This window comes from Streptomyces sp. Q2 (assembly GCF_056820935.1).
In genome coordinates, this window is sequence record NZ_JBXEJE010000046.1 from 1 (window position 1) to 56,792 (window position 56,792).

The window sequence follows — 56,792 nt, forward strand, 5'->3', positions numbered from 1 at the left end:
TGGAACGAACCGACGAGTGGCTGCAGCTCATCACCGACTTCCTCGACAAGCACCACGCCTGAACACACACCACGAGCGGTGCCACAGGGGCCTGGCCCCTCACCCGGACCGCCCGCTGATCACAACTCACCACACGCGAGTTCATGGAGGAATCATGCTCAAGTTCGGCCACCTCGACGAGTCCACCCACTTCCACGACCAGCAGAAGGAGGAGGCCGGCCCGGTCACCATCATCAACACCTTTGTCGCCCCGGAGGGCAAGGAGAATGATGTGGTGGCCGCCTGGACGGACGACGCGGAGTACATGAAGAAGTCGGGGAACCTCCTCTCGGTGCAGCTGTACCGGGGCATCGGCGGCAGTCGGCTCTTCACCAACGTCGCAGTCTGGAAATCCACCGAGCACCTCCGTGCAGCGCTCGGCACGCCGGAGTTCGCCTCGCATCTGGGGAGCTACCCTGCCGGTACCGTGGCCTACCCGCACCTGTACCAGAAGGTCGCTGTCGAGGGCGTCTGCGAAGGGGAATGACGACCGCTACCCGATTGGGGCGGCCGTTCGCCACGCGCACGACGTGTATTCCCTGGTCAGCTGTCGGCTCGCGCCGACGGCACCGATCTGTGTCCTCTGACCGGCCGGCCGGTGCCCGAAGTACTCAGCCCGGTCCGCGCAGAGAAAGACTCAGCGGCAGGACGTACGCGAGGACGCATGAGGCCGGTCACCAGGAGAGGGCGTTGCTGGTCCGACGGTCGGGACGGGTCGACGGTGATGGCGGTACCTGGAGCTGTTTCCCCAGGTACCGCCGGAAGGCCGGCAAAGCCGTTCGACTCCCCCGGGAAGGCGGGAGCGTCACCGCAACGGCATCGGCCCGCCCTCCGCGGCGGCGAGCGCCTTCATACCGCCTCGACGGACTCTGCCTCGTCACGGACGACATCCCGCAGACGTTTCTTGTCGATCTTGCCGACCTTCGTCAGCGGCAACTCCTCCACGACCAGCAGGTCTTCGGGGAGTTTGTAGCGGGCCACCTGCATCGCGGTGAGGGCGGCACGCACCGATTCGAGGCTCAGGTGGGTCCCCGGCTCGACGACCACGACCGCGCACACCCGCTCCCCCAGGTCGGGGTCGGCCTTCGCGACGGCCGCGACGCGGGCGACACCGGGCAGGCGGTAGATCAGGTTCTCGACCTCCTCGGCGGAGATCTTCTCGCCGCCCCGGTTGATGAGGTCCTTGTCCCGTCCTTCGACGACGAGATTGCCCGACGGGTGCAGCCGGACGATGTCACCGGTGCGGTACCAGCCGTCGGCGGTGAACGCTCGGGCGTTGTGCTCGGCGGCCCCGTAGTAGCCGCGTGGGGTGTACGGACCGCGGGTGAGCAGCGCGCCCATCTCGCCGGGCCCGACCGGCTCGTCAGAGGCGTCGACGACGAGGATCTCGTCGTCCAGGCACATGGGGCGACCCTGCGTCTCGATCTTGATCTCGTTGGGGTCGTCAGGGCGCGTGTAGTTCAACAGCCCCTCTGCCATGCCGAACACCTGCTGGAGCGTGCCACCGAGCACGGGTTCGGCGCGGCGGGCGACCTCCGGCGCGAGGCGGGCGCCCCCCACCTGCAACAGCCGTAGGGCCGGCGGGGCGGGGTGGCGGCCGGAGGCCACCGCGTCGATCCAGCGCTGGACGACGGCCGGTACGGCGGCGGTGACCGTCACGCCCTCGGCGGCCATCAGCGGCAGCACCTTGGCGGGATCCGGGGTCCGGGCCAGGACGACCCTGCCGCCGTTCATGAGAGTACCCAGGATGCCGGGGCAGGCCAGGGGAAAGTTGTGGCCGGCGGGCAGGGCCACCAGGTAGACGGAGTCGGCGTCGAGGCCGCAGACCTCGGCGCTGCGCCGCGCGTTGTACTCGTAGTCGTCATGGGTGCGGGTGATGAGCTTCGGCAGTCCGGTCGTACCGCCGGAGAGCAGGAAGACGGCGATGTCGCCGCTGTCCGGAGCGATGTCGTCGAGCCGGGCCCGTGCGCCGGCCGGGTCGTCGGCCGGTTCGGCCAGGGCGCGCAGGTCCGTGGCGTCGGTACCGGCAGTGCCACCAGCGACGAGCAACAGCCGTACGCTCGGGGTGGCTTCGGCGACCTCCCGCCCCAGGGCCTGGTGGTCGAAGTCGCCCAGTCGGTCCGGCACGGCGATCGAGGTGACCTCGGCATGCGCGGCCAGGTAGCGCAGTTCGTGACCGCGGTGCGCGGGCATCGCCATCACGGGAGCGATTCCGGCCCGCAGACAGGCAAGGGTGAGTGTGACGAACTCCCAGCCGTTGGGCAGCTGGAGGAGCATCGCATCACCGGGGTTAAGGCCACTGTCCAGCAGGCGGCATGCCAATCCGTCGGCCCTGTCGACGAGTTGGCGGTATGTCAGGCGCGTGTCGCCGTCCACTACGGCCACTGTGTCGCCGTAGGTCTCCGCCCAGTCGTGCAGGTACGAGCCGAGCGGCCTGCCACGCCAGTAGCCGGCCTCGCGGTAGCGGTCGGCCGCCTCCTTGGGCCAGGGCACGAATCCCTCACGTGTCATCGGATCCTCCTTGATCCCGGGGGTCACGCAGCAGCAGTACGGCGTCGAGCGCGACGAGGTCGCCGTCGGGCAGGACGCGCAAAGGGTTGATCTCGCATTCGGCCACGGTGTCGTCGGCGGCGAGGGAGGCCAGGGCGAGCAGCACGTGGGTGAGTCGCGCACGGTCGACCGGGGTGGCGCCGCGCGCGCCGAGGAACAGCTGGCGGGTGGCGAGCTCGTCGAGCATCGCGTGGGCCTCGTTCGAGGACAGGGGCGCGAGGCGCAGGGAGACGTCGCCGAGGATTTCGGCGGCCGTGCCCCCGGCGCCCAGAGCAAGCACGGGGCCGAAGACCGGGTCCCGGCGTACGCCGACGATGAGTTCGGGACCCGCGGGGGCCATCTGTTCCACCAGCAGCGCGGAGCTCACGGGCATGCGGGCAAGGGCTTCGTCGAGCTCCTCGTGCGTGCGGATGCCGACCTGGACTCCGCCCACTTCCGTCTTGTGCAGGATCTCCGCGTCGAGGATCTTCACGACGACCGAGCCGCCGAGCTCGTCGAGAGCCGCGTGCGCCGCGGCCGGGTCGGCGCACACTCGGCGTACGGGCGTACGGATGCCCAGGTCCGCGAGGACGCTCTTGGCGGTGTGCTCGTCGACCGGGCCCCGAGGGGGCAGAGCGGGCGCATCGGAGCTGGTGACGACGGTGGCTCCGAGGCGGGCGCGGGCAACCGCGTCCTCGACGAGCGCGCGCACCATGGTCGATCCGGCGGCCGGGGTGGCCGCGCAGGGAATGCCGGCTTCACCGAGGTCCCGGCGGGTCCGCCGGGCCTGTTCCACGGGGCCGCCGACGACGGCGACGAGCGGGGTGGCCGTACGGGCGGCGGTCAGCGCGGCCGGGAGGTCCACGGTGGTGGGTTCCAGCAGCCCGTAGACGGCGGTGACGTCGATACCGGGGTCCTCCGAGACCCGCTCCACGATCTGCGTTGTCGTGGGCGACGGGCGGCCGGTGTCGACGGGGTTGTTCAGATAGGTGAGGGCGGGGAGCAGCACGCGCAGCTCCTTCACCGTCCGTTCGACCAGCGGGGGAACCTGGATGCCGTGGGAGCGCAGGTCGTCCGTGAGCAGCAGACCGGGTCCGGCCTGGGCCGTGACCAGGCCGACGCCCGCACGGGGATGCGCGGGGAGTCGTACGCGGCTCAGCGCGGTGATCGCGTCGACGAGGTCGCGCTCGTCGTCGACGAGGACAGCTCCGGCCTGGCGCAGGGCCGTCCTGGTCACGCGCCAGGAGGTGGCCAGGGCACCGGTGTGGGAGCGGGCGAAGTCGCCGATGTCACTGCGGCCCACGACCAGGGCCACCACGGGGACACGATCGGTCAGACGCCGTACCGCCTCGGTGAGGCGGCGGCCTTCCGCGGCGGTCTCCACGTGCAGGGCGACGGCCCGTACGCCGTCGTCCTCGGCGAGGTGGTCGAGGACGTCGGCCTGGGTGATGTCCAGGCTGTTGCCCAGCCCGACCCCGAGGCGCAGGCCGACGCCGACCTCGGCCAGGGCGAACGCCAGCGCGTGGTTCACGCCGCCGCTCGCGGCCACGACCGCCACCGGACCCGGTTCCAGGTCGGGCGCGCCCGGGACGAAACTGGCCGTGAGCCGTCGGTGAGGGACGAGGAAGCCCGAGGTGTTCGGTCCGAGGACGCGGATGCCGGTGTGCCGTACCACCTCGGTCAACGCCTGCTGGTGCAACGCACCGTCACCCCCGGCTTCCGCGAATCCGCCAGCGCACACCAGTGCGGCGCGGGCGCCGACGGCTGCCGCCTCCCGCAGTGCGTCGGCGGTCACGGCGGCCGGGATGCAGGAGACGACCAGGTCGGGCGTGATGCCGTGACTTGCGGCGGCCTCGCCGACGGTGGTGAAGAAGCCCCGATCGGGGTCCGGGCGGCCGGAGTTGACCTTCATCACCGGCCCCGGGAAGGAGGCCAGGGAGTCGGCCATGGCCGCGCCGAGCTTCCCGGGCGTGGCCGATGCGCCGAGCACGGCAATGGCTCGGGGTGCGAACAGCGCGTCCAGGGCGGTCACTTGGTGCCTCCGACGAGGTCGGCCCGGCCGGAGAGGACGAGCGTGGTCGCGGTGTCGTCGTCGTACACGCCGACGATCGCGGCGGGCAGGCTGTGCACGAGCCGGGCCTCCTCCGCGACCAGTACGCGGGTCAGCGCCGTACCGCCGCGTACACCGACGAGCAAGGCGCCCGCCTGTGCCGTCTCACGCACCTGATCAAGGGCGAGCGGCAGGCCCTCCTCGGTGTCCGGGGCGTCGATCCACACGCCCGCCCCCGACGACTGACCGCTGAAGGGGACCATCGGGATGCCGGTGCCGTCGGTCCCGGTCAGGACGTCGTCGTCGGCCGTCACCCGCCGGGTCGGAAGGCGGTAAGACCCGCACCGGAAAGGCGTCTTCAGGGGCCCCACATCGTGACGGCCCCGCCACCATCCGTCGACGCGGTCCACGTACAACGCGTCGCGCACGGCGAGTTTGCCCCGCGGGATGCTGCGGGTGAGGAAGTGGAAGGCGAACTGCGTCGGATCGTCGAGCGTGCGGACGTAGCGGCCGAAGTGCTCCCACCAGGACAGGCTGGGCCGCGCCGAGTTCTGGATCTTCTCCACCTTGGGGCGGCGGCGCTCCTCGTAGATCTCCAGTGCCTCCGGCACGCTGTGCGACGCCTCCCCCAGGGCCTCGGCCAGCGCGACCGCGTCCTCCATGGCCATCTTGGTGCCGGACCCGACGGAGAAGTGCGCGGTGTGCGCGGCGTCGCCCAGCAGCACCCACTTGCCCCGTCGCCACGAACGGGCCCTGCGGGTGGCGAAGTTGGCCCAGCGGGAGTTGTTGCCGACCAGCGGGTGCCCGTCGATCTGCTCGCGGAACAGGTCTTCCAGGTATGCCTTGGTCTTCTCGTCGCTCATGCCCGGCGGGGTCGACGGATCGAAGGCGTCGAGACCGGCCCTGGCCCAGGAGTCCGCGTCGGTCTCGACGATGAAGGTGCTCAGCGAGTCACTGATCGGATAGGCGTGGGCGGCGAAGACACCGTGGGGGCCGTCCTGGTGGACGAAAGTGAGCCCGTCGAACGCGTAGGTCGTGCCGAACCAGATGAACTTCGCGCTCGCCACGTCCGCGGTCGGTCCGAAGTCGTCGGCGAACAGGGTGCGGAAGCGGCTGTTGGCGCCGTCGCACACCACGACGAGGTCGAAGTCGCCCAGCTCGGAAGGGTCGCGGACCTCGTGCTGGAAGCGCATCTGCACGCCCTCGGCGCGGGCTCGTTCCTGCAGCAGGCTCAGCAGCGTCTTGCGGACCACGGCCGCCATGCCCATACCGCCCACGCGCTCCCGGGCGCCGTGCACGCGGACCTCGATGTCGTCCCAGTGCGTGCCGTGCTTCTCCAGCGCCTCGCTGAGGACGGGGTCGGCGGCGTCGATGGCGTCGAGTGTGGCGTCCGAGAAGACCACGCCGAAGCCGAACGTGTCGTCCGGGCGATTGCGTTCGAAGACCACGACCTCGGCGTCGGGCCGGCTCCGCTTGAGCAGTGTGGCGAAGAACAGTCCTCCGGGCCCTGCGCCGATGCAGGCAACTTTCATCGTTTTTCCTTCGTGCTCACAGCCACGCGGGCAGCTTCGGCGGGGAGTCCCCGCCGGTCGGGTACAGGGGGCCGGGCACAGGCCGCCCGGTCGCATAGGCGGTCAGGCTGGGCAGGTCACCACTGACCACGACCGGCTCGACGCCGCCCGAGTCGCCCAGAAGCCAGGTGCGGGCACCGTCCTCGGACCGCAGCCGGACGGAGGGACAGTCCGTACGGCCCCGCAAGGAGGCGGCCACGTCGTCGACGAGGGCCGCGCACACATCGTGCGGTACGTCGTCGAAGCTGGTGTCGATGTCCAGGTCGACGGCGTGGACCCATACCTCCCGCACCCGCATCCAGGGCACCTGAGAGGCGGGCACCTCACGGCCTCGCGCGGTGCGCACGGTCGCCGCCCAGCACTCGTCGGGCAGCGCGGCGAATTCCTCGGCGAGACGGCCGTCGGCCTCGAGCAGCTCGGCACGCAGCTTTTCGGCCGGCTGCCGGGCGCCCTCCTCGATCTCCCGCGCACGCTGGTCGCCGCTTGCGTACATGGGCGTCTCGACACCGGTACGCGCCCAGGCCAGCAGGTTGACGAGTGCGTCGGCGTTACGGGCGACGTGAGCGACGACGTGGGCCCGACTCCAGCCCGGCAGATACGAGGGCCTGGTGAAACCTGAGTCGGTCAGCCGGTGCACGGCGGCTTCGAAGGCCGCCGTGCCCTTGGCCGCCTGCTCCAGCACCACGGTCGGGCCTGCGCTCACCGCGTCTCCCGACGGCAGGTGTTGCGGGTCTCGCCGATTCCCTCGATCCGGGTGACGAGGAGTGAACCGTCCTGCAGATAGCGGGCGGGCTTGCGGGCGTGGCCGACCCCGCCCGGAGTGCCGGTGGCGATCACGTCACCGGGCACGAGGGTGATGATCTCGGACAGGTACGCGACCAGGGTGGCCGGGTCGAAGACGAGGTCCCCGGTGTCGGCCTTCTGGACCGTGTCGCCGTCGACCTCACAGGTCAGGTTCAGGCCCTGGGCGGAGACCGCGGGGTCGTCGGCGGTCACCAGCCATGGTCCGATGGGGGTGGTGGCCTCGAAGGTCTTGCCCTGGTCCCACTGGGTGGTGCGGTACTGCCAGTCGCGCGCGGTGACGTCGTTGAGCACGGTGTACCCGGCGATCGCGGCCCGCGCCTGCTCCGTGTCGGCGTGCCGGACCTCGGCCCCGATGACGACGCCGAGTTCGGCCTCCCAGTCCATCTGCGCGGACCCGGCGGGCAGGGTCACGTCGTCGTACGCGCCTACCAGCGCCCTCGCGAACTTGGAGAACAGCGTGGGGTGCGAAGGGAGTTCGCGGCCCATCTCCAGAATGTGGGTGCGGTAGTTGAGACCGACGCACACGACCTTCTCCGGCGCGACGACCACGGGGGCGTAGTCCAGGGCGCCTTCGTACGTGTCACCGTCGGCGTCCGCGGCACGCGTCGCCCAGTCACTGTGGCGCAGGAAGGCCACCAGGTCGCTCTCGCCGAGGTCGACGGCCTTGTCCTCGTCGACCCGGACGGCGCGCGTGGTGCCGTTGACGCGGATGGTGGCGAGCTTCACTTGTGTTCTCCTCGGGAGGTACGGGCGAGACCGAGGGCCTCGTAGACGGGCTCGTCGCTGAAGCGGAAGAGGTCGACCTGGGTGCGGGCGGACAGCGAGACCTCGCACCAGGAGGGGACGACGAACAGGTCGCCCTTGGCGATCTCGAAGACCTTGTCGCCGACCTGCGCGACCGCCTCGCCCTCGAACACCTGCCAGACCGCGGAGCCGACCGTGCGCACCGGGGTGGTCCGGGCGCCGACCCGCAGTCGGCGCATCTCGGTGCGCATCGTGACCAGGGCGTCCTTGCCGGTGGTGGGGTTCGAGAAGCGGACTCCGGCGTGCCCGGGCTCCAGCACGCCGGGGACGCCCTCGTCCTCCAGTTCCAGCTGGGCGGTCAGAGCGGCGTCGGTGTGCTCCCAGCGGTACGCGTTCAGCGGGGAGTTGGGCTGGTCGGGCCGGCTGATCGGGCGCAGTCCGGGGTGGCCCCACAGTCGCTGTCCGCGTGAGCGCTCGGGGGTTTCACGGGTGGAGAGCTCGTCGGGGCCGAACTCGAAGAAGCCGGCGTCCAGTTTGGAGACGAGCGGAATGTCCAGGCCGTCGAGCCAGGCCATCGGCTCATCGGTGACGTTCTGGTGCTCGTGGAACGCCCAACTCGGCGTGAGCAGCAGGTCACCCCGTCGCATCGCCACCGCGTCGCCGTCGACGTTGGTCCACACGCCCTCGCCTTCGACGACGAACCGGAAGGCGCCCTGGCTGTGCCGGTGCGAGGGGGCGACCTCGCGCGGGCCCAGGTACTGGATGGCGGTCCACAGCGTCGGGGTGGCGTAAGGCAGGCCCGGAAGGCCGGGGTTGGACAGGGCCATGGCGCGGCGCTCGCCGCCACGGCCCACCGGCACGAGCTCTCCGGAGCGCTGCGCGATGGGCAGCAGCTCCGCCCATCGCCACAGGTGCGGCACCGCGGCAGGCTGCGGCGACATCGGCATCAGGCCGTCCACCTGCGTCCACAGCGGGATCAGACCCGCGTCCTCGAAATCCGCGTACAGCTCGTCGAGCAGCTTGCGCTCGGTCTGTTCGCTGGTGGTGTCGGTCATGGAGAACCTCCACGTTCGTGTCGTACGGCGACCGCCGGAAGAAGCGCGCGTCGTTCCGCGCCGTCCCTGACGCTACGCCGCAATTTCCCCTCACCGGAATCCATGAGGGGTAGAATTCCTTTATGGAGAATTCAGGCAGTCTTTCGCCGAGCCCCTCGCCGAGCCCCTCGTATCCGGTGAGCGCCGCCGGCAACGCCCTGCGCGTCGTACGGCTGCTGCACGAGCTCGACGAGCTGCGGGTGATGGACGTCGCCGACCGGCTCGGCGTCGCGCGCTCGACCGCGCACCGGATCCTCGCGATGCTCGTCTTCGAGGGATTCGCCGTGCAGGACCGCCACAAGGTGTACCGGCCGGGGCCGGCTCTGCGGGCGATCAGGGGAAGCCAGGCGGGCCCTCCCCCGGATCTGATCACCATCGCCCATCCCCACCTGCAACGGCTGGCGGACGCCGTCCGGGAGACGACCCACCTGATGGTGCTCGAGGGCAACGGCAGCCGCTTCCTCGACGGCGTGGAGGGCTCCCAGGCACTGCGCGTCAGCTACCGCACCGGCACACTCCTGCCCGCCCACGTGACCTCGGGCGGCAAGGCACTGCTCGCCGCACTGCCGGCTGACCGGCTCCGGGCCCTCTACCCCAACGGGCTCCCCGAGGACCGGGCCAAAGCTCCCAAGGACTTCGAGAGCCTGATGAAGGAGCTGGTGTCCGTGCGCCGCCACGGCTACGCCCTCAATTTCCAGGAGAGCGAGCGCGGAGTGCACGCCGTCGGCGCGTGTGTGCGCGACCGTACGGGTGCCGCCGTAGCCGCCGTGGTCGTGGCGGCTCCGTCCGTCCGGTGCACCCGCGCGCGGCTCACCGAACTGTCCCAGCCTCTCCTCACGACAGCGCGGGACATCGGTCAGGGACTGTGAACGGCAGCGGCGCGCGCCACCTCGACCCATGGGATGGCGCGCGCCGTAACAGTCGTCGAGGAATGCCGCACGACCTCCGCGAAGGGACCCCGGTGAACGCGCAGTCGCAGTCGGAGTCTCGAACGATCTCTGGTCACAGCCTCAGAACGCGCTCGGCGTTGCCGTGCGCGATGCTCGCGAGGTCGGCCGGCGCGTACGGTGCCGAACGCAGGAACGCCACCGCCTCGGCGCTGGACTCGAACGGGTAGTCGATGGAGAACAGCACCCGGTCGACACCGACGGCATGGACGGCTCCCAGCAGCGCGGCATGGGACATGACTCCGCTGGTGGTGGCGTACACGTTGTTCCGCAGGTAGTACGAAGGCTGGTGCCGCACCCTCTTCTCAACCGGAACCTGGACGGGGTAGCGGCTGTCGAGCCGAGCCATCTGGAACGGCAGCAGCTCGCCCATGTGACCCAACATCACTGACGCGCCCGGGAACTCGTCGAACACACCGCCGTAGATCAGCCGGAGCGCATGGGCGCCCACCGTCGCGGTCCAGCCCCAGGACGGTCCGACCAGCAGGGGATACCCGTCGAAGACGCGCCACTTGTCGGCCGGAATGACAGCGGGATGCAGATACAGCGTCACGCCGAGGCGCTCCAGCTCGGCCCATACGGGCCTGAACTGCGGCTCGTCCAGGTAGTGCCCCCGTACATGGTCGTTGTACAGCACACCCTTGAGCCCGAGCTCCTTCACCGCTCGACGCAGCTCCACGACCGCGGCCTTCGGGTCCTGCAACGGAAGCACCGCGAAGCCCGCGAACCGCTTCGGATGACTGGCGACCACCTTGGCCAGATGGTCGTTGACCTGCCGCGCCACGGCCACCGCCTCCGCCGGATCCTCGATCACTTCCAGACCCGGCGTGGAGTACGAGAGGACCTGCATGTCGACGCCGTTGGCGTCCATGTCCGCCAGCCGCAGTTCGGTCACGTCGTCCAGGCGCCGGAACCACTCCCGCTTGGTCTCTTCCGTCGCCTCCAAGCGCTCACGGATCCCTGCCTCCTGCCGGATGACTCCGGGAATGGAGAACGCTTCCTCCACGGCCACGATGCGCATCTTCTTCTCCTTTTTGGCGTTCCGATGGTCTTTCGAGCCGCCGACCGTCATGGAGTCACGGCTGCCAGGGACCACCTCCGCGGCGAGCGCGGGTTGTCCCGCAGCCAGACCGCCGACCACGGCAGTTCCCCCAGCAGCGGCAGCAGTGGCGATGAATCTTCGCCGGGTGGACTTCGCAGGAGGCTCGGTGCGGGGCTCCGCGGGCGGATCCATGGCTTGGAAGGAACGGTCGTCGGGCATGTCCACTCTCCCTCTGGGGCGCGCGGGTGATTGCCAGGGTCCTGCCGATGGCTGTTGCGCTCCGCGAGGGTGCGCGTCGTTCGCGATCAGGCCGATGGCCCTTCGAGCCGCAGCCGTCGAAGGCATGGCGGCGGGCAGGGAATGGGCTGGTGGTGACCGGCTCGAAGAGTTGACGGGCCGCGTCCGACGACCGGGTCACACTCCGGAGTGCTCCTGGGTGACGTGGGGCTACGACCCACTCCCTCTCTTGAACTGGAGCCAAGCTAGTTCTAGGATATTTTCCAGTCAAGGCCAGTGACGTAGCCAGATAGACTCGGCCTTACCTCATGACTCATAGTCAAGAACCCGAGCGGTCTGTCAGTCTGTACCGACCGCCACGGCCAGCCCACACACGGGCTACCCCGGATCGTCAGACTGGTCAGCTTCCTGGTCCGCCCCGCATGAGCCGCGTGGTCGGGGTCTTCTCGCGCAGGGTCCTCCCGGGGCGGGTGAGCCGACGGCTGTGCCGGGCCTGCGATGAGCCGCGTAACGATCTGAAGGAACGTGACAGTGGAACAGACCATGATGGCGGTCCGCCTGTTCGAACATGGCGGGCCCGAGGTGCTCAAGTACATCGAGGCACCGATCCCCGACATCGGCCCCGACGACGTCTTGTTGCGCGTGCACGCCACGGCCGTCAACAGCTGGGACCTGCGCTACCGCTCGGGCAACCTGCCCCAGCCTCTCCCGGGACGGCCGGCCTGGCCCCTGCCGTTCCAGCTCGGCCGTGACGCGGCCGGTGAGATCGTCGCCACCGGCGAGAACGTCACCCGCTGGCGCACCGGCGACAGGGCGGTCCAGCTTCCGCACCCGCCCTGCCGCAACTGCGCCCTGTGCGTACGCGGACTCGAAAACCTGTGTGTCGACACCGCCTATCCCGGACACCAGGTCTTCGGCGGATACGCCCAGTACGTCGCGCGCCGCCAGGACGCCGTCCTGCCCATCCCCGACGGCGTCGACTACGAGACGGCCGCGGCCACCATGTGGACCTACACCACCCCGCTCAACTGCGCCCGGCAAGCGCCCGTCGGCCCCGGCGACACGGTGGTCATCACCGGCGCCAGCGGCGGAATGGCGATCGCCTGCGCACAACTGGCCAAGCTGAGCGGGGCCACCGTCATCGGCACCACAACCAAGCCGGACCGCGACGAGGCACTCCGCAAGCTCGGCTACGACCACATCGTGCACTCCACAAATCCCCGGATGCCGGCACAGGTACGGGAGCTGACCCACGGTCTGGGCGCCGACGCCGTCTGGGACTGCGTCGGCGGCAACGACTTCTTCCAGCTCTCCCTTGCCTGCACACGCCTCGGCGGCACGGTCATCGTCCTTGGCACACCGACCGACCAGGGATCCCGCCTCGAACTGGACGTGCTCGCCCTCATCGGCCAACAGGTCAAGATCGCCAGCGTGCGCGGTGCCACTCTGCGCGACCAGCAACTGTGCCTGGAACTGCTGGCAGACAAGAAGATCACCCCGATCATCGACCGCGTCTACCCTCTCGAAGAAGCGGCCGAAGCCCACACCTACCTCGAAAGCCAACGACAGACCGGCAAAGTCATCCTCCTGCCCTGACGCCCGGGCAACCACCGAAGGGGTACGGGTGCGGTCCGGGGCGGCGGTCTTCAGGGGCCGCCCCGCCGCTGTTCGCTGCGTGACCCCGTCGGCGGCTTTCCCTGCTCCACGGCCTACGTCCGGGGTGTCTCCCCTTCTTCAGGGAGACACCCCCGACTGCGTCAAGAGCGCTCAGTCTCGCGCGGCGAACGCGGTGGCCGCTTCCTCGAAGGACGCGGGTTCACGGTCGAGCAGCATCCGCAGGACGTTGCTGTTGCCGCGCAGGCCGTGCCGGTCGTAGTCCTGCCACATGGCGCGCATGTCCAAGGCTCGGGACGAGGAGTCGGCCACTCCCGGCGGGAGCGGTGCGACCGCCCAGTCCACCGTCCTCGCCTCCAGATCCACTCCTCGTGCCCGCCCGGCGAGACGCACGGCCTCGGCCAACGTCAGGGCGGGTCCGGCGAGTTCGTAGGTAGCCGAACCGTGCCCCTGCTCGGAGAGCACCCTCACTGCGGCTTCCCCGAGGTCACGCAAGTCGATGAACGAGAACTCGTTGCCGACGTCGAACGGCACCTCGACGGGGCCGGCCGGAGCCCTCCCCCACGTCGACAGGACGATCTGCGCGAACATCGAGGGCTGGAGGACCGTCCAGTTCAACGGCGAGGCCCGCACGGCGGCTTCGGCGTTCGCCTTGCGCAGGTGGTGGCGCAGCCCGGGGGTGTGCGGGTGGAGGACGGACAGATACACGAACCGGCGGGCGCCCGCGTGCTCAGCCGCCTCAAGTGCCCTGATGGCGAGCACGTCCTCCTCCGGGTGGAACGCCGGCGGAATCATGAACACGAAGTCCGCGTCCTTCAGCGCCCGACGGACGGTGTCCGGCCTCTCCAGGTCGGCCTCGACAATGTCGTCCACGCCCAGGGCAGCCACCCGTTCCCGCTGCGTACGGCTTCTGATTCGGACACTTTCCCGGCCTCCTCCTGCTGTTGTGAGGCGGCTCCGCGGAGCCGTGACGTGCTCGTGCGTCGCGTCAGGGGTTGATCACGGTCATCCACATCGGGTCGTCGGCACGTTGCTCTATGGCGTCCATGGCCTTGAGCGCTTCGGTGAGCGGGAACCGATGGGTGATGAGCTCGTCGGCGGTGAGGGTGCCTGTCTCGAGCAGCCGCAGGACATCCGTCGTGTCCTGGCGGGTGCACGCACGAGTGGTGACGAAGCGCCAGCAGTTCATCATCAGGGCGAGAGGGGGCAGCGACAGCGGGGTGGAGTTGGCGCCCATGTGCACGAGTGTGCCGCCGGTGGCCATGCCGGCCATGGTCTGGCCGAGGGCGGGACCCTCCGGGATGAAGTCGATGACGGCATGGGCTCCCGCGGGTGCCAGCTCGCGCAGCCGGCGAGTGAGCAAGCCGTTGGTCGACCAGTCCTCAGGGAGTTCGTCGAGTGCGACGATGTCGGCCGGTATGCCGCCGGCGAGCCCCGCGACGCGCTGGAGACGCTCTGTGTCGCGGCCCACGAGGATGAGACGGGCGACTCCGAAGTGCTCCGCGAGTCTGACCGTCGCGGTTCCCATGGTGCCGGTCGCGGCGGTCACCACGAGAGTGGCCCGTTCCGGAAGGTCGGCGCACTTGAGTGCGCGTACGGCGTTGGCCAGATCCTGGACCTTGGCCGCGACGTCGAAGCTGACGGAGTCCGGCAGGGAATCGATCAGCCAGTGCGGGACACGGACGTACTCCGCGAGTCCGCCGTCGTGGTACTGCTCGTACAGGGGCATCGGAGCAGCGCCGAAGCCGGCGTGGCCGAGCATGGCCTGCTGGGCGCACATCATGTCCCGGTCGGTACGGCAGTAGTCGCACTCACGGCAGTTCAGCAGGGGGTGGACCCGCACCCGGTCGCCGACCGCGTGGCCGGTGACGTCGCGGCCGACGGCGGAGACGACGCCTGCGGCCTCGTGTCCCAGAGTGGTGGGCAGGTGCTTGATCGCCCCCATCTGGAGCAGGCGCATGATGCCCGGCGCCAGGCCAGCGGAGGCGACCTTCACGACCACGTCGAGCGGACCTGGCTCGGGGACGGGTATCTCGTCCAGTGCGAGTGCTTCGGCGCCTTGGTGCGCTCGCAGGGCAAGCATTGTGGCCATCAGTGGACCTCCACGGTGAGGCTCGGAAGTTGTTCGGGGGTGTAGGCGTTCGCCGTCCGTGCGGTCTCGGCGACCTGGTGCAGTTCCTGGTGCGAGAGGAGACTGACGTAGTCACCGGGCTCGGTCACCACGCTGGCGTGGGAGATCCCGATCGGGATGCGGACGAAGTCACCCGGCTCCAGGTCGACGATGCCCCGCTGGGTGATCAGCGTGCGGTGGCCGTGGGCCTGGTACTGGATCTCGTCGGCATCGAGGGTGCGCCGGTAGCGGCGCTGTCCGCCAGGGGTGGTGGTGACCATGCCGAGGCGGATGCGATCGGTCGTGTACAGCCAGGTGACGTCCTGACCGGGATCGGCCCGGAGCACCGTCATCCGCCGGTCCTCCTGGTGCACCTGCTCGAGCAGGAGTTGTTCGTCGACCCCGAAGACGGTGACCTCGTGGCCGGCCGCGGCCATGCACTGGGTAATCGCCTCGTTGGCATCGCCGGGCTGCCAGCCGGGAAAGGGCGGGAACACGGCCCCCGACTCCCGCTGGGCCGGCGCCAGCTCGGTGACCGGTGCGGGGATGTAGAACAGCAGGTGGCTGTCCTCGCGGCCGTAGTTGTCGTGGGCGACCCCGCGCGGGATACGGGAGAACTCGCCTGACTGGAACTCGATCACGCCGAGTTCCGACATCAGTGTCCGCTCGCCGCTGATCTGGTAGGAGATCTCATCGACGTCGCAGTTACGGTGGTAGAACGGCTGCCGGCCGTCCATTTTCTGCCACTCGACACGGATCTCGTCGTTCTCGTAGACATCGCGCGGCCGGGCGAACGCCTCCGGCTCGTACTGCTGCGGGTAGTGCACCACGGTCAGCGGCGGGTGCTCCGCCCACAGCTTGACGGGCACCTTCGGGGGATGCGGCGGCGAGAGAAGCAGGTGCTCGTCGCGGACGACACTGCGCAACGGATGGTCGGAGCCCAGGACCATGACATCTTCAACGACACTCACGGGGACCTCCTTGTCCTTGGGTGAATGAGTGGATCGACCCGGGTGAGGGGGGAATGTGTGCCGCGGCCTGTTGCCCGAAGCGCACGGCGGTGCTCACCTCTTTCGGCCCCAGTACATCTCGATGCCCTTCCATTCCATGACCTGAGGGCTGTCGACCTTGTCCCCGAACGCCTCGCGGATCTCCTCTCCGGAGTAGTAGGGGATGTCGTCCACCGGGACATGCCCGAAGAGTTTGTCGAACCACTGCCGAAGGTGGACGTCGGAGTCGACACGGGAGTAGAACGTCGCTCCCTTCAGGACCGCTTCGGCCAGCACGATGCGTCGACCGGGCTTCATCACCCGCAGCAGGTCCGCGGCCGTCTCGGCCCAGTCGTCACAGTGCTGGGTCGCCTGCAACACAGCGACGCAGTCGTATGCCTCGTCGTCCACCGAGTCCGTGTACGACCAGCGCCAGCAGCCGACCTGGCCGTTCCGGCCGGGAATCTTGCCCAGGACGGCGTTTCGTCCGTCCCTGATGATCTCCACGGTGTCGATGACGCCCTCCGGTCCCACCAGGGCCCGCATGTCCTCGACCCACCCGGCGGGCGCGATGCCCTCACCGATGAGCAGGACCCGGTCTCCGGCACGGAGTTCGAGGAGGCCGTAGACGATTTCGGAGATCGGCCGGGCCAGCTCCTGCCAGATGTACGGCAGGCCGCCGGCGATGCCCATGGCCATTTCCCACTTCACCCGCTGCTCGGTGTCGTGGACCTCCGGACCGAAACGCTCCTCGTCCCACGGCTGGATGTACTCCCACGGGTCTCCGCCGCCGAAGCTGTCCTTGGTTTCCGTACTCATGTCGTCATGTCCTCCGTCGACTGCCGGAATCGTGTGGTGAGGGCGGCATTTCTCCGGCTGGAACGCCACCGCCGCGCCCTGACCAGGGCGCCGATGCCTTCGACCTCGAAGCGCACCTCGGTGTCCCCGTCAATTGGTGAGGCGCAACGGCACCATGGGGCTGCCGCTTATGGGCAGTCACGCGGATGGTCTGCCGTCTGCTGACAGGTCGGTCCCGGCAGCGGGCCGGCCCAGAGCCAGGCAGTGGCTCCCGGTATCGCTGTGATCAGCGGGAGGCACCATGAGGCTCCCTCTCTCTTGAACCAAAGACGAGCGTAGCACCGCACACGATCGGTCAAAAGTCTTGTGTTTTTCCAGCTCTTCCATACAACGACATGCGCGTGTAATTCTGACCTGGGTTCAAGAGATGGGACCATGAGTGGTCCGACCCTTGCTCAGGAAGGCAGATCCTCAATGTCCGACCAGCACGAGAGAGCCGCATCCCGGCGCGTCCTGATCGTGGGAGCAGGGCCTGTGGGCCTCGCCCTCGCGACCGAGTTGGGGTGGCGTGGTGTACCGGTCACCGTGATCGAACAGGGCGACGGCCATGTGCCCTTTCCAGCAGGCGAAGCGATCTTTTCGCGCACCATGGAACATCTGCGCCGCTGGGGGTGCGCGGAAGAGGCACGCACGGAGTCGGCACCGCCCCCGGACTACCCGCACCGCACGGTGTTCGCCACCTCCGCCACGGGACGCGTCCTCACCGACTTCGACTACGGGGTCACCAACCGGTCCTCTGGCGTGTACACCCAGCTGACGCCGGAGGGTCCCGCGTTCCTGTCCAAGTTCTCGTTCGTGCCGTTGCTCGCGCGCACCGCCGGCGAACTGCCGGGAGTCGAGATCAGGTACGGCACCCGCCTGGAGACCATGGAGCAGGACTCCGAGGGTGTCCTGGCCGTGGTGCGCGACGTGGCGAGCGGCGCCACCGAGACGCTGGCCGGCACGTATCTGGTGGCCTGCGACGGAGGCCGCAGCGGCATCCGTCGGGCGCTCGGCATCGAGTTCGAGGGCATGTTCGCCCAGGGGCACAACTTCGCCGTGCACTTCCGTGCGCCACAGCTGCTGGACCTGCTGCGGGAACGGCTGGGCGGCCCCGCGGTGCAGATCCACACCCTGTCGTCGGCACGCAGGCCGTACATCACGGTCGTCAACGGCGTGGACGAGTGGCGGCTCTCGGTCTACCTGGACGAGGAGCCCGACCCCGACGACGCGGTCGCCTGGATACACGAGGCCGCCGGTGCGCCGATCGACGTGGAGATCCTCGCAGCGCAGCCCTGGAGCGGACACTGCGTCGTGGCCCGCACCTACCGTGAGGGGCGGGTGTTCCTCGCGGGCGACGCGGCGCACCTGCTGTGGCCCAAGGGGGGATTCGGAGCCAACACCGGGATCGGTGACGCCGTGGACCTCGGCTGGAAGCTCGCCGCGACACTCCAGGGATGGGGAGGCCCGGCGCTCCTGGACAGCTACGAGCAGGAGCGGCGGCCGATCGCCGTCCGCAACGTCACCGAAGCCTCCAGCAACTGGAAGGCCGACGCGCAGCTCGTCCCTGATCCGGTGCTCGACCGCATGGACGCGGAGGGCGAACGGCTGCGACGTGAGCTGGGCGAGGAGATCCGCCGGTCCCGGGCCAAGGAGTTCCGCTGCACGGGCGTCCAGCTCGGCTACCGCTACAGCGGCTCACCGATCTGCGTGCCGGACGGCAGTCCGGAGCCGCCCGACAAGCCGGACGAGTACGTACCGTCGACCTGGCCCGGCTGCCGCGCACCGCACGTCTGGCTGCCCGACGGCACTTCGGTGCTCGACCACTTCGGGCGCGGGTTCACGCTCGTGGTCTCGGGTTCCGCGGACCCGTCGCCGCTGGTGGAGGCCGCCCGCCGGTGTGGTGTGCCGTTGACGGTGCTGCTCCTCGCCGACCCGGCCGCCGCGGAGCTGTACGAGCGGCCGCTGGTGCTCGTCCGCCCGGACGGTCACGTCGGCTGGCGGGGCAGGCAGGCTCCCGCGGATCCCGCCGCCGTGCTCGACGTGCTGCGCGGGGCGGCACTTCCGCCCCGGGACGCGGAAGCGGCCGGTGCGGGGCGGGCGGTGTCAGCGGGAGTCGGGCCTCACCTCGTCTGAGGTACCGCGTTCAGCGCTTCCGCCCCTTGACCGCCGCACTCCTGGCCACGACGGACTCCAACAGGAACCGGATCATCTCGTGGGCCGGTCTGTTCCAGTCGTTGGGTACGTGCGCCCCTTCGAAGACGGCGATCGCGACATCCCGGACGAGGTCGGCATCGATGCCGGAGGAGTCGTCGAGACCGCGCTCGGCCAGGAACTCGTCGACCAGTCCGACGATCCACTTCAGGAAGGTGTTGTGGGCCTCGCGAACCGCCTCCGAATGGGGAAGCCGGTCGTGCATGGCCTGGTGCAGCGGCCGGGAGTAGCGCATGTCGGACAGCCCGCGCACCAGGCGGCTCAGTGGGTCGGCACCGGCCTGCTCCTCGTTCAGGATGCGGATCTCGCGACTGAGCATGCGGTTGATGACGGCGGCGAAGATGTGGTCCTTCGAGTCGAAGTACCAGTAGACGTTGCCCCGGGCCACGCCGGCGGCGGCACTGATGTCCGCCATCGTCGTCTTGTCGTAGCCCTTCGCCAGAAAGAGCTCGGTGGCCGCGGCTAGCAGATCACCCGTGCGCTCCTCCCGGGGGATCTGCTGGCGGTTCCGCGGCATCCCGACTCCTCCCGTGAGTTCACCCCGTCTCCCGTGAGTGTAGACACCCGGCAGGCCGCCCCGTACGCGGGAGGAAGGAGTGCTGTGCCCACCGGGCCCGGCGAGGAGTTCCTGGAAATCCTTCGCCACGGAAGTGGCGGCGCGTTCCACGCCCTGCCATGGCGGACATCAGCGCGGCGGCAGGGGTCGCCCGAGGCGATGTCCACGGATACTGCTCGTCGCGGTGATGGACTCGCCGCATCGGGCGTCGTACGAGCGACTCGACCACTCGTCGGCTGTGCGGGAGGCCCACGAGCGGTTCCTGCACCGGATGTGGTCGAGTTCGGTGGCGACGCGGGCCGTGCCGGCCGGGATGAACAGGCTGGCCCGGTGGGATGCCACGTGCGGTTCTTCGGCGATCTTGAAGTCGTCAGGGCCCCGGATACGGGCAGACCGCACCGCCGGCCAGGTCGGAGCGTTCGACGGTCTCTCGCGAGGGGGCGCGTGTCGCTGTCCGCCGCCAAGGACGACGGCCCGATCGACCAAGCACAGCGCGGCCGGTCGACGCTTGGTGCAGGCGGGCCGCCAGGGGTGCCCTGCCTCCGCCTGAGAACTCCGCACTCGGACCTGCTCGCCGGCGCTCGGTTCCCAGCCCGACGGCTTTCCTCCAGGCCGCCGCTCGTCGGTTCAGTCCGCGGTAGGCCGGGCGAGGCCGTGGTCATAGGCGAAGATCACGGCCTGGATGCGGTCGCGGGCCCCAATCTTGGCCAGGACACGGCCGACATGCGTCTTGACCGTGGACTCGGACAGCACGAACCGCGTGGCGATCTCCCCGTTGGTCCAGCCTTTGCCGACGGCCACGAGGATCTCGCGTTCACGGTCGGTCAGGGAGGTGAGCCTCGTGTCCTCGGCCGGGTCGGTTCTGTGGGAGGGGACGTACCGGGCGTACTCCTCAAGGAGGCGGCGGGTGAGAGCGGGCGCGATGACGGCGTCGCCGACGGCGACCGCGCGGATCCCGGCGAGGAGTTCCTCGGGACGCGCGTCCTTGAGGAGGAACCCGCTCGCGCCGGCCCGCAGGGCGGCGTGGACGTACTCGTCGAGGTCGAACGTCGTGAGCACGAGGATGCGGGAACGCTCGCCGGCGGCGACGATGCGGCGGGTGGCCTCGATGCCGTCCATGCCGGGCATGCGGACGTCCATCAGGACGACGTCCGGGCGCAGTTCGGCCGTCTTGCGGACGGCTTCGGCGCCGTGTCCGGCCTCACCGACGACGTCGGTCTCGGGGACGGAGTCCAGGAGCAGGTGGAAGCCGTAGCGTTGCAGCGGCTGGTCGTCCACGATGAGCACGGTGGTCATCTGTCACCGCCGCTTCCGGGCGTCAGGTCGAGGACGGCCTCGACGCGCCATCCTCCGCCGGCCGTCGGTCCCGCGCTGACATCGCCGCCGTACAAGGCCGCTCTCTCCCGCATGCCCACCAGGCCATGCCCTTCCTCGTTCGGCGGTCCGGATGATGTGTCCGGGCCGGTGTCCTGGACCCTGATGGTCAGCCGGCTGTCCTCGACGAGGATCGCCAGGTGGACCCGGGTGTCGGTGTCGGCGTGCTTCAGGGTGTTGGTGAGGGCTTCCTGGACGATGCGGTACACCGTCAGCTGCACCCCGCTGTCCAGGGCGTCCACCTCTCCGGAGGTCCGGTAGACCACCTCCAGTCCGGCGGCGCGCACCGTGGCGCACAGGACGCCGAGGTCCAGGATGCCGGGCTGCGGGCTGAGTTCGGGTCCACCTGTTGGATCGCCACCGGCCTCGCGCAGCACCCCGAGCACCCGCCGCAGTTCGCCGAGGGCCTGTCGGCCGGTGTCGCCGATGAGCCGCAGGGCCTCCTTGCCTCGCTCGGGTTGGGTGTCCGTGGCGTAGGCGCCGGCGTCGGCGAGCGTGATGATGACGGACAGGTTGTGGCCGACGATGTCGTGCATCTCGCGGGCGACACGGGTGCGTTCGGTGGCCGTGGCCAGCCTGCTGCGCTGGTCGCGCTCGATCTCCAGCCGGGCGGCCCTCTCGCGCAGTCCGGCGAGCTGGGCGCGGCGGATCCGGACCATCATGCCGAGCGCGAGGGCCGCGGTCGCCGTGCTCAGCAGGAAGAAGAGTGCGTCCCCGACGGACATGACCGAGGACACGCGGACCGCGACCAGCACCATGGCGACCGCCATGGCCGCACAGGCGTACGACAGCTCCCGCAGCCGCCCGTGCAGGGCCAGACTGTACAGAGCGATGAAGAGGGCGATGTCCGCGCGCAGCGCGGCGCCCAGGGACCACTGCAGGACGAACACCGCGGCGATGACGCCGAAGGCCACCGCGGGCTTGCGCCGCCGCCACAGCAGCGGCAGTACCAGGCCGGCCTGCAGGGCCAGCATTCCCACCACGGGCAGGTGGGTGAAGGCGACCCGCAACCGGCGCGGGCTGTCGCCGTCGTCCACACCGCCGTGGATCAGGTCGGGCAGGCAGAACATCAGGAAGACCAGGACGACGATGGCGGTGTCCAGCACCCAGGGATGTGTCCGGTCGGCCTGCCGAAGCCGCTGGCCGCCCCGGGAGAGCCGGGCGACCAGCGGTCCCATGCCGCTGATGTCTTCGGTGGTCACGGACGTCACCCGCCCATGATGCGGGCGTCAGACGTCACTGCGTACGAGGCGGTACGCCGCGCCGCCCAGCGCCAGCACCGTCCAGCAGAGGAAGACCAGCAGTCCCGCGCCCGGCGAGAGGGTCGTGGAGTCGTGGGTCAGGGCGAACATCGCCTCACCCGCGTTGGACGGCAGGTAGGGACTGATGTCGTTCTGCCAGGAACTGGGCAGCAGGGAGATGAGCCCCGGGATCAGCATGAACGTGGCGACCAGGACCGAGATCCCGCCGGCCACCGACCGCAGCAGTGCTCCAAGGGCTGTGCCGATCACCCCGACCAGGCAGAGGTACAGCCCTGCGCCGAGCAGACTCCGCAAAACACCCGCGTGGGAGAAGCTCATGTCCGCGGGCGTGCCCGAGACGATGCCGCTCCCGATCAGGAAGGTGACGAACGCACCCAGGGTCCCGACCGCCAGGGCGACCAGCCCGAACACTGCTGCCTTGGACCACAGCACGGGCAGTCGGCGGGGCACCGCCGCGAGCGTCGAGCGGATCATGCCGGTCGAGTACTCGCCCGCCGTGACCAGCACGCCGAGCACACCCAGGGCCAGCTGGGCGAAGTTCGTACCGAACAGGGACAGGCTGACGGTCGTCGAGTCGGCGAAGTCCGAGTCCAGGTTGCCGGAGTCGATTCCCGACTTGTAGCGGCTCGCGGCGATGAGACCGAAGGCGACCAGGAAGAGCAGGCCGAGGCCCAGGGTGATCCAGGTCGAGCGCAGGGACCACAACTTGGCCCACTCGGAGGCCAGCACGCGTCGTCCGGTCACCCGGTAGACGGGTCGGGCGGGGGTGGTGCGCGGTTTCTCGGCGGTTGCGGTGAGGGTGCTCACGCGGGCCTCCCGGCGGCCTCGAGGGTCTCGATGGTCTCGATCCCGGTCGTGGTGCCGTGGTACTCCACGGCATCCCTGGTCAGGTCCATGAACGCCTCCTCCAGCGACACCGTCCGCGCGCTCAGCTCGAACAGCGCGATCCCGTGTTCGGCGGCCTTCAGTCCGATCTCGCGGGCGGTCAGCCCGGTCACCTGGAGTTCCTCGGAGCCGATCCGGCCGGTGACCTCGACGCCCGGCCCGGCCAGTACGTCCCGCAGCCGCGCCGGGTCCTGGGCCGCGACGTTCACCATGTCGCCGCCCGCCTTGCGGATGAGTTCCGCCACGGTCGTGTCGGCCAGCAGCCGGCCGCGTCCCACGATGATCAGGTGGTCCGCCACCAGGGCCATCTCGCTCATCAGGTGCGAGGACACGAACACCGTCCGGCCCTCGTCGGCGAGCCCCTTGAGCAGGTTGCGGATCCAGAGCACGCCCTCCGGGTCCAGCCCGTTGACCGGCTCGTCCAGCATCACCGTCTGCGGGTCGCCCAGCAGCGCCGCCGCGATGCCGAGCCGCTGACCCATTCCGAGAGAAAAGGCGCCGGCCCGCTTCTTCGCCACACTGCCCAGTCCGGCGAGGCCGATGACCTCGTCGACCCGGCTTCCCGGAATGCCGTGAGTCAGCGCGAGTGCCTTGAGGTGGTTGTACGCCGAGCGGCCCGGGTGGATCGACTTCGCCTCCAGGAGAGCACCGACCTCCTGCAACGGCGCCTGGTGCCGGGCGTAGTGGTGGCCGTTGACGGTGACGGAGCCGCTCGTCGGGGCGTCCAGGCCGACGATCATGCGCATGGTCGTGGACTTGCCCGCGCCGTTGGGCCCCAGGAAGCCGGTCACCGTGCCCGGCTTCACGACGAAGTCCAGCCCGTCGACGGCCGTCTTCTCGCCGTATTTCTTGGTCAGCTGCCGTGCGTCGATCATTCGCGTTCTTTCTCTCGGGCTCGGGCGTCCGGTACTTCGACGCCGCACCGGCAACGCTAGGTGCCGAATCACCCCGATCCGGTGGTACCGGGAGGCTGACCTGCGCCGTACTCGTGGTACCGCGGTACTACGCACCCACCTGCGGTGCTGTCCCGCGTTCGTGTGCTCCGACGTGGTCACGGCAGGCAGCCGGCCACCGCGGAGCGCGACCCACCCGCGCCGCACCGGGGAGGCGGTCACGGTGCCTCGAAGACCGGGTCGTTCATTCCTCGTGTCCGGTCACCTCGAGGGACGGCGCCCAGCGCGGGATCTCGCCCCTCCCGGAGACCAGGCGGATGTTCTTGCTGTAGCCGTACTCGCGCAGGGTTTCCGCCGCGGTCTCCCGGCCGAAGCCGCTCGCACCGACACCGCCGAACGGCGCGCCCGTGAAGTTCCGGTTGTAGTTGTTCACGAAGACGAACCCGGTGTGCAGGGCGCGGCTGACCCGCAGCGCGCGCTCTGAATTCGGCGTGAACACCGCGGCGACCAGGCCGAAGTCGGTGCCGTTGGCGATCCTGACGGCTTCGTCCTCGTCACGGAAGGGGATCATCGAGATGACCGGGCCGAAGATCTCCTCCTTCGCGATGCGCATGTCCGGGCTGACGCCGGTGAACAGCGTCGGTGCGACGTAGAAGCCGCCTGCCAGCTCCGGGTCGTCGGGGAGCGGCGCCTGTGCGGCGATCGTGGCCCCCTCCTGGACGCCGATGTCGATGTAGTCGAGCACCCGCTTGCGCTGGGCGGCGGACACCATCGGTCCGATGTGCGTGCCGGGGTCGGCGCCGTTACCGACACGCAGCCGCTTCACCGCGTTGCCGTAGCGGCGCGCGACCTCGTCGTAGATGTCGGCGTGCACCAGGACGCGGGACGCCGAAGTGCAGGCCTCACCCTGGTTGAAGAGACCTCCCTCGATCGCCCACGGCAGCGCCAGGTCGAGGTCCGCGTCCTCGAAGATGATGAACGGGTCCTTGCCGCCGAGCTCCATCAGGGTCGGGGTCAGGTTGTCGGCCGCGGTCTTGATGACGGAGACGCCGGTGGTGGGCGACCCGGTGAACGAGACCTTGCCGACGAGCGGGTGCCCCGCGAGCTGCGACCCGATCGGGCCGGTGCCCGGAATGATGTGCACCACGTCGTCGGGCAGGACGGACTGGATGATCTCCACCATGCGCAGGGCCGACAGCGGGGCCTGCTCCGGCGGCTTGATCACCACCGCGTTGCCGACGGCCAGCGCCGGGGCCAGCTTGCTCGCGGTGTGGATCGGCGGCCAGTTGAACGGCACGATCGCGCCGATGACGCCGTAGGGTTCGAGCACCGTGATGTCCAGCAGACTTCCGCCGTCGTTGACCTGGCCGGGCATGGAGTCGCACAGGCTCGCGAAGTACTCGAAGATCCCGATCGCCGCGTTCACGTCCCAATTGCGCGCCTGGGAAAGGGGTTTGCCGTTGTCACTGCACTCCAGGACCGCGATCTCGTCGGCGTGCTCGCGCACCGCCTGGGCGACCTTCCGCAGCCAGCTGCCGCGTTCGCGGGCGGTGCGGGCCTTCCAGGAGAAGTGCGCGTCGTAGGCCGTCTGAACAGCCTGGTCGACTTCCTTGTCGCCTGCGCCCTGCACGACGGCGAGCGGCGCGCCGGTCGCGGGGTTGTCGACGGTGAACTGATCGGCGGCGTCCTCGGACGACCACCGGGTACGGATCGTGCGTTCGGGTTGTGACGACCTTGCCATGGTTCTGCTCCGTTCAGGGATGTGCTGCGGGGTGACGACTCGCTCGCCGGATGCGGCAGCCGTCGCTTGGTGATGGCCCCCCAGGGCATGAGAACGATCTGGCCGTTCGTGTCTCGGCGTTCCAGCGCTCGGAAGCCCTCTCGAAGTCCGCCGAGCCGGTGGAGACCTTCGCCGGGGATCTCCGGTTCCCCGGCGGCGATCAACCCGTCGTCGCCCCCACCGCGCGAACCCGCTTCTACTGGCCGTCTTCGGCCAGGATCCTGTTGCGTACGCCGGCGAGGGCTCCCGCCATCGCGCCCGCGGGCCTGCCGAAGGTGGTCGCCGAGAACTGGGCTGGGCCGGTCTTGGCCGTGAAGGAGTGCGGGTAGGCGAACTCCCGGAGTCCCTCCTCGCCCTGCTTGCGCCCGTAGCCGCTGTCGCCGCGACCGCCGAAGGGCACGGCGGGGTTGATGGAGAACACCAGGGCGTCGTTGATGCTGGTCATTCCGACGCGGAGTTGACGGGCGATGGCTTCGCCGCGGTCGCGGCTGAAGACGGCGCTGCCCAGTCCGTACCGCCCTGCGTTGATGCGCGCGATGGCCTCCTCCGCGTCGGCGACCTTGACGACGGCCAGCGTGGGCCCGAACGTCTCCTCCGTCACCGCCAGGGCGTCGGGGCTCACGCCGACGAGGATGGTGGGAGTGACATAGCGTTCCCCCACCGCCTCGACGCCACCGACCGTGGCTGTCGCGCCGCGATCGAGAGCGTCCTGGATGTGCTCCCGGATGATCGGGATCTGGGTGGGCAGGGGAACCGGCCCGATCTCCGCGTCCTCGTCGCTGCCGACGCGTACCTGCTTGGCGAGGTCGCTGATCTTCTCGACGAACTCGTCGTGAACCGACTCGGCGACGTAGGCCACTTCGAGGCTGATGCAGCCGTGGCCGGTGTTCTGGATGGCGCCCCAGACCACGTGCCTGGCGGCTTCGTCCAGGTCGGCGTCCTCAGCCACGATGACGCCGTCCTTGCCCCCGAGTTCCAGCAGTACGGGAGTCAGGGTCTGCGCGCACTGGGCGGCCACCGTCCTGCCCGTGGTGACGCTGCCGGTGAACGCGAGCTTGTTCAGGCCGGCCTCGATGAGCGCTCCGCCGGTGGCCCCGAATCCGTTGAGGCACTGGAGGACGTCCGGGAAGTCGGGGACCGCACGCTGCCAGGTCCGGACGATCCACTCCCCGACGCCGGGCGTGATCTGGCTGGGCTTGAGGATGGCGGCGTTTCCGGCCGCGATCGCCTCGATCAGGATGGCCCCCGGCGTCAGGAGGGGGAAGTTCCACGGGCCGATGACACCGACGACGCCGTAGGGCTGGTATTCGACCCATGCTCGCTGGTTGGGCACGGTGGGGCTGGCGGGGAGCTCCCGGCGTCCCAGTACGCGCTCGGCGTTCTCGATGGCGTACTGCACGTGCTCCAGAATCCCGAGCACCTCGACACGGGCGTCGTCCAGAGGCTTGCCGTTTTCGGTGTGGATGAGGGCGGCCCCCTCCTCGCCGCCTACGGCTATCTCCCGCCGCCACGCACGCAGTCGCTCCGCACGGCCCTCGAATCCGAGGTCCCACCAGGGCCCGGCGGACGAGCGTGCGGCAGCGACAGCCGCGACCGCCTCTTCTTTGCCGGCCACGGGGTACCGGGCGAACTCCGCCCCGGTGGCCTGATCGACGGTGACCACCTGGTTGCCGTCCTGCCCGATGGCTCCGTCACGCGTGATCGTCGGGGTGTTGTTGATCATGAACTTTCCCACTTCCTTGGGCCCGCCGACACCCGAGCAGCACCCTGCGGGTGGGGGCAGACGGCCGACACGGCCTTCGGCGCGATGAAGGGCCGCCGCGCGGCGGCGGGGGCGCGCCGACATGAATGACTTCAGCGAAGGCTCGCGAGCCTGACAACCCACAGAATATCAATCGACTGCATTGTGTCAAGCGTTTGATAGCTTGCAAGATTCCTGCTACTCAGCAAGTCCCCCAGGAACGTCACAACGCCGCTGCCCTCATCGAGGTCGCAGCGGCGACAGTTACCTTCAAGCGACCCGAACCGGCCGAGCGGCGGGCGGGCGTGCAGGGTCTCGGGCTCAGCCCATGCTTGAGCGTGATCACCTGCGAACCGGCGCTGGTGAACACGCACCGCGGTTTCTCATGTCGGGCACCACACGGTCCGGGGACTGCCGGTTCAGGCCAACGACCCGGAGCACCTCGCCCAGTTCACCGACCACCGGATCGAGCACCGCCTCCCGCACCGCGCCCTCACCCGGTTCGGTATCCACCCACCAACGGGAACTGCCACCAGGTGAAGCCGACAGGTTCGCGGATTCCTGAGGGCCCAAGGCAGCGAACTGGCTGGCCACTTGAGGTCGAGACGGCGATCGTCCAGCCGGTTGAGGCAACAGGGGTTCGTACGGCCTGTGCTCGGGAGGGTGTGGTGAAGGAGTGGTCTTCTTCCACATGAGGCTTCGCCTGGGCGAAGGGCTCGGGGAGCTCATGGAGGTGGGCGAGCGGTTTACCCCGCTCGCCCGGTCGTTGCACCGTCGGTGGCCGTTGCCCAGGTAGGCGGCGCTCTGTGGCTGTTAGGTGTCGGCCCGGTCGGTCTGGCGCAGCGGCTGGGCTTCAGACTGCTGCTTTGTACAGCCTGGGCACGGTTGTGGGGATCGGCTCTTCCTGGGGCGTTGCGGCCATGGCGTCTTCGCGTGCGGGGGTGAGCGGCGTCTTTCACGTGTTGGCGTCCGACACCGCGAACGTCCTCGGCCACTTCCGGTCGGCGAGTTGTACGGGATCCGGCATTCCCAGGCCAAGACGCGTAGTGCCCTGGGAGTGCAGACGATCGGGCAACTGGCCGTGCTGCGTTGTGCGGCTCACGCTGCGGTGGGGGAGAGCTGCGGCGGGCTCGGGACCACCTGGGCGGTTCATGACACCGGCCGGTGGCGGCGACTTCAGCCCGCTTGGTGGATGGTCGGGCTCGCCGGGCGGTTCAGTGGTGCCGGGAGTGCGCGGTGAGGGCGTGGAGGTTGATGGTTCCGCGCTGCAGTTTTGCGTCGTGGGGTGCGTTGAATCCGGCGTTGGCGATGTACAGCTGGTTGCCGCGTACGGCGGTGGTGGTGGGGGAGGCGAGGCCGTCGTCGACGGTCAGGGCAGTCTCGTGGGTCCCGTTCGGGTGCACGACGCTGACCCGGTCAGTCGGGTCGTTCTGCGCGGCGAAGACGGTGTCTGAGTGGTTGTTGAGGAAGGAGAAGTCGTCGAAGTCGGGGAGCTTGTCGGCGACGGTCTGGATGGGGCCCGGGTCTTTGTGGGCGGTGACCGGGATCCTCAGCAGCGTGCCTTGGTTGAAGTTGCTCACCCATACAGCGCCCTTGTGGAAGCGGACGCCGTTCACGCCCAGCTTGAGGGACGTCTTGGGGTCGGGTGCGAGCTCCGGGCCGGTCAGCCAGACCCTCGCCGCCCCGCGGGAGACGGGCACGGCCCATACCGTGCCGTTGTAGCTGTCGGGGGCGTAGAGGGTACGGCCCGTCCGATCGATGGCCAGGCCGTTGGGCAGGCCGTCGGCGGGCAGGGCGGCCAGACGCTGGGGACGGCCGTGTGGGGGGAGTTTCCAGGTCCCGTTCCGGGAGGCGTCGTCGGAGTTCACGTTGTAGTAGACGGTGCCGTCGTTGCCGCGGGTGTTGCCGGTGATCTGATCGCCTTGGTGCCCGGTGACGAGGGTGGTGCGCTGCCCGGATGCGGTGATGCGCACGAGCTTGGGCGGCTTGTTCGCGGGGGCGCCCAGTAGGGACACGGTCAGGGAGCCGTCCGGGTTGGCGGTGATGTTCTCGGGTGAGTCGCCGCAGGCGAAGTTGAACGCGGCCGCGGTCTTCACCTGGGTGATGACCGGCTGTGAACGGTCTGCTGCGGTGGCGGCGGACGCCGACGGCGTCGAGACGAGAACGGCCGCGAGAGCAGGGATCGCTGCGGCGTGAGTGACGCGAATGCGCATGGTGTTGCTTCCTGTGCAAGCGGCTGGAGGACGACGGAGCGGTGCCGCACGTTCCTGGGCCGGATGGTTCCCCCGGCTGACCACCTGGCGGCGGGAAAACTGACTGCGGATGGGTGACTACGGGAGCGAGACGCAGCGCGGCATCAGGTGTCGAACCGCACCCCGCCGAGCCACGTGACCTTTTCGGGGTCGTGGTGGTCGAAGATGTGGCTGCGGCCCGTGTCCAGGCCGGCGATGCGTGCCATCTCGTCGGCGGTGAGCTGGAAGTCGAAGACGTCGAGGTTTCCTGCCATGCGTTCGGGCCGCACCGACTTCGGGATCACGACGATCTCGCGCTGGACGAGCCAGCGAAGGGCGATCTGGGCGACGGACTTGTCGTGGGCGCGGGCGATGTCGACGAGCACGGGGTTGTCGAAGAAGCCCTGGCCGCCTTCGGCGAGCGGCCCCCAGGACTCGTGCTGGACGCCGTGCTCACGCATCAGGTTCTGGTCGCCCACGCGCTGGAAGAACACGTGCGTCTCGATCTGGTTGACCGCGGGGACGATCTCGTGGTGGGTGATGAGGTCGGCAAGCCGGTCGGGGTAGAAGTTGCTGACCCCGATCGCCCGGGTACGACCGGCCCGGTTGAGGTCCTCCATGGCCCGCCATGACCCGTAGTAGTCGCCGAAGGGCTGGTGGGTCAGGTAGAGGTCGAGGTGGTCGAGACCGAGGCGGTCGAGTGAGCGGTCGAAGGCGCGCTCGGCACTGTCCTGGCCGTAGTCCTGGACCCACAGTTTGGTGGTGACGAACAGCTCGTCGCGGGGGATGCCGCTGGCGGCGATGGCCCTGCCCACGGCGCGCTCGTTCTCGTACGCGGCGGCGGTGTCGAGCAGGCGGTAGCCGGCTTCGAGCGCGGCCTCCACCGCCTGCTGGGTCTGGTCTTCGGGGATTTGGAAGACGCCAAAGCCGAGAATCGGCATCTGAACGCCGTTGTTGAGGGAAACCTGGGGGATCTTGCCGGTCATGGCGGAGACCTTCGCTTTCTGGCTGTGTGTGGGGGCGTCGGCCGGGCAGCAGCCGTCTGCTCAGCGGTGCTTGATGCCGGCCTGGGCGGAAGGGGCGAGGGTGGGTTCGGTGACGGAGACGTCGCCGAGGGCCTGGTCGACGGCCGCCAGCAGGTCGTCCGGCAGCGTCACGCCGGAGGCGGCGGCGGTTCCGTGTTCCGTGTAAGTCCCTGGTCAGCGTCGGCGGACCGCCGGTTCCAGGGCGGGGTTGGCGAAGCTGCTGTCGGCCGGGTTGATGACCGTGCCGGGGGTGACGATGGCGTCGATGCGGTCCAGGACCGCGGGGTCCAGGACCACGTCGGCCGCGGGCAGTTGCGTGTCCAGATGCTGGAGCGTGCGCGGGCCGATGAGGACCGAGACGACCGAGGGATGGTTGAGCGCGAACGCGATGGCCATCTCGATCAGCGTCATTCCGTTGTCCTCGGCCAGGTGGGCGAGGGCTTCGGCCGCCTCCAGCTTTCGCTGGTTGACCGGCAGGGACATGTCGAAGCGGTCGGCGAGGCGCTGCCGGGCCGGGGACGGGGTGGGCAGGTCGGCGTCCTGGCGCCAGCGGCCCGAGAGCCAGCCACCGGCGAGCGGACTGTAGGTGATCACTCCCATGCCGTGCCGGGCCGCGGTCGGCAGGACGTCGGCCTCGATGCCTCGCACGAGCATGGAGTACGGGGCCTGTTCGCACACGAACCGCTCCAGGCGCCTGTCGTGGGCGGCCCACTGGGCTTCGACGATCTGGCTGCCGGGGAAGGTGGAGGAGCCGAGGTAGCGGACCTTGCCCTGGCGTACCAGGTCCGTCAGGGCGCCCAAGGTCTCTTCGATGTCCGTGTCGGGTGAGGGCCGGTGCACCTGGTAGAGGTCGATGTAGTCGGTTCCCAGCCGGCGCAGCGAGTCCTCGACGGCCCGCATGATCCAGCGTCGGGAGTTGCCGCGCTGGTTGGGGTCGTCCCCCATGGGGTTGTGGAACTTGGTGGCCAGGACGATGTTGTCCCGGCGGCCCTTGATGGCCCGTCCGACGATCTCCTCGGACTCGCCGTGGGAGTAGACGTCGGCGGTGTCGATGAAGTTGATGCCGGCGTCCAGGGCGCGTTGGATGGTCCGGGTGGCCTCGTCGTGGTCGGGGTTGCCCCACGGGCCGAACATCATCGCGCCCAGGCATATTTCGCTGACGGACAGGCCGGTCCGGCCCAGCAGACGGTGCTCCATGGTGGTCTCCAACTGTCTTGTACGGCTTGCTCGGATCGAGGTGTCGGATGCTGCACGGGGAGGGCCCGGCCTCTCCGACCGGTGTCAGCTCCGCGCTGATTCCGCTTTGCGGTGGGAGGCGGCCAGCAGGCCCAGCGGCAGCAGGGCCGCGAGAGCGAAGGCGAAGCCGGTCAGCGACGGGCCTTTGAGGCCCAGGCTGGAGGTCAGGGCGATGCCGCCGAGCCAGGAACCTGTGGCGATGCCGACCTGGAAGGCGGACGTGGCCAGGGCCATGGGCAGGGACCGGCCGGCTCCGGCGATGCGGACGACCTCGCCGACCACGATGGGGTTGCAGGCGAAGCCGGCTGCGCCGAGCAGCACGACCAGGACCACGGCCACGACACTGTTGGTCGCCCACAGGGTGATGGCGCCCAGGATCGCGGCCGTGACTGCGGTGGCCGGGATGAGCGTGGTGTAGGGCCGGCGGTCGCCGAGGCGTCCACCGACCGTGGTGCCGGCCAGGGCGCCGATGCCGAAGCCGAGCATCGCCAGCGGCACCACGGCACTCGCGAGGTGGGCCCGCTCGGTCAGCAGCGGGGCGACGTAGCTGTAGGCACCCATGATGCCGGCCTGGATGAGCGCGATGGCCAGGTAGACCAGCCACAGGCGCGGATGCTTGAGCGCGGCCGTCTCGGCGCGCAGGGAGGTGTCGGTGCGTGTGGTGTCGGCGGGCAGCCGGCGGGCCACCACCACGGCGGCGGCCACGGCGAGAGCGGCGAGCATCCAGAAGGGGGCCTGCCAGCCGCCCAGTTGGCCGGCTGCCGTACCGAGCGGGACGCCGACGATGTTGGCGAGGGTGATGCCGCCGACCATGACGCCCGTGGCACGGGTGCTGGCGGCCGGTCCGGCGGCGGCGGTCGCCACCACCGCGCCCACGGCCCAGAAGGTGCCGTTGCCCAGCGCGGCGGCGACCCGGCCGACGAGCGCGAGCCCCAGGCTGGAGCTGAGCGCGCTGAGGACGTGACCCGCGGCGAAGACCAGCAGCGCGGCGACCAGGGCCGAGCGACGCGGCAGGCGCCGGGTCGCTATGGACATCACGGGCGCGCCGATCATCATGCCGACGGCGAAGGCGGTGATCAGCGTTCCGGCGCTGGAGACGCTGACACTGAGCGCTCCGGAAATCTCCGGCAGCAGGCCGGAGACGACGAACTCGCTGGTGCCCATGATGAAGGTGATGGCACCCAGCAGCCACACCACCGGCGGCAGCTTGGCCTTCCCGGCAGGCGCTGCTGTGCCGCCGTCACCCGTGAGGGGCGCGGCGGCCGAGGGATCCGGCTTCGTGGACGAGGGGGAACTCACTGACGATCCTTTCAAGAGAGCCGGCGCGGGCCCCGGTCATCCGGAGGCGTTCCGGCAAAGCGGCGTGCGCGCCGTAGGTGGTGCGGGCGGAGCACTTCTGGCCCGCCGCATTCCACGAAACCAGCAGTCGAGAGCGGCAGACAGGCACGCTTGTGAGGGGTAACAGCAGGGACCCCCTCATGCCGAGAACGTGAGCGTGTGCACCGCGGATCGGGGTACCGGCCGCGGCACGGGAGGCGGGCCGTCCTCACCGATGCTCGAGCAGGTGGTCAGCACCGCCGCCCGCCGGGCGGAGCAGATCGAGCCGGACCGCGACGGTGACGCCTCCTGCTACCTGCACGAGGCCGCCGCCCTGATCACCGACAACGCCGGGCAACGCCCGAACTGGGTTGCCCGCTCCCGTCACCCGCAGGGAGATCCCGAATGACCTCGGTGCTGTACCCGGGCCTGCCGGAGAACGGGCTGATCGTGCCGAACGCTGCCCGACTTGCACCTGACGTTGGCGTCAGGTTTTAGCGTGGTGGCTGTTGGCGCTCCGCAGCTCCCTGCGGACATCGCCTCCTTACGTCAACGATCTTCCGCGTCTGCTGTGAGCAGGTGCGACCGACAGCAGGAGTACTCATGCGCGCAGCCGTTTACCGTTCGCTCGGCGGTCCGGACGTCGTCGAGGTCGCCGAGGTCGAGAAGCCTGTTCCGGGCTTGAGCGAGATTCGTATCAAGGTCCAGGCGGCCGCGCTCAATCCGACCGATGTGGCGGCCTGGAGCGGGGGCTTCTTCCCGGCTCCGCCGGAGGGGGCCGCATATGGCCTCGGCTGGGATGTCGCTGGCATCGTCGACGCCGTCGGCCCGGGTATCCACTGGACACCCGGACAGCCCGTCATCGCGTTCAGTCACGGCTTGCCCCTGGGGCTGAACCGGGGCCAGGCCGAGTACATCGTGGTTCCTTCCCAGGCGATCGCCGCGGCGCCCGCCGGTGTCGACCCCGTCCACGCCGCCACCATCCCCCTCAACGGCCTGACCGCGGCCCAGTCCGTCGAACTGCTCGGCATCCAGGCGGGCCAGACCGTGCTCATCACCGGGGCGGAGGGGGCGGTCGGCGGCTACGCGGTGCAGCTGGCCAAGCGCCGGGGAGCCGTGGTCATCGCGACCGACCTCTCGCCCGAGGGAGAGTTCGCGACCAAGGTGGCAGGGGCCGACGTGTACGTGCCGGCGTCGCAGCCTCTCGTCGAGACCGTCCGCACGGTGCGCCCCGAAGGAGTCGACGCCGTTCTCGACACGGCCAGGCTGGGGCAGGCAGCCATCGGGGCGGTGGCGGACGGCGGCAGGTTCGTGACCACACGGCTCGACGCCCTGCCCCAGACCGAGCGGGGCATCCGGGTCCTCCTGACGCAGGTCGGCCCGGACGGAGCGATGCTTTCGACGCTGTCCGATCTGGCCGCGGCCGGAGACCTGGCGTTGCGCGTGGCCGAGACCTACCCGCTGCAGGAGGCCGCGCAGGCATACGCCCGCATGACCAGGGGCGGGCTCCAGGGACGTGTCGTCCTCACCATGGACTGAGCACGACACCCACCCTCTCGCACGACGGCTTCTGTCCCAGCTGGGACAGAAGCCGTCGCCGTCCGGTACCGGACGCACAGGCCGTGACGAGGCCGTGCAGCCAGGCGGGCGACGTTTCGCGCGCGGCGACCCCACCGAGGCGACGATGGGGTCGGTAGCTGAGGCGGTCTTAGCGCACACCACTGATCAGTGGTGTGCGCCAAGACCGCCTCAGGCGGTACTGGCGGCGATGCCGCCGCGTACGGGATGGCTGTGGTGCGGGTGGCTCGGGTCCGTCGCCACCGCGATGATCTCGTCGAGGCGGGCGCGCACTGCCGTCAGATCGCCGATCTGGCGGTCGATGCGGGCCCGTTCGGTGATGAGGCTGTCGCTGAACCCGACGGGCGAGGGGCCCTCGTTCATGCACCGCGGCAGGACCTCGCGAACAAGCCTGCTCGCCAGGCCGGCGGCGTACAGCTGCTGGATCATCCTGACCCGGGCGACCGCGCCGTCCGGGTACTGTCGCTGCCCCCCGCCGGTACGGGTGGCGCCGAGCAGCCCCTGCTCCTCGTAGTACCGCAGCGCCCGCACGCTCACGCCCGCCTGTTCGGCGACCTCTCCGATCCGCATTGCTCCTCCTTGCCGGGTTGGCGTGGCGCCAGAGTTGTCCCTGACGTCAGTGTGAGGTTTCAGCGTAGCTGACGTCGTCATCACGGGCCCTTCTTCTTGTCCGGGCAGCAGCGTGCCGGATCACGGTGAAATCAGGTGGACATGCCGATCTGGCGCATGCCATCCGTGGATGGCATGCGCCAAGTCTGTGGTCCCGGCGGTGCCGGGAGGGTGAGGGTCAGTGGCTCGGCAGGAGGGTGCGCAGACGGGCGGCGTGCTCGTCGATCGACTGGGGACCGTTGCTGGTGAGCAGGCGGACACCTTCCTCCCAGATGACCTTGATGGCGGTCGGGTTGGTGGTCGTCTCCACCTTGTAGCCGGCGCTCCTGAGGGCTTCGTCGATGAAGTAGCCCATCCGTACCTTCTTGCCGGGGATCTTGAGGTAGCCGTTGCTGAGGACGAAGAGTTCGGCGGATTTGGCGACCGTGGTCACCCGCACGCCGTTGAAGGCGTGGTCGAGGTCGGTGATGACGGTGCCGTCAGCACCCACCCGGTACTTGGCCGAGGCCATGGCGATGGGGGCGTGGCAGATCAGCGAGATCAGCACCTGGTTCTCGCGCAGGGTGTGCAGGAGTTCGCCGAGCCAGGGGTTGTCGACGAAGTCGACCATGGGGGCGTGGCCGCCGGGCATGTGCACGAAGTCGAACGCGCTCAGGTCGAAGGCGTCCTCGGGGGCACGGTGTCTGTGCACGATCTGCTCGATGGACTGGTAGGTGTGCTCCGGCAGGTCCTGCATCGACTTGATCAGGTCGTCCCGCAGCACCACGACCTCCTTGTCACTGCCCGGCAGCGCCTCGGAAACGGGCAGGCGGCCCAGGTAGCGGCGGGCGAGGGCGAGTTCACTGTCCCGGCGGGCGACGAGTCCTGGCCGTTTGGCACGGAAGGTGTCGACATCGAAGCGGAACGCCTGTGCCGCGGTGGCGGAGACCGTTGCGGAGCTGAACTTGGCGCCGGCGTGCATCGACAGGGCCAGGCCGTTGATCTCGAGCTGCGGGACGAGCCCGCCGGGGGTGGCGAAGGTGAAGTCGTACTCGTCGCCGAATTCCTTGAGGATCTGCGCCAGTTCGACCAGATAGAACCCGGTGGAGACGCCGGGGTGGTCTGCCGGTGCGGTGAGCGGCAGAAGAGCAGCCGACGGGACGACGATCAGTGCCTTGGGCCTGGACGAGGAGGTGGGGGCGTTCATGGCGGGCCTTCTTTCATGCTGCGAGCTGGGGGAATGGAGGGCGCGCTTATCGGTCACGGACCGTCGCGCTGTGGTGGGCGATCCTGGGATGTCAGGCGGCGGTCGCGGCCGGTGTGTAGACCACGGCGGGGTCCAGAGCCAGGTTGGCCTTGGCCCGCGCGGTCAGCGCGTCGGCGATGACCTCGGACTGCTTGGCCTCGACCCCGTCGAGTGCGGCCCTGACGACGTCGGCCGGATCGTTCTTCTCGAATGGCTGTCCCTTGGCCATGTCGGTGTCGGTGGGTCCCATGTACAGGCCGGTGACCAGGGTGTTCTGTGCGGAGAGTTCGAGGCGGACGCTGTTGGTCAGGCTCCACGCGGCGGCCTTGGCCGCGCTGTAGGCACCCCAGTGTTCGGAGGGGGTCCAGGACCCGACCGACAGGACGTTGACGATCGCCCCGCCGCCACCCGCCTTCAGGATCGGGGCAAAGGCCCGGACCATGCGCAACGGGCCGTAGTAGGCGGTGTCCATCTCCAGTTCGATCTGGTCCAGGTCACCGTTGACCAGGCCATTGATGGTGATGATGCCGGCATTGTTGACCAGCAGCGTCACGTCCGAGGCGGCTTCCGCCACGGCGGCGACCGAAGCCGGGTCGGTGATGTCGAGTGCCAGCACCTCCGCTCCGGGCAGATCAACGCTCTCGGGGTTGCGTGCGGTGGCGTACACCTTCGCCGCTCCCCGCTCCAGCAGCTGGGTGACGAAGTGGCGGCCGAGGCCGCGGCTCGCACCGGTGACAAGGGCGACGGAGCTGGCGATGTGCATGGGGGTGGTCCTTCACGTAGGTATGCATCGTCGGCAGCGCCCTGATGGGCCCGACAACAGCCACGCTAGAACCTCACGCTAACGTCAGGTGCAAGTCTTTTCAGGGTGAGACGAGAAGGCAGACGCCGCTGCCTCACGGTGATCCCCGCGCCGTCGCGCGGGCGGGCGGCGGCCGTCCAGCAGCACCAGGCCGGAGTCGGGCCGGGTGGCTTCAAAGCCTGGCCTGGGTGCGGGATTCGGAATGCTTGTCCGCCCCCGGCTTACGGCGAACTCCCCTGCGGCACGGACGCGACGGCGGCGCGGGGCGTGTAGAGCTGGGGCGCGAAGGTGTTTTCCTCCCAGCCGCATGACCGTCGATCCCCGCCGCCCAGCCTCTCCTCCAGCCCTTCGCGCTGTCGACTGCGGTCTTAATCGTCGTTCGCGGGCGATTCTTCTCGAGGCTCGCGAGCCGCAGGATCACCTCATGTTGTGGCATGCCGGGCGTCGGTGGGGTGGTGGGTGACGAGGAGTTGCCAGGTCAGTTCGGCCATCTCGTTCGGTGTGCGGGGGCTGTCGCGTTGGAGCCAGTCGGTGGCCACGCCGAGGAGTGCCCCGGCGGTGAATGCGGCGGGTACGTCGTGGGGGATGTTGGTCGTCGAGACGCTGTCCGGCGCAGCGCCGGCGTTGAGGCGCACGGTGACGTGGACGTTGGCGGAGATGCGGCTGCGGATGTGGTCGATGACGCGGGCGCTGCCCTGTGGTCCAAGGAGGCTGCGGTAGAGGCCGGCGTGTTCGGCGAGGTTCTCGAAGAACGCGACGAGTGATCGGGCGGGTTCCGCATCCGGGGCCGCCGGAGCGGGGTCGAGGGCGGGGAGGGACTCGATGAGGGTGTCGATCGTCGCGGTGCAGGCGGCCTCGGCCAGTTCGTGCACGTCCCGGTAGTGGTCGTAGAAGGTCGTGCGGTTCACCCCGGCCTGTTCCGCCACGTCCGCGACGCTGATCTGCCCCAGGTCCTGCTCCTCGACGAGCTTGATCAGTGCTCCCTGCAGGGCTGCGTGAGTACGCCGTACGCGGCGGTCGCCTGCCGGTGCGTTCCGTCGGGACGTGGTCATGGCCCACACTCTATCTAACCGACAAGTGTTGGTTTTCCGACGAGTGTCGGATATTGTGTTATCTGAAGTAGAGCTTCCGGTCGAATGACGAACCCCCATGAAGCTCACCGTGGACGAAGCCAAGTGGGCGCCAGGCAGTGCGCCCTGATCGCCCCGACGTCTTTGATCACCGGGAAGAGGGAGACATCGTCGTACTGCTGACCGAGGCTCCCGGGGGACTGGAGGAGGCAGCCCTTGGTACCGCAGGACTGATCTGCCCCGCCGGGTTCCACCCGCAAGGGACTGAGAGCGCGGACGACGGTCCCCAGTTCGAGATTGCGGGTCGACATCAGACCCGCAAATCCCCCACGAGGCGTTACCAGCAGACGATCGCTGCGGCGCCGGAACAGACAAGGAGTAGTGCAATGCAGGGACTCAACACAAAGCGCATCGTCGTCGCCGGAGGTGCCTCCGGGATCGGCGCGGCCACCGCCGAGCGGCTCGCGGCCGAGGGCGCGGCGGTCGTGGTCGGTGACATCAATATCGACGCGGCCGAGGCCACCGCCAAGCGCATCACCAGTACGGGCGCAACGGCTTTCGCCGTCGAGTTCGATCTCGCCGATGAGCGTTCGGTTCGTGCGCTCGTCGACACCGCCGTCTCCCAACTCGGCGGCGTCGACGGCCTCTACAACGTCGCCGCCGACGTCTCGGCGGAGACCTTGGGCCGTGACGGCGATCTGCTCGACATGGACCCGGCCGTATGGCGGCGCACCCTGGAAGTGAACCTGATCGGCTTCGCGCTCACCAGCCGCGCAGTCCTTCCCCTCCTGCTGGAACAGGGCGGTGGTGCCATCGTCAACACCTCCTCCCTCGCGGCGCACGTGGGCGACCACCAGCGCGCGGCGTACCAGACAAGCAAGGCGGGGATCAACGCACTCACCCGTCACATCGCCTCCCGCTGGGGCAAGCAGGGCATCCGCTGCAATTGCGTGTCTCCCGGAGTCGTCCTGACCGAATCCGCGCAGACGATGGCTCTGAGTCCGGAGGCGCTGGAATTCACCCGCATGACGCTTCCCAGCCCCCGCTTCGGCAAGCCGGAAGACCTGGCCGGCATCGTGGCGTTCCTCCTGTCCGACGACGGCGAGTGGATCAACGGGCAGGTCTGGTCGGTCAACGGCGGCGCGATGCTCCGCGAGTAGCGACCACGAAGTCCTGCGAGTCCTTGGGCCTGCTCGCGGTTTTGATCGTGAGGTTGAGACAGGTCTTGGCCCAGTCGACGAGGGTGCCGGCGCAGGCGCGGTCGGGTACAAGTAGTTGCGCTCGAAGTCCGCGCAGTCTGCGGTCGCCGTCTCCAGGCCGCCCGCGCTCGTGTCGACCAGGTGGGCCGCAAAGACGGCGCGGCCCTCAGCCTCCAACGCGTCCAGCTCGTGGTCTTCGTGCTGTACGTGATGTCACGGACCCGGGAAACGCCGTCGGCTACGTCCAGACAGGGTTCGAGGGCATCTCGAACCCGGCTCAGTCCGTCGGCAACTTCTTCACCTGGCTCGCTGACCAGGCTGAGTAGCCCCCACCCCTTACTCCCCTCCTGGAGCTCATATGATCCGCCACCTGATCCTCTTCAAGCTCAACGAGGGCGTCGAGCGCGATGACCCGCGGGTCATGAAGGGTGTGGACGCCCTCCGCGCGCTCGACGGCAGCATCAAGGAGATCCGCTCCTGCGAGCTCGGCTGGAACTTCACCGACCGCCCCATCGCCTACGACTTCGCGGCCAACTTCGCGTTCGACGACGTGGACGCGCTGCACACGTACTTCGACCACCCGGGCCACCAGGCGGGCGTGGCGCTGTGGCGCGAGATCGCCACGTGGATCATCGCCGACTACGAATTCTGAGCCGTCCGCCGAACTCTCGAAGGGTACGGCCGCGCCTTCCCGCCCCGTTCTCGCACGGTGCGGGGCTTTTTACACCGCTGCGCCTCCTGTCTTGAACTCGCGCTTAATAGCCGGAGCTGACGTGACGCCGGGTGCGACGAGCGTGAGATGCAGCGGACCGAACGGCCTGAGGGCGGTGCCGGGGCGGGGAGTCCCGCAGGTGCCGACCGGGATCAGTGCTCGGTGTCGGCCTCAGAGACGGCCGCGTCCCGGTTCTGGCTCGCTGCCCAGCTGGCCAGCAGCTTCAGGGCGTCCGCGGCCAGGGTGCCGGGCTCGGCGCTGTACACGGTGATGGACAGCCCCTCGTCGCCGGGCAGGGCCAGCGACTCGTGCACCAGCTCCATCACGCCCACCGCCGGATGGTGGAACCGCTTGGTTCCCTCGGTGAAGACGTGCACGTCATGCGCGCCCCACATGGTGCGGAACACGTCGCTGCGGGTGGACAGCTCACCGATCAGGTTCGACAGCTCCCGGTCGTAGGGGTTCTTGGCGACCTCGACCCGCAGCACCCCCACTCCGTCGCGGGCCACGCGTTCCCAGTCGGGGAACAGCCGGGCGGCGCGGGGGTCGAGGAAGACGAACCGGCAGGTGTTGACCGGCTCCGCCTCGAACACCTCGCTGAACAAAGCGCGGGCGAGCGGATTGGCCGCCAGGATGTCCATGCGGCTGTTGCGCACGTACGCCGGCTGATCGTGCAGGCCCTCGACGATGCGCAGCACACTGGGCCGCACGGTCGCCTTCTTCGGGCGGCGTCGGACCCGGGCCCCACTGGTGTTGGCCGCCCGCGCCAGGGCGTAGAGGTGATCCCGCTCGGTGTCGTCCAGCCGCAGCGCCTGGGCGAGGGAGTCCAGGACGCTGTCGGAGACCCCGGTGAGATTGCCGCGCTCCAGACGCGTGTAGTACTCGACGCTCATCCCGGCCAGCATCGCGACCTCACCGCGGCGCAGCCCGGGCACCCGCCGCTGCCCGTACACCGGCATGCCCGCCTGCTCCGGCGTGATCTTGGCGCGGCGGGACGTGAGGAATGCGCTGACTTCGGCCCGGTTGTCCATGGAACCCAGCGTAGGAAAACAAAGCGATCAGTGGGGGTCCCTGTCAGTACCCCTCACCGCAGGGTCTCCCACAGCAGGGCCGGAGGCGATCCCTTGGGGGATTGCACCACTCCCAGGATCCCGGCCGGGCCGCACCATAGCGGCCAGTGCAACACACCGTCCGCACACCGGTCCTCATGCCCTGCGACGTGCGTCTGGCTCGGTCCGGCTGGTGGAACGTAGTCAGCCCCGGCCACCGCTTCCCATACGAAGTCGACATCCTCCACCGAGGTGATGGCTGCCTCATCAGCTGTTCCCTGCCCGGCCACGAGAGCTCCCCCGCCGGGGGCCCGGCACTCGCTTCGGGGTGCGCCGATCACTTGCGTGGCCGACCGTGTAAACGTACGCGGCGACCGCCAGGGTATGCCCGTAGCGCAGATTGCCCAGAATCGTGTCATCACCTTGGGCAAGAACAAGGGGCAGAGCCCCTCAGCCGCCGCTCGGCTCACTCGCCGAGGCCGCAGGCACGCGAGCGGAGTGCGCAGTTCCTGCAGACAGACAGCATGATCCGCTGCTCAAGTACCGGCACCGCAGGACGGCCGGGCCGTGCTCAACTAACGTCCCAGGGGAGTGCCCAAGTACCTCACATTCCTACAGCTCGTGCTGCTCAGGACGTGATCGGGTCGGGTTGGCTGCGGTGCGGGTGTGCGGCGTGGATGTACTTCATGGCGGTTCGGGGAGAGAGGCCGAAGAGGCGGATGAGGTGGAGGGGGTCGTCGGTGTGCTGGGCCTCGTTGAGGATGCGGTCCACGCGCAGGCGGCCGGCCTGGTGGCCATGGGCGCGCAGGGGCTTGTTGATCGCCTGGATCGATACCGGGGGCTGGCTGTCGTCGGTGGCGGTATGGGCGGTGAGCAGCAGGTAGGGGTTGGTGGTGGTGGGCCAGCGTCGGTGGCGTTCGGCGAGCCACTGCCGTGCCAGGCGGTAGGTGAGTTCGTCCAGGTAGAGGGTGTGGACGGGCTTGCCGGTGCGGCGCACGAGGAGGGTGGCGCGGCTGTGGTCGAGGTCGTCCAACAGCAGATGGCGCTGGTCGTGGGTACTCAGAGCGTGCACGGCGGCGAGCACGAAGCTGAGCCGGTCGCGGGCGTGGGGGAGGCGGTCGAGAGCACCACGCAGCATGTCGTCGGCCAGCGGTCGCGGAAGTACGACGGCGGTGGTCAGGGAGACGGTGCGGGCCGGGTCTCGGAAGATGAGCTTTTCGCGTTTGAGGGCCCGGAACAGTGAGCGTAGGGCAGTGGCCCGGGACTTGGCGGCTTCTCCCTGTATCGGTTCGAGGGCCTGTTCGATGTGGGTACGGGTGACGGCTCGCAGGTCGGTGACGCCGTCTTCGTACCAGGTGCGCAGTGGGGGCGCGGCCAGGCGCAGGTAGGAGCAGACGGTCGACGGGGCGAGCGGCAGGCTGGGGCGTGGAGCCGTGCCGCACAGGACGTCGATCCACCGGTTGATCGGGCCGCGGAACGGGGCGGGGGCGGTGTCAGCGAGGTGCCGGGCCCGGGCCAGAGCCGCATCCGAGTGCAGGTCGGGGGCGAGGCGTCCGGTCAGGCGCAGGTAGTTGATGACGCGGGCGCCCTCGAAGTGCTTGCGGCGGGCGATCAGCCGTACGTCCTCCTCCGGCAGCGGGGCGTCGGCTCCGAGGTGGGCGAGCAGGACGCGCAGGGTGCGGATGCTCCCGTTCATGCGGCCGGCGTCCCAGCCGCGGCTCTTGATGTGGGCGACGAACCCGTTCAGCAGGATCCGGGCGGCCGGGGTCAGGGCCGGGAGATGTCGTTCGTCCAGGCGGGTCCAGTCGCGCGGCAGGTGGAAGAGCTCCAGCTGGCCCGGCAGCGCGATATGTTCGGAAACAGGGCGGGCGGCCCGCGAGGCACGGATGGCTTCACGACGCTTGCGCTGAAGACGGCGGCGCCCGTAGAGGCCGCCTTTCCTGCTGCGTGGAGCAAGGGGACCGCCGAACCAGAGCTGGTCGCCGCCGTCCAGACGGATGCCGTCGAGGTCGTAGTCGGTCTCCGCGACGGTGAGCACGCATCGCCGGCAGTGGTCGTCGCGCAACGGCAGCCACCGGCCGCACCGGTGGCACGGGGCAGCCTGGCGGCCGGCACCCCAGTCCAGGCAGGGCGCGCACCGCTGGTCCCGCTCGTTCGTCCAGGCCAGGCACTCGCGACAGCTGCCCAGGCCGGCGGACATCCAAGAGGGCACCAGCCGCGGCCGCGGCGGTGCGAGCAGCCCGGCCCGCTTCAGGGCCTCGTGCAGGGTCGGCGCCATCTGCGGGAGATCCGCGAGCGTCTCGGGGTGTACCAGGCGCTCATCCGGGGGCCGGGCGGCCAGCGCGAGCCGGGCGCCCTCCTGCGTGTGGAAGTGCCAGGTCTGCCCGACGCGGCGTTCGGCGGCCATCTCCTGGAGCACCGCCTGGACTTCGGGGAAGTCGGGGATGGTCCGGCCGCGGATGCGCTGGCCGTGGGCGCGGGTAAAGGTCCTGGGCCAGGGCGCGAACAGCCCGAGCTGGCCGGGGGCTTCCTCCACGCACACCACGGGGTCGTCAAGGGCTGGCGGTACCCGGCCTCGGGCCCACGGCGCGAGCCTCTGCCGCCGGCCCGAGGCGGCGCGGTTGCGCAGCGGGTTGCTGTTCAGCGCCAGACCTTCGATGCGCACGGCCAGTTGCAGCGGCCGCCCGGCAGGCAGGGCGCGCCGTTCGAACTCGGCATGCACCCACGCCGGGTCCTGACCGAGCCGGACCGCGATCCGGCATCCCCGGCAGGTGCCGTCCGCGCCGACGATCCCCGGCCAGCCGCACCGACGGCAAACCGCCTCCCGCAGGCCTCCCGCAACCCTCTGGTAAGAGCCGCTACGGCACTCGCAGCACATGCCGGAACCCGTGATGGCGCCCCAGGCCGCACACAGGCCGCACGAGCCGGGACTGTTCACCCGTGCCACCCGGCTCAGTTCGGCGGCAGTCGCCGCACGGCGCCCTTGCCGCCGCTCTGCTTCGGCACCGGCCGCTGGCCGCTGCCCGCACCCGAGCCATGGCCGACCGCCCGCTGCCCCTCCTGCTCCCCGGATTCGCTGCCAGCGAGCGGCTCGGCCTCCATCAGATCGGCGACCGTGCACTTCAACGCAGCGCAGATCATGTCGAGATCATCCAGCCGCACGGTCACCGGCCGGGCCGACCACAGCGCGCACACCTTGCTCAGCGACGGGGTGAACCCGACCGCCTCGAACGCGGTCTTCAGGTCACTGGGCCGCCAGATGTCCTGCCTGGCCGCCACCCAGCGCAGATTCCACTTCACGCCGTCACGTCTCCCCGCTCAGCCGGCGCACCGCGCGCCGGGACGACTCCAGACTGGCCCGCTCCGGGTCCGCTTTCGCACTCGCCAGATAACCGACCGTCGTGGTCGGCCAGGTATGCCCCAGCAGCACTTGAACGTCCCAAAGCGGCATCCCCGACTCGTAGTTGTGCGTCGCGCAGGCGTGCCGCAGCAGATGCGGGAACAGCACCGTCACCGTGCCCTTCAGATGGGCAAGCGACGCCGCCCGCAGCGACCGGCGGAAGGTGTCGGCGCAGACCGGCGGCGCAACCGCTACCTCGGCACCGAGCGCGGACGGCAGCCGCTCGGAAGGAAACAGCGGAGCGTACGGATCCAGCGCATCGTCCGGGAACAGGCCCCGGACCTCCTCGATGTACCACCACAGCAGCTCGCGGCCCTCCGCGAACATGAACGCCTCGCGCTCGCGCGGGCCCGACCCGCGCGAGCCCTTGCCCTTGACGAGGAAGCGGCCCCACTGGCCGTTGTCCCAGTGCAGGTCACCCAGCCTCACCAGGCACAACTCGGTTGCCCGCACCCCGGAGATGTAGGCGGTCTTGGCCATCACGTAGTTGCGGACCGCGACCGGATACTTGCGCGCCGAGCCCAGTTCCTGGCGCCACGCGGCGAAGAACGCCGTCATCTCCGCGCGCGAGGGCGGGATCCGCAGCCCGAAGTCCCCGCGGTGCCGGGGCCGGTTGAAGGCATCGATCGGTGACTCCACCACTGTCCCGAACCGCCGCCGGATCTCCCCGGCGTATCGCTGTTCGAGGAACGCGAAGTACAGGTCGATGCTGGTGATCTCCTTACGGACCGTGGTGTGACCGCGCTTGCCCGCCCCCGCGAAGTACTGGTCCAGTTGGCGCGGCGACAGCTCCCAGGGCAGAGCGTCGTAGAAGGTGCACACCTCGATCACGGGCTGTACCAGACGGTTCAGCGTCGTCGGCGCGAGCCCCGCTACATCCCGCGCCCAGCAGTACTCCGCGAGCGTGTCCTGGTAGAGCGCCTGCTCCGCCTCCCGTGACGACGGGTGAACACCGCGACGCTGAAGGGTCAGGACGTCGGCCAGGCCCTCCTCCTGCCCGGGAGGCTGGCCTGGCGAGCCGCGCCCGCTGATCAGCGAGAAGCGGCGAGTATCGGAATCCGCCACGGACACGCAAATTACGGAAGTAGCGCCCGGAATCTGCGAGTTACTGGCAGAACTTCACCCTTTCGAGTGGACGTGACTCCCGATTCGCCAGCCAGCGTGAACAGGTCGAACGCCCGGTAGCGGGATGAGGTCGAACCCGTCGGTACTCCAGTTGCACACATCGCGCCGGCCGACCCGCGCGGGGAAGGCGGCCGCCGGCAGGCAGGCGCCTGGTGACACTCACCTACCGGCCGGCTGTCACTGCCCTAGTCTCGCGGCTCCGTGTAGCGAACCGCGGGGGTCGGCTGGTTGCCGCCCCTGACAAAGGCGGCCTCTGCGGCAAGCAAGGCGTCCAGAGCTGAGTCCTGGCCCTCCAGACCAGGGGCACAGACGGTCTCACCGAGGCGCAGCCCGGCCAGGCTGGCCGCTGCGACGTCCTCGGGCGACATCGCCCAGGGGATGTTGCGGCCGGCGCCACTGTTCCACTCCGTTGCCACAACGCCGGGGCACACCACCTGGACGCGAACCGGGGTGTCGGCGAGCTCATCGGCGAGGGTGCGCGTGAAGCCCAGGACGGCGGACTTCGCGGCGACATACAAGGTGCGCCGGGGTGCCCGCGAGTCAGCAAGGCCCGCACTGAAGGCGAGGAGTGAGGCGACGGTGACGATCACACCTTCGCCCGCCGCGAGCATTCCGGGGAGTGCGGCGTGGACCAGCCGGACGGGGGCGACGGCGTTGAGGGTGAGCAGGCGGTCGATGTCGGCAGGGTCGACGTCGACGAGCGGGGCGTAGCCGCCGGCACCGGCGTTACTGATCAGCATGCGCACGTCCCCGGCGGTCAGCCGGTCGGTGACAGCGGCGATGCCGTCATGGGCCATGAGGTCGGCGGGCAGCACCTCGACGGCTGCTCCATGGGCGCGGAGTTCCTGGGCAAGCTCGGCGAGCCGGTCGGCGCGTCGCGCGACCAGTACCAGGTCGTGATCGTCCGCCAGGAGACGGGCGTAGGCGGCGCCGATGCCGGAGGAGGCGCCAGTGATCAAAGCAATGGGGCGAGTCATGGAAGCAGGGTCCATCAACCTGTAGGCAGATGTCAAACGTTTGATGCCACTGAAGTGTCGTATCCTTCTCGCGTGATACGCAATGATGAGGAGCCGGTCGGGCTCGGCGCGCTCGACCGGGTGACCTGGGCGTTGCGCCGCGCGGAGCTGGCGGTACAGAACCTCAAGGAGCAGCGGCTGCGTCCGCTGGGCATGGTGGCGGCGCACTACACTCTCCTGATCTCCGTGCACGACGAGCCGGGGCTGACCGGCGCCGAACTTGCCCGCCGCCTCAACGTGACCCCACAGGCCGTCGCCTCACTGGTGGCGCGCCTGGAGGGCCGCGGCCAGTTGGAGAGACGTGAGCATGCGCGCCACCGGCACATCCAGGAGCTGCACCTCACCGACGCCGGTCGGGAGGCGTTGCGCGCGGCCGACGCAGTGATCGCCGACATCGAGCGGCAGGTCACCGATGGTGTCGGCTCCGAGACAGCAAAACTGCGAACACTGCTCGACCAAGTGGCCGAGGCGGTTCGCGAAGTCTCGGCCCACGGTCCCGACTGAGCGTCACCCAAGAGGTGGCATCCGAGGTGACCCATGGGGAGGGTCGACGCCATGTGGCCCGCCGACCGCACGCAGATCACGAGGATCACGCGACGGACGTGCGGAGGTGTCGGATTCGATCTCCTCCGTCACCACACCCTCCCGCCTTGGGGGACTCCCGGCGTCACCACCTGCTGCACGCCAGGCCCTTTCGCGCGATGCAGGACATCAGCCGCTCGGCCGGATCAAGAGTGAGTGATGCACTTGATGGCAATCAAGTAGCTTGACAGGCGCCCAGGTGTCGTATCCTCATCGGGTGACAAAGGATGATGAGCGGTCGATCCCTGCCGAGCACCTGACCCGGGTGACCTGGGCCCTGCGGCGGGCGGAGTGGGCCGTGCAGGCCCGGAAAGAGCAACGGCTACGACCGCTGGGCATCGCGGCCGCGCAGTACACCCTGCTGATCTCCGTCCACACCGATCCCGGCCTGACCGGCGCGGAACTGGCCCGCCGCCTGAACGTCACTCCGCAAGCAGTGGCCTCCCAGGTGGCCCGCCTGGAGGAGCGGGGTCAACTGGAACGCCGAGCGCACCCGCGCCACCGTCACGTGCAGGAGCTGCACCTCACCGACGCCGGCCGCGACTCCCTGCGGGATGCCGAGGCCGTGATCGTGGACATCGAACAGCGGATCGCCGAGAAGCTCGGTCCGAAGAAGGCCGCGCAACTGAGGGCACTGCTGGACGAGGTGGCCGACGTGGTCCGGGAGGCGTGAGCCGGCGGGCCTGCCGACCTACTCCCCTGGAGATCAGCGCGGCTTCACGGGTGGTAGGCGCCTCGTGAGTCGGCTGTTGGCCGTCGGCCATTCAGCGCATCCCCATACCGCCCTCGACGACGGATGCCTCGCGCCACGTCGCCGGGCGGGCTGGTGCACCGCGACGCGGCGGGAGCTTCGTCGGCCGCGCTTCGCACGGCCGGTCTGCGCTCCTCACCGCTCGGCGTCCACGACCGCGCCCAGCTCGTGGTGATCGCCGACCAGGATGGCCGCGCCCACCCCGGTGCGTGACCGACCGCTCACCACTCGGTGCGCCGGGGGCCTGCCGCTGCGGGAAGCGCTTGTGCGGGGGTTACGACGCCGTCACGAGGCCATGCAGAGGCTGCGCGGGAAGGTGTATGGGGCCGGTGCTGTGTGAAAGAGGCCGACCCGTGGCGCGGTTGGTGTGGGCGATGATCTCCGACGTGATGGAGATCGCTGTCTCCTCGGGCGTAAGGGCTCCGAGGTCCAGGCCGATCGGTGAGTGCAGACGCTCCAGTTGGTCCTGCGAGACGCCGGCTTCCCGGAGCAGGTCGACGCGACGCTCGTGGGTGCGTCGCGAACCCATGGCGCCGACGTAGCCGACGGGGAGGGTCAGTGCCAGACACAGCAGGGGGATGTCGAACTTGGCGTCGTGGGTGAGGACGCAGACGACGGTGCGGGCGTCGGTCTCGGTGGCCGCGAGGTAACGGTGGGGCCACTCGGTGACGACCTCGTCGGCGTACGGGAAGCGGGCCGGGGTGGCGAAGACCGGGCGGGCGTCGCAGACGGTCACCCGGTAGCCGAGGAAGCTCCCCGCCCGGCTGAGGGCGGCGGCGAAGTCGACGGCGCCGAAGATCAGCATACGGGGGCGGGACGCGTGCACGTGGACGAGGACGGTGAGCTTGCGTGGGCAGGTGCCGTCGTCCGGGTTCTCCGCTTCTCCCCCACCGCCGCCGACCTCGATCGAGGCGGTACGGCCCGCCCGCAGGAGCGCACGCGCATGCGCCACGACCGCCCGGTCCTCGCTCTCGACCCCGAGTGTGCCGTCGTGGGTGCCCTCGGCGGGGATGTGGAGCATACGGCCGACAAGTTCACCGGGACCGTCGACGACGTGGGCTACGGCCGACGGACGCCCCGCGATCACGGTATCGAGGGCAGCGGCGAGATGGGGTTGGGCGCCGGGTTCCACGCGCTGTACCAGGACACCGATCTCCCCGCCGCAGGTCAGGCCGGCGGCGAGGGCATCCGAGTCGGAGTACCCGAAGGAAACGCGTGCGGGGGCGGCGCGGTCTGCCAGCACTTGGCGGGCCAATTCGTACACCGCAGCTTCGACGCAGCCGCCGGAGACGCCACCGACCGCGTTGCCGTCGGCGTCCACCGCCAGTGCGGTGCCGACCGGCAGGGGTGCGCTGCCTCTGACGTCGATGACGGTGGCGAGGGCGAACGGCCGGCCCTCGTGGCACCAGTCGTACAGTGTGTCCGTGATGTTCAGCATGGGGGGCTTTCCGTGAGGTGGGGTCAATGGGCCGTCGCCGCGCCCTAGGGGAGGAAACCGCGACGACGGCCCTGGTACCCGGGCAGCCGCGTGTTGTGGGGTACACCGGCCGCCCGGGGGCTCAGAGCAGTGCTTCCGCGGTGATGGGCAGTTCGCGGATGCGGCGGCCGGTGGCGTTGAACACCGCGTTTGCGATGGCGGGCGCCACTCCGACGATGACGACCTCACCGAGTCCCTTGACGCCGATGGGGTCGGCTTCGTAGTCCTCCCCGTCGATGAAGATCGCCTTCAGGTCGTGGATGTCGGCGTGGCTCGGCACGAGGTAGTCGGCGAAGTTCGCGTTGACGATCCGACCGTCGCGGTGATCGGTGACCGTGTGCTCAAGGAGGGCCTGACCGATCCCCCCGGTCATGGCCCCGATGGCCTGGCTGTCGGCGAGCCTCGGGTTGACGATCCGGGCGGCGTCGTAGACACCGAGCATGCGCCGCACCCGCACCAGGCCGAGGCGGGCGTCGACAGCCACCTCGGCGAAGATCGCGGAGTAGGCGTAGAGAGAGAACCTCTCCGGCTCCGGCGCCCCGGCGTACGAACCGAGCACTTCGAGATGGGTCCGGTCGTTGCGGGCCAGGAGCCGCTGGTAGGTCTCCCCGCGGGTGGGCTCGTCCGTCACGTACAGCCGGCCGCCTCGTACGACGATGTCGGCGGCGTCGGCGCCGTGCAGCGGTGATCCCTCGTCCTTGACCGCGAGCGTGATCGCCTGCCTGCGCAGCTTGTCGCAGCCGTCCTGGACGGCGGATCCGACACTGGCCATGGTCATCGAGCCGGCGTGGACGGGCGCCGGGGGCATGAGGGAGTCCCCGAGCCGGAAGGTCACCTGGCGCATGGTCAGGCCGAGGGCGTCGGCGGCGACCTGGCTCATGGACGTGGCCGTACCGGGCCCCATGTCGCTGGTCGAGGACTGCACCAGGGCGGTGCCGTCGGCGTCGAGCCTGACCGAGGCCTGGGCCTCGCTGCGCGCGGTGTCGTAGACACCGGCCGCCATACCCATGCCGATGAGCCAGTCACCGTCACGCGTCGAGCGCGGCTTGGGGTTGCGCCGGTGCCAGCCGAACTCGCGGGCGCCCACGCGGTAGCAGTCCCGCAGGCGGCGGGTGGAGAACGCCAGGTTGCTGGACTCGTCGTCGGACGGTTCGTTGCGCAACCGCAACTCGATCGGGTCCACGCCCAGTTCGTGGGCGAGTTCGTCCATGGCCGACTCGACGGGGTAGGCGCCGCTGGCGTAGCCGGGGCCGCGCATGAACCACGGCGTGCTCACATCGAGCGGGACGTGGTCGTACGCCTGGCGGACGTTGGGCGTGCTGTAGAGCATCCGGCCCGGGACGAGAACGCTCTCGCTGTACGTCTCGTAGCGGGAGGACTCGGCGCGGACGTCGTGCGTCGACGCGGTCAGGCGGCCCCCTCGGTCGGCGCCCAGTCGCAGTCCGTACTCGTATGCGGGCCGGAATCCCACGGTGAAGTACATCTGCCTGCGGGTGAGGACGAGTTTCACGGGACGTTTCACTTCGCGTGCGGCCATGGCCGCGATGACGGAGTGCACCCAGGTGCGGGCGGCGTTGCCGAAGGCTCCGCCGACGAACGGCGAGATGACTCGGATGTTCCCCGGAGGGATGCCGAACTCGCCGGACAGGGTGAACACGGCGCCCTGCACGTACTGGGTCTTCTCCCAGACGGTCAGCCGGTCGCCGTCCCAGTGGGCGACGATGCCGGCCGGTTCCATCGGGTTGTGGTGGTTGCGGGCCGTCCGGTACGCGCTCTCGAGCCGGACGGGGGCGGAGTCCAGGGCCCGGTCGGCGTCGCCGCGTGCATAGGTCTGGGTTTCTCCGTCGGCGTCGCCGACGCTCAGGTCGGTCGAGGAGGTCTCGGCGGCGTAGGAGACCTTCACCAGGCTCGCGGCGTGCTGCGCGACCTCCAGCGTGGTCGCCACCGCGACCGCGACCGGCTGTCCGAAGAACTGGACCCGGTCGTCCTGGAAGGCACGCAGCGGCTTGCCCGGCGGGAACCGCCCTTCGACGGGCGGCAGCTTGGGCGCGTTGAGGTGGCTGATCACCTTCAGGACGCCTGGCTGGGCTTCGGCGGCGCGGGTGTCGACGCCCGTGATCCGGCCGCGGCCGATGCTGCTTTCCACGATGACCGCGTGCACGACTCCGTCGGGATTGTTGTCGGCGGCGTACTTCGCTCCCCCGGTCACCCTCAGCCGTGCGTCGACCCGGGGCAGCCCCGCACCGACTGCTGCCTGCGGCTGGCTCATTTGATGCCTCCAACGGTGCGCAGCTGGCGCTCGACGGTGCGTTTGAGCAGCTCGGCCTTGAAGCCGTTGTGCGTGAGGGGGTGGGCCCCGTCGGCCGCGTGCTCGGCGGCCTGTGCCCACAGCCGGTCGGAGGGGCGTTCGCCGATGAGGTGGGCCTCGACGGCAGGCAGCTTCCACGGCACGGTGCCCACACCGCCGGCGGCGACCTTCGCCTCGCGGATGATGCCGCTGCGGATGTGCAGCGCGACCGCGGCCGAGGTGAGCGCGAACTCGTAGGACTGGCGGTCGCGCACCTTCAGGTAGCCGGACTTCAGCGGGCGCGCGTGGGCCGGGATTTCCACAGCGGTGATCAACTCGCCTTTACGCAGGGCCTGTTCGCGGCTCGGCGTGCTGCCCGGCCGGAGCAGGAAGTCGCCGAAGGCGACACGGCGCTCCCCGTCCGGGCCCAGCAGGTGCACCGTCGCCTCCAGTGCCGCGAAGGCCACGGCGACGTCGGAGGGGTGGGTGGCCACGCAGTGGTCGGAGGTGCCGAGGATCGCGTGGCTGCGGTTGTAGCCCTGCAGCGCGGCGCACCCGGAGCCGGGCTCGCGCTTGTTGCAGGCGGCGCTCACGTCCCGGAAGTAGGCGCAGCGGGTGCGCTGCATGATGTTGCCGCCGATGGTGGCCATGTTCCGCAGCTGGGCCGAGGCGCTCAGCTCCAGCGCCTCGGAGACGACGGGATACAGGACACGCACCTTGGGGTGGGCGGCGGCCTCGGCCATGCGGACCAGGGCGCCGATGCGCAGGCCTCCGCGCTCGGTGACGGTGACCTCGCGCAGCGGCAGGGTGCTGATGTCGACCAGCGAGCCGGGGCGTTCGACGGTCTCCCGCATCAGGTCGACGAGCGTCGTGCCGCCGGCGATGTAACGCCCGCCGCGCCAGCCCGCGTGGAGTGCCTCACGCAGGTCCGCGGCTTTGGTGTAGGTGAAGGGATACATGGAGAGCGGTCCTCACTTCCGGCCGGCGGCCTGCTCGACCGCCCGCTCGATCTTCACGTAGCAGCCGCAGCGGCAGAGGTTGCCGCTCATCCACTCCCGGATCTCCTCCGGTGAACCGGTGTGACCCTCCTGGATGCATCCGACGCCGGACACGATCTGGCCCGACGTGCAGAAGCCGCACTGGAAGGCGTCCTGATCGATGAACGCCTGCTGCAGTGGGTGAAGTCGGTCGCCCTTCGCCAGGCCCTCGATCGTGATGACCTCGGCGCCCTCCAGCCGCACCGCCAGCGTCAGACAGGAGTTGACCCGGCGTCCGTCGACCAGGACCGTACAGGCCCCGCAGGCACCGGCGTTGCAGCCCTTCTTCGAGCCGGTCAGGTCGAGGTGCTCGCGCAGCAGGTCCAGCAGCGAGGTGCGGTTGTCGACCGTGACGGTGCGCCGGACGCCATTGACCGTCAGGGAGAGGCGGCTGCCTGGCGGACCCTCGACAGCCACCGCTCCCTCGGCGGCGAGCGCGGGCGGCGCCGCGATCAGGCCGCCTGCCACAGCGGCTCCTCCGACAACGGTGGTCGCGACGATGACGGTACGCCGGGTGGGTGGTGGTGTGGGGGTCGCGCCAGGGGGAGTCACGGCTTGGGGGGAACGTTCGGTGGACATGTCCACTCTCCCTCGGTGGGGGGTGCGGGTGGTGGTCAGGGGCGTATCGATGGCCGAGCCGCACCGCGAAGACGCATGCGGACCGCTGATCCCGCCGGCGTGATGGCAGGAGATGGGTGGCGGCACCGGGCAGTACGGCGGCTTCGGCGCCCCGGTGGGTGTTGAGCGCGAAATCCTTGTCTTCCAGGCCCACCCATTCCTCCGGGCGCAGCGCGGCAATGCCTGCGGAGCGGCGCGAAGCCGCTTACCTTGGCGAGGCCATCCCACAGCCGGACGTCACCGGCGGTCAGCAGGTCCGCCACCGCTGTGTGGGCCCGGCGTCGCTTGATGGCCGGGCCGTTCGGCCGGGCCGCCGGGAGGAAGGCGCAGCCGTCGGCCAAGGGCACGGCACAAGCGTGACCGCCGGCCGAGGAGCCGTCGGTGATCAGGGCCAGCGTTCGATGCACTTGCCCAGCATTAACCTCTTGATTCACATCAAGCAAGCCTAATTGTATCAAGCACCTTTACACTCACTCCTCTCGACGCCCGTGCCCACACCAGGGACCGCCGACGAGGAGGACTGTCGACCGCGCGCTGCACGCTGCCGCGTCCGTACTCAGGACGACATCGCGTTCGGCCGTAGGACCGATCCCGGGTAAAAGGCCGGGCGAAGTCCCACAGGGGGCCAAGGAGGGCCGCCGGCCAGGGCAGACCGGGCTGGAAGCACCTCAGCCCTTCCGGTCCGGCGCCGAGGATTCGCTGGACAAGCTGGTCAACGGCCACGGGACGCGCCGCTGCCGTTCCCGGTCCAGGAAGATCGCGAAGCTGAGCCCTAAGAGAAAGCTGAAGATCGGGAAGAAGCGTTCCTGGACGAACAGGTTCAGGAACTGCGGGATCGGGAGCCAGTGGAAGGTGCTGGAGGTCTGTTCCATGGGGGTGATCTGGTTGATGTTCACCAGGAGGATGCCGCAGAGCGCGAACCCGCGCAGGGCGTCGAGCGCAGTGATCCGTGGTGCGGTTTCCCGTCGGGGCGCCGGAGTCGCTGCCGTGTCCTTGAGCTCCGGAGTCGTGAGATTCATGAGGCCCACGATGCTGCCGAGTGGCAGCTGATTGCTTCGGCCCGGGGACCGATCTGCCTCGCCCTCACTTGGGCGGGCAGCGCCAAGGTAAGCAGACGAGGGACAGTCCGAGGAGCACGGCGTCCCAAGCCGCAGGCAACGTACCGCGTCTGGGCCAGGAAATGCAGGAGGGCCAGCCCGCCGAGGCGGACACGTCGACACCGGCCAGGGCGCGGGTCACGCCGCAGGGCTTCCTCAGACCGGCGCCCACCAGGACGCGGGCGGCGGTCGCGCGGTACGGGTCATCGGGCGACCGCGAGGGTGACGAGGGCGCACAGGATGAGGCACAGCCCGGCGAGCGCCGCCAGGGCAACTTCGAGAATGGTGAATGCCTGCATGCCGTCGACGATCCGCCGTACCGTCGCGTCCGTCCTCGACCGCCGGACCGGTCCAGGGCGGCCGGCATCGGCCTGCGGGCCGACCCGCTGCTCGGCCATACATCCGTACCCTGTGCGGCGTGGAACCCGATACTCCGCTCTCCCCGGCCGTCCAGCGCGCCATCACGGTCTCCCTCTGCGGAGGCCTGGTCCTGGTGTGGCTGTTCGACCTAGCGGCCCACTACGACCCGCAGAACCGCTGGTCGAGCTGGCTGACCCTGGTCTCCGGCCCCCTCGCCGCCGCCGCGCTGCTCCTTCCCGCCCGCCGGCCGGGCCCCGAATGGCGGGCCGGCGCCGCCGCGCTGGGCTCCCTGGCCCTGACCGTGGGCCTGCATGCGTATGCCCGTCTCAACAGCGGTACCTGGGGCCTGCTGGAAACCTTCGCCCTGCTCGTGCTGCTCTCCCGGACCGCACGGCGAGTGGAACGCCCTGCCACCGCCATGACACTGTCGGTGACGCTGGCTGCCGCGGTGATCGCTTTGCCACTGCGCTGGAGCACGGGCCCCGACATCTCCGAGTACTCCTTCGTGCTGACGTTCGCCGTCGGCGGCGCCGCGGGCCTCGGTTGCTATCTGCGCCTCCTGGACGCCCGCCGGGCCCATGCCGTGACCTCCGTACGCCACAACGAGCGCCTGGAACTCGCCCGGGAACTGCACGACTTCGTCGCTCACCACGTCACCGGCATCATCGTGCACGCCAACGCCGCGCTGATGATCCAGGAGACCTCGCCGGAGCAGATCAGGCCCCTGCTGGAGGGCATCTCCCGAGCCGGCGGGGAGACCCTGGACTCCATGCGCCGCCTGGTGCGGGTGCTGCGCGAGGACGACCACCAGACCACCCGCCCGGGTCAACTGCTGACCGAGCTGAACCGCCTGGTCTCCGCGTTCGCCGAGAACGGGACCGCGGCGGCGCTGGTCATCGCGCCCGAGGTGCGCGAGATCCGGGTGGCTCCGGAGGTGGAGACGTCCGTCCACCGCGTGGTGCAGGAGGCGCTGACCAACGTACGCCGCCACGCCCATGGTGCGGACGTCGTCGTCCGCCTCGAACTGGACCCTCAAGGTCACCTCCGGGTGGAGGCGCGCAACGCGGCGCCGCAGACGCGCGCCACCGGGCCGATCGGCGGGCGGGGCGGCTTCGGCCTGGTGGGCCTGCGGGAACGCGTGGAGGCCGTGGAGGGGTCGCTGACCAGCGGCCGGACAGCGGACGGCGGCTGGTGCGTGAGTGCCGCCTTCCCCGTCCTGGCGGCTGTGGAAGGATCATCAGCATGAGTGACGGCAGTGATCGCAACGGCTCGCGGACGCGGGTACTGATCGCCGACGACCAGGAGATGGTGCGCACCGGCTTCCGGCTGATCCTCAACACCCAGCCCGACCTGGAGGTGATCGGCGAGGCGGCCGACGGCGCCCAGTGCGTCGAACTCGCCCGCAGGATGCGCCCCGACGTGTGTCTCGTCGACATCCGCATGCCCCGGCTGGACGGTCTGGAGGTCACCCGGGCCCTGGCCGGACCCGGCGTCACCGACCCGATGCGCGTGGTCGTGGTGACCACCTTCGACCAGGACGACTACGCCTACACCGCCCTACGCAACGGCGCCTGCGGCTTCCTCCTCAAGGACGCCGGCTCCACCCTGCTGATCGAGGCCGTGCGCTCCGCCGCCCGCGGGGACGCCCTGATCTCCCCCGCCGTCACCGTCCGGCTC

50 protein-coding genes and 1 pseudogene (1 of these 51 running past the window's edge) are annotated in these 56,792 nt (G+C 69.7%); 14 read left to right on the forward strand and 37 right to left on the reverse strand.

Features of this window, described 5'->3' with window-relative positions:
* The first annotated feature begins 154 nt into the window (after positions 1–154).
* Positions 155–526 (forward strand): antibiotic biosynthesis monooxygenase family protein, encoded by a 372-nt coding sequence (locus tag ACWBNA_RS38435; RefSeq protein WP_482709178.1) that lies wholly within the window; start codon positions 155–157, stop codon positions 524–526.
* Positions 527–888: 362 nt separating this feature from the next.
* Here the strand turns inward: ACWBNA_RS38435 and ACWBNA_RS38440 are convergent, their stop codons facing one another.
* The 6 genes from ACWBNA_RS38440 to ACWBNA_RS38465 are packed head-to-tail and all read right to left on the reverse strand — an operon-like array spanning position 889 to position 8,792.
* Positions 889–2,550, reverse strand: a complete 1,662-nt coding sequence (locus ACWBNA_RS38440; protein WP_482709179.1) for a (2,3-dihydroxybenzoyl)adenylate synthase — start codon at positions 2,548–2,550, stop codon at positions 889–891.
* The gene (locus ACWBNA_RS38445) at positions 2,540–4,600 is read right to left on the reverse strand and encodes an acetate--CoA ligase family protein (RefSeq protein WP_482709180.1); all 2,061 of its coding nucleotides are present in this window, start codon (positions 4,598–4,600) and stop codon (positions 2,540–2,542) included. Before ACWBNA_RS38445 ends, ACWBNA_RS38440 begins: the two co-directional genes overlap by 11 nt.
* Positions 4,597–6,150 carry an FAD-dependent monooxygenase gene (locus ACWBNA_RS38450; protein ID WP_482709181.1) on the reverse strand — a complete coding sequence of 518 codons (1,554 nt, stop codon included), beginning with the start codon at positions 6,148–6,150 and terminating at the stop codon, positions 4,597–4,599. The genes ACWBNA_RS38445 and ACWBNA_RS38450 overlap by 4 nt, the downstream gene beginning before the upstream one ends.
* A 16-nt stretch (positions 6,151–6,166) precedes the next feature.
* Positions 6,167–6,892, reverse strand: a complete 726-nt coding sequence (locus ACWBNA_RS38455) for a maleylpyruvate isomerase family mycothiol-dependent enzyme (RefSeq protein WP_062246468.1) — start codon at positions 6,890–6,892, stop codon at positions 6,167–6,169.
* Positions 6,889–7,719 (reverse strand): fumarylacetoacetate hydrolase family protein, encoded by an 831-nt coding sequence (locus ACWBNA_RS38460; RefSeq protein ID WP_482709182.1) that lies wholly within the window; start codon positions 7,717–7,719, stop codon positions 6,889–6,891. The genes ACWBNA_RS38455 and ACWBNA_RS38460 overlap by 4 nt, the downstream gene beginning before the upstream one ends.
* Entirely contained in the window at positions 7,716–8,792 is a 1,077-nt protein-coding gene (locus ACWBNA_RS38465) for a cupin domain-containing protein (protein ID WP_482709183.1), read from the reverse strand. Before ACWBNA_RS38465 ends, ACWBNA_RS38460 begins: the two co-directional genes overlap by 4 nt.
* Before the next feature lie 122 nt (positions 8,793–8,914).
* Here ACWBNA_RS38465 and ACWBNA_RS38470 point away from each other — a divergent pair, with 122 nt between their 5' ends.
* A complete protein-coding gene (locus tag ACWBNA_RS38470) occupies positions 8,915–9,700 on the forward strand; it encodes an IclR family transcriptional regulator (RefSeq protein WP_482709184.1) in 786 nt (261 codons plus the stop codon).
* Positions 9,701–9,833: 133 nt separating this feature from the next.
* Here ACWBNA_RS38470 and ACWBNA_RS38475 read toward each other — a convergent pair whose 3' ends face one another.
* Entirely contained in the window at positions 9,834–11,039 is a 1,206-nt protein-coding gene (locus ACWBNA_RS38475) for an amidohydrolase family protein (protein ID WP_482709185.1), read from the reverse strand.
* Positions 11,040–11,588: 549 nt separating this feature from the next.
* On the opposite strand from ACWBNA_RS38475, the gene ACWBNA_RS38480 reads away from it, so the two are divergent.
* Entirely contained in the window at positions 11,589–12,653 is a 1,065-nt protein-coding gene (locus ACWBNA_RS38480; RefSeq protein WP_482709186.1) for a quinone oxidoreductase family protein, read from the forward strand.
* 171 nt (positions 12,654–12,824) lie between these two features.
* Here ACWBNA_RS38480 and ACWBNA_RS38485 read toward each other — a convergent pair whose 3' ends face one another.
* The 4 genes from ACWBNA_RS38485 to ACWBNA_RS38500 all read right to left on the reverse strand — a co-directional run bounded on the left by ACWBNA_RS38485 (position 12,825) and on the right by ACWBNA_RS38500 (position 16,589).
* Entirely contained in the window at positions 12,825–13,586 is a 762-nt protein-coding gene (locus ACWBNA_RS38485) for an SDR family oxidoreductase (protein WP_482709253.1), read from the reverse strand.
* A 73-nt stretch (positions 13,587–13,659) separates the two neighbouring features.
* A complete protein-coding gene (locus ACWBNA_RS38490) occupies positions 13,660–14,763 on the reverse strand; it encodes a zinc-dependent alcohol dehydrogenase (RefSeq protein WP_482709187.1) in 1,104 nt (367 codons plus the stop codon).
* Entirely contained in the window at positions 14,763–15,752 is a 990-nt protein-coding gene (locus ACWBNA_RS38495; protein ID WP_482709188.1) for a hypothetical protein, read from the reverse strand. Before ACWBNA_RS38495 ends, ACWBNA_RS38490 begins: the two co-directional genes overlap by 1 nt.
* A 93-nt stretch (positions 15,753–15,845) precedes the next feature.
* Positions 15,846–16,589: a methyltransferase domain-containing protein gene (locus tag ACWBNA_RS38500; RefSeq protein WP_482709189.1), complete on the reverse strand. Its 744-nt coding sequence runs from the start codon at positions 16,587–16,589 to the stop codon at positions 15,846–15,848.
* Between the two features lie 453 nt (positions 16,590–17,042).
* Here ACWBNA_RS38500 and ACWBNA_RS38505 point away from each other — a divergent pair, with 453 nt between their 5' ends.
* A complete protein-coding gene (locus ACWBNA_RS38505; protein WP_482709190.1) occupies positions 17,043–18,743 on the forward strand; it encodes an FAD-dependent monooxygenase in 1,701 nt (566 codons plus the stop codon).
* A gap of 10 nt (positions 18,744–18,753) precedes the next feature.
* Here ACWBNA_RS38505 and ACWBNA_RS38510 read toward each other — a convergent pair whose 3' ends face one another.
* From ACWBNA_RS38510 to ACWBNA_RS38560, 11 genes are all read right to left on the reverse strand, one after another.
* Positions 18,754–19,338 (reverse strand): TetR/AcrR family transcriptional regulator, encoded by a 585-nt coding sequence (locus ACWBNA_RS38510; protein WP_482709191.1) that lies wholly within the window; start codon positions 19,336–19,338, stop codon positions 18,754–18,756.
* Between the two features lie 666 nt (positions 19,339–20,004).
* On the reverse strand, positions 20,005–20,673 hold the full coding sequence (locus ACWBNA_RS38515; RefSeq protein ID WP_482709192.1) for a response regulator: 669 nt from the start codon (positions 20,671–20,673) through the stop codon (positions 20,005–20,007).
* Positions 20,670–21,929: a sensor histidine kinase gene (locus ACWBNA_RS38520; RefSeq protein WP_482709255.1), complete on the reverse strand. Its 1,260-nt coding sequence runs from the start codon at positions 21,927–21,929 to the stop codon at positions 20,670–20,672. Before ACWBNA_RS38520 ends, ACWBNA_RS38515 begins: the two co-directional genes overlap by 4 nt.
* A gap of 51 nt (positions 21,930–21,980) precedes the next feature.
* Positions 21,981–22,820, reverse strand: coding sequence for an ABC transporter permease (locus tag ACWBNA_RS38525; protein WP_482709193.1), 840 nt, complete (start codon positions 22,818–22,820; stop codon positions 21,981–21,983).
* Positions 22,817–23,773, reverse strand: a complete 957-nt coding sequence (locus ACWBNA_RS38530) for an ABC transporter ATP-binding protein (RefSeq protein WP_482709194.1) — start codon at positions 23,771–23,773, stop codon at positions 22,817–22,819. The genes ACWBNA_RS38525 and ACWBNA_RS38530 overlap by 4 nt, the downstream gene beginning before the upstream one ends.
* Positions 23,774–24,035: 262 nt before the next feature.
* Positions 24,036–25,532, reverse strand: a complete 1,497-nt coding sequence (locus tag ACWBNA_RS38535; protein ID WP_482709195.1) for an aldehyde dehydrogenase family protein — start codon at positions 25,530–25,532, stop codon at positions 24,036–24,038.
* 235 nt (positions 25,533–25,767) lie between these two features.
* Positions 25,768–27,294 (reverse strand): aldehyde dehydrogenase family protein, encoded by a 1,527-nt coding sequence (locus ACWBNA_RS38540; protein ID WP_482709196.1) that lies wholly within the window; start codon positions 27,292–27,294, stop codon positions 25,768–25,770.
* 1,232 nt (positions 27,295–28,526) lie between these two features.
* On the reverse strand, positions 28,527–29,525 hold the full coding sequence (locus ACWBNA_RS38545) for an SMP-30/gluconolactonase/LRE family protein (RefSeq protein ID WP_482709197.1): 999 nt from the start codon (positions 29,523–29,525) through the stop codon (positions 28,527–28,529).
* Positions 29,526–29,668: 143 nt separating this feature from the next.
* Positions 29,669–30,517: an aldo/keto reductase gene (locus tag ACWBNA_RS38550; protein WP_482709256.1), complete on the reverse strand. Its 849-nt coding sequence runs from the start codon at positions 30,515–30,517 to the stop codon at positions 29,669–29,671.
* A gap of 225 nt (positions 30,518–30,742) precedes the next feature.
* Positions 30,743–31,765: an aldo/keto reductase gene (locus tag ACWBNA_RS38555; protein WP_482709198.1), complete on the reverse strand. Its 1,023-nt coding sequence runs from the start codon at positions 31,763–31,765 to the stop codon at positions 30,743–30,745.
* 84 nt (positions 31,766–31,849) lie between these two features.
* Positions 31,850–33,103 carry an MFS transporter gene (locus ACWBNA_RS38560; protein WP_482709200.1) on the reverse strand — a complete coding sequence of 418 codons (1,254 nt, stop codon included), beginning with the start codon at positions 33,101–33,103 and terminating at the stop codon, positions 31,850–31,852.
* 265 nt (positions 33,104–33,368) lie between these two features.
* Here ACWBNA_RS38560 and ACWBNA_RS38565 point away from each other — a divergent pair, with 265 nt between their 5' ends.
* Both ACWBNA_RS38565 and ACWBNA_RS38570 read left to right on the forward strand, forming a co-directional pair.
* Entirely contained in the window at positions 33,369–33,530 is a 162-nt protein-coding gene (locus ACWBNA_RS38565) for a hypothetical protein (protein WP_482709257.1), read from the forward strand.
* A gap of 194 nt (positions 33,531–33,724) precedes the next feature.
* Entirely contained in the window at positions 33,725–34,660 is a 936-nt protein-coding gene (locus ACWBNA_RS38570) for an NADP-dependent oxidoreductase (protein ID WP_482709201.1), read from the forward strand.
* A gap of 210 nt (positions 34,661–34,870) precedes the next feature.
* On the opposite strand, the gene ACWBNA_RS38575 is transcribed toward ACWBNA_RS38570, so the two are convergent.
* From ACWBNA_RS38575 to ACWBNA_RS38590, 4 genes are all read right to left on the reverse strand, one after another.
* Positions 34,871–35,269, reverse strand: a complete 399-nt coding sequence (locus ACWBNA_RS38575) for a MerR family transcriptional regulator (RefSeq protein ID WP_217459799.1) — start codon at positions 35,267–35,269, stop codon at positions 34,871–34,873.
* Positions 35,270–35,486: 217 nt separating this feature from the next.
* Positions 35,487–36,494 (reverse strand): DJ-1/PfpI family protein, encoded by a 1,008-nt coding sequence (locus ACWBNA_RS38580; RefSeq protein ID WP_482709203.1) that lies wholly within the window; start codon positions 36,492–36,494, stop codon positions 35,487–35,489.
* A gap of 91 nt (positions 36,495–36,585) precedes the next feature.
* Entirely contained in the window at positions 36,586–37,296 is a 711-nt protein-coding gene (locus ACWBNA_RS38585; RefSeq protein WP_482709204.1) for an SDR family oxidoreductase, read from the reverse strand.
* Between the two features lie 461 nt (positions 37,297–37,757).
* Positions 37,758–38,387 carry a TetR/AcrR family transcriptional regulator gene (locus ACWBNA_RS38590; protein WP_482709205.1) on the reverse strand — a complete coding sequence of 210 codons (630 nt, stop codon included), beginning with the start codon at positions 38,385–38,387 and terminating at the stop codon, positions 37,758–37,760.
* Positions 38,388–38,791: 404 nt separating this feature from the next.
* Here ACWBNA_RS38590 and ACWBNA_RS38595 point away from each other — a divergent pair, with 404 nt between their 5' ends.
* From ACWBNA_RS38595 to ACWBNA_RS38605, 3 genes and pseudogenes are all read left to right on the forward strand, one after another.
* Positions 38,792–39,565 carry an SDR family NAD(P)-dependent oxidoreductase gene (locus tag ACWBNA_RS38595; RefSeq protein ID WP_086749596.1) on the forward strand — a complete coding sequence of 258 codons (774 nt, stop codon included), beginning with the start codon at positions 38,792–38,794 and terminating at the stop codon, positions 39,563–39,565.
* Between the two features lie 180 nt (positions 39,566–39,745).
* Positions 39,746–39,930 (forward strand): annotated as a pseudogene (locus ACWBNA_RS38600) (hypothetical protein).
* 32 nt (positions 39,931–39,962) lie between these two features.
* Positions 39,963–40,256: a Dabb family protein gene (locus ACWBNA_RS38605; RefSeq protein ID WP_086749595.1), complete on the forward strand. Its 294-nt coding sequence runs from the start codon at positions 39,963–39,965 to the stop codon at positions 40,254–40,256.
* A 212-nt stretch (positions 40,257–40,468) separates the two neighbouring features.
* On the opposite strand, the gene ACWBNA_RS38610 is transcribed toward ACWBNA_RS38605, so the two are convergent.
* The 5 genes from ACWBNA_RS38610 to ACWBNA_RS38630 form a co-directional block, all read right to left on the reverse strand.
* Positions 40,469–41,347, reverse strand: coding sequence for a helix-turn-helix transcriptional regulator (locus ACWBNA_RS38610; RefSeq protein WP_482709207.1), 879 nt, complete (start codon positions 41,345–41,347; stop codon positions 40,469–40,471).
* A 646-nt stretch (positions 41,348–41,993) separates the two neighbouring features.
* Positions 41,994–44,087: a hypothetical protein gene (locus tag ACWBNA_RS38615; protein WP_482709208.1), complete on the reverse strand. Its 2,094-nt coding sequence runs from the start codon at positions 44,085–44,087 to the stop codon at positions 41,994–41,996.
* Between the two features lie 230 nt (positions 44,088–44,317).
* Complete coding sequence (locus ACWBNA_RS38620; RefSeq protein WP_482709209.1) at positions 44,318–44,665, reverse strand: helix-turn-helix domain-containing protein; 348 nt, start codon at positions 44,663–44,665, stop codon at positions 44,318–44,320.
* Between the two features lie 4 nt (positions 44,666–44,669).
* Positions 44,670–45,830: a tyrosine-type recombinase/integrase gene (locus tag ACWBNA_RS38625; protein ID WP_482709210.1), complete on the reverse strand. Its 1,161-nt coding sequence runs from the start codon at positions 45,828–45,830 to the stop codon at positions 44,670–44,672.
* 245 nt (positions 45,831–46,075) lie between these two features.
* Entirely contained in the window at positions 46,076–46,867 is a 792-nt protein-coding gene (locus ACWBNA_RS38630; RefSeq protein WP_482709212.1) for an SDR family NAD(P)-dependent oxidoreductase, read from the reverse strand.
* A 72-nt stretch (positions 46,868–46,939) separates the two neighbouring features.
* Here ACWBNA_RS38630 and ACWBNA_RS38635 point away from each other — a divergent pair, with 72 nt between their 5' ends.
* The 3 genes from ACWBNA_RS38635 (at position 46,940) to ACWBNA_RS38645 (ending at position 48,452) form a co-directional block, all read left to right on the forward strand.
* The gene (locus tag ACWBNA_RS38635) at positions 46,940–47,410 is read left to right on the forward strand and encodes a MarR family winged helix-turn-helix transcriptional regulator (RefSeq protein ID WP_482709213.1); all 471 of its coding nucleotides are present in this window, start codon (positions 46,940–46,942) and stop codon (positions 47,408–47,410) included.
* A gap of 295 nt (positions 47,411–47,705) precedes the next feature.
* A complete protein-coding gene (locus ACWBNA_RS38640; RefSeq protein ID WP_284434780.1) occupies positions 47,706–48,161 on the forward strand; it encodes a MarR family winged helix-turn-helix transcriptional regulator in 456 nt (151 codons plus the stop codon).
* 123 nt (positions 48,162–48,284) lie between these two features.
* Positions 48,285–48,452 carry a hypothetical protein gene (locus ACWBNA_RS38645; RefSeq protein ID WP_284434781.1) on the forward strand — a complete coding sequence of 56 codons (168 nt, stop codon included), beginning with the start codon at positions 48,285–48,287 and terminating at the stop codon, positions 48,450–48,452.
* Between the two features lie 61 nt (positions 48,453–48,513).
* On the opposite strand, the gene ACWBNA_RS38650 is transcribed toward ACWBNA_RS38645, so the two are convergent.
* The 6 genes from ACWBNA_RS38650 to ACWBNA_RS38675 form a co-directional block, all read right to left on the reverse strand.
* Positions 48,514–49,677: an XdhC family protein gene (locus ACWBNA_RS38650; protein WP_482709214.1), complete on the reverse strand. Its 1,164-nt coding sequence runs from the start codon at positions 49,675–49,677 to the stop codon at positions 48,514–48,516.
* Between the two features lie 121 nt (positions 49,678–49,798).
* Complete coding sequence (locus tag ACWBNA_RS38655; protein ID WP_482709216.1) at positions 49,799–51,985, reverse strand: xanthine dehydrogenase family protein molybdopterin-binding subunit; 2,187 nt, start codon at positions 51,983–51,985, stop codon at positions 49,799–49,801.
* A complete protein-coding gene (locus ACWBNA_RS38660; protein WP_482709217.1) occupies positions 51,982–52,962 on the reverse strand; it encodes an FAD binding domain-containing protein in 981 nt (326 codons plus the stop codon). Before ACWBNA_RS38660 ends, ACWBNA_RS38655 begins: the two co-directional genes overlap by 4 nt.
* A gap of 12 nt (positions 52,963–52,974) precedes the next feature.
* Positions 52,975–53,619 carry a (2Fe-2S)-binding protein gene (locus tag ACWBNA_RS38665; protein ID WP_482709218.1) on the reverse strand — a complete coding sequence of 215 codons (645 nt, stop codon included), beginning with the start codon at positions 53,617–53,619 and terminating at the stop codon, positions 52,975–52,977.
* 707 nt (positions 53,620–54,326) lie between these two features.
* The gene (locus ACWBNA_RS38670) at positions 54,327–54,677 is read right to left on the reverse strand and encodes a hypothetical protein (protein WP_482709219.1); all 351 of its coding nucleotides are present in this window, start codon (positions 54,675–54,677) and stop codon (positions 54,327–54,329) included.
* A 281-nt stretch (positions 54,678–54,958) separates the two neighbouring features.
* On the reverse strand, positions 54,959–55,153 hold the full coding sequence (locus tag ACWBNA_RS38675) for a hypothetical protein (protein ID WP_482709221.1): 195 nt from the start codon (positions 55,151–55,153) through the stop codon (positions 54,959–54,961).
* Between the two features lie 20 nt (positions 55,154–55,173).
* Between ACWBNA_RS38675 and ACWBNA_RS38680 the strand changes: the two genes are divergently transcribed.
* Together ACWBNA_RS38680 and ACWBNA_RS38685 are read left to right on the forward strand one after the other, a co-directional pair.
* Positions 55,174–56,361 carry a sensor histidine kinase gene (locus ACWBNA_RS38680; protein WP_482709222.1) on the forward strand — a complete coding sequence of 396 codons (1,188 nt, stop codon included), beginning with the start codon at positions 55,174–55,176 and terminating at the stop codon, positions 56,359–56,361.
* Positions 56,358–56,792, forward strand: the 5' portion of a protein-coding gene (locus ACWBNA_RS38685) for a response regulator (RefSeq protein WP_482709223.1). It continues 258 nt past the right edge of the window; the window shows 435 of its 693 coding nt (coding positions 1–435); it begins with the start codon at positions 56,358–56,360; its stop codon lies beyond the right edge, outside the window. Before ACWBNA_RS38680 ends, ACWBNA_RS38685 begins: the two co-directional genes overlap by 4 nt.

What these genes read in the sequence shown, in the direction of transcription:
- ACWBNA_RS38545 (WP_482709197.1), bottom strand. Translation starts at nt 29,525, where the DNA reads ATGCGCATTCGCGTCACTCACGCCGCAGCGATCCCTGCTCTCGCGGCC.
- ACWBNA_RS38435 (WP_482709178.1), top strand. Translation starts at nt 155, where the DNA reads ATGCTCAAGTTCGGCCACCTCGACGAGTCCACCCACTTCCACGACCAG.
- ACWBNA_RS38590 (WP_482709205.1), bottom strand. Translation starts at nt 38,387, where the DNA reads ATGACCACGTCCCGACGGAACGCACCGGCAGGCGACCGCCGCGTACGG.
- ACWBNA_RS38665 (WP_482709218.1), bottom strand. Translation starts at nt 53,619, where the DNA reads ATGTCCACCGAACGTTCCCCCCAAGCCGTGACTCCCCCTGGCGCGACC.
- ACWBNA_RS38660 (WP_482709217.1), bottom strand. Translation starts at nt 52,962, where the DNA reads ATGTATCCCTTCACCTACACCAAAGCCGCGGACCTGCGTGAGGCACTC.
- ACWBNA_RS38645 (WP_284434781.1), top strand. Translation starts at nt 48,285, where the DNA reads ATGCCTCGCGCCACGTCGCCGGGCGGGCTGGTGCACCGCGACGCGGCG.
- ACWBNA_RS38515 (WP_482709192.1), bottom strand. Translation starts at nt 20,673, where the DNA reads ATGACCACCGTGCTCATCGTGGACGACCAGCCGCTGCAACGCTACGGC.
- ACWBNA_RS38655 (WP_482709216.1), bottom strand. Translation starts at nt 51,985, where the DNA reads ATGAGCCAGCCGCAGGCAGCAGTCGGTGCGGGGCTGCCCCGGGTCGAC.
- ACWBNA_RS38650 (WP_482709214.1), bottom strand. Translation starts at nt 49,677, where the DNA reads ATGCTGAACATCACGGACACACTGTACGACTGGTGCCACGAGGGCCGG.
- ACWBNA_RS38535 (WP_482709195.1), bottom strand. Translation starts at nt 25,532, where the DNA reads ATGGCAAGGTCGTCACAACCCGAACGCACGATCCGTACCCGGTGGTCG.
- ACWBNA_RS38575 (WP_217459799.1), bottom strand. Translation starts at nt 35,269, where the DNA reads ATGCGGATCGGAGAGGTCGCCGAACAGGCGGGCGTGAGCGTGCGGGCG.
- ACWBNA_RS38585 (WP_482709204.1), bottom strand. Translation starts at nt 37,296, where the DNA reads ATGCACATCGCCAGCTCCGTCGCCCTTGTCACCGGTGCGAGCCGCGGC.
- ACWBNA_RS38450 (WP_482709181.1), bottom strand. Translation starts at nt 6,150, where the DNA reads ATGAAAGTTGCCTGCATCGGCGCAGGGCCCGGAGGACTGTTCTTCGCC.
- ACWBNA_RS38520 (WP_482709255.1), bottom strand. Translation starts at nt 21,929, where the DNA reads ATGGGACCGCTGGTCGCCCGGCTCTCCCGGGGCGGCCAGCGGCTTCGG.
- ACWBNA_RS38440 (WP_482709179.1), bottom strand. Translation starts at nt 2,550, where the DNA reads ATGACACGTGAGGGATTCGTGCCCTGGCCCAAGGAGGCGGCCGACCGC.
- ACWBNA_RS38595 (WP_086749596.1), top strand. Translation starts at nt 38,792, where the DNA reads ATGCAGGGACTCAACACAAAGCGCATCGTCGTCGCCGGAGGTGCCTCC.
- ACWBNA_RS38490 (WP_482709187.1), bottom strand. Translation starts at nt 14,763, where the DNA reads ATGGCCACAATGCTTGCCCTGCGAGCGCACCAAGGCGCCGAAGCACTC.
- ACWBNA_RS38505 (WP_482709190.1), top strand. Translation starts at nt 17,043, where the DNA reads ATGTCCGACCAGCACGAGAGAGCCGCATCCCGGCGCGTCCTGATCGTG.
- ACWBNA_RS38555 (WP_482709198.1), bottom strand. Translation starts at nt 31,765, where the DNA reads ATGGAGCACCGTCTGCTGGGCCGGACCGGCCTGTCCGTCAGCGAAATA.
- ACWBNA_RS38510 (WP_482709191.1), bottom strand. Translation starts at nt 19,338, where the DNA reads ATGCCGCGGAACCGCCAGCAGATCCCCCGGGAGGAGCGCACGGGTGAT.
- ACWBNA_RS38540 (WP_482709196.1), bottom strand. Translation starts at nt 27,294, where the DNA reads ATGATCAACAACACCCCGACGATCACGCGTGACGGAGCCATCGGGCAG.
- ACWBNA_RS38465 (WP_482709183.1), bottom strand. Translation starts at nt 8,792, where the DNA reads ATGACCGACACCACCAGCGAACAGACCGAGCGCAAGCTGCTCGACGAG.
- ACWBNA_RS38580 (WP_482709203.1), bottom strand. Translation starts at nt 36,494, where the DNA reads ATGAACGCCCCCACCTCCTCGTCCAGGCCCAAGGCACTGATCGTCGTC.
- ACWBNA_RS38670 (WP_482709219.1), bottom strand. Translation starts at nt 54,677, where the DNA reads ATGAATCTCACGACTCCGGAGCTCAAGGACACGGCAGCGACTCCGGCG.
- ACWBNA_RS38610 (WP_482709207.1), bottom strand. Translation starts at nt 41,347, where the DNA reads ATGGACAACCGGGCCGAAGTCAGCGCATTCCTCACGTCCCGCCGCGCC.
- ACWBNA_RS38470 (WP_482709184.1), top strand. Translation starts at nt 8,915, where the DNA reads ATGGAGAATTCAGGCAGTCTTTCGCCGAGCCCCTCGCCGAGCCCCTCG.
- ACWBNA_RS38570 (WP_482709201.1), top strand. Translation starts at nt 33,725, where the DNA reads ATGCGCGCAGCCGTTTACCGTTCGCTCGGCGGTCCGGACGTCGTCGAG.
- ACWBNA_RS38675 (WP_482709221.1), bottom strand. Translation starts at nt 55,153, where the DNA reads ATGGCCGAGCAGCGGGTCGGCCCGCAGGCCGATGCCGGCCGCCCTGGA.
- ACWBNA_RS38500 (WP_482709189.1), bottom strand. Translation starts at nt 16,589, where the DNA reads ATGAGTACGGAAACCAAGGACAGCTTCGGCGGCGGAGACCCGTGGGAG.
- ACWBNA_RS38605 (WP_086749595.1), top strand. Translation starts at nt 39,963, where the DNA reads ATGATCCGCCACCTGATCCTCTTCAAGCTCAACGAGGGCGTCGAGCGC.
- ACWBNA_RS38475 (WP_482709185.1), bottom strand. Translation starts at nt 11,039, where the DNA reads ATGCCCGACGACCGTTCCTTCCAAGCCATGGATCCGCCCGCGGAGCCC.
- ACWBNA_RS38630 (WP_482709212.1), bottom strand. Translation starts at nt 46,867, where the DNA reads ATGACTCGCCCCATTGCTTTGATCACTGGCGCCTCCTCCGGCATCGGC.
- ACWBNA_RS38530 (WP_482709194.1), bottom strand. Translation starts at nt 23,773, where the DNA reads ATGATCGACGCACGGCAGCTGACCAAGAAATACGGCGAGAAGACGGCC.